46 protein-coding genes, 1 tRNA gene and 1 pseudogene (2 of these 48 only partly in view) are annotated in these 57671 nt (G+C 70.5%); 34 read left to right on the forward strand and 14 right to left on the reverse strand.

The window, feature by feature from the left end; translation table 11 throughout:
* The 10 genes from MMA15_RS24740 to MMA15_RS24785 form a co-directional block, all read left to right on the forward strand.
* Window positions 1–180, forward strand: the 3' end of a protein-coding gene (locus tag MMA15_RS24740) for a PQQ-dependent sugar dehydrogenase (RefSeq protein WP_241062377.1). Its footprint begins 2235 nt before the window's first position; only the last 180 of its 2415 coding nucleotides appear in the window; the start codon falls outside the window, past its left edge; the stop codon is at window positions 178–180.
* Between the two features lie 34 nt (window positions 181–214).
* On the forward strand, window positions 215–1663 hold the full coding sequence (locus tag MMA15_RS24745; protein WP_241063464.1) for a ThuA domain-containing protein: 1449 nt from the start codon (window positions 215–217) through the stop codon (window positions 1661–1663).
* A gap of 558 nt (window positions 1664–2221) precedes the next feature.
* On the forward strand, window positions 2222–3370 hold the full coding sequence (locus tag MMA15_RS24750) for an inositol-3-phosphate synthase (RefSeq protein WP_241062378.1): 1149 nt from the start codon (window positions 2222–2224) through the stop codon (window positions 3368–3370).
* Complete coding sequence (locus MMA15_RS24755; protein WP_241062379.1) at window positions 3367–4464, forward strand: SCO3242 family prenyltransferase; 1098 nt, start codon at window positions 3367–3369, stop codon at window positions 4462–4464. The genes MMA15_RS24750 and MMA15_RS24755 overlap by 4 nt, the downstream gene beginning before the upstream one ends.
* The gene (locus MMA15_RS24760; protein WP_241062380.1) at window positions 4461–5465 is read left to right on the forward strand and encodes a sugar phosphate isomerase/epimerase family protein; all 1005 of its coding nucleotides are present in this window, start codon (window positions 4461–4463) and stop codon (window positions 5463–5465) included. Before MMA15_RS24755 ends, MMA15_RS24760 begins: the two co-directional genes overlap by 4 nt.
* Before the next feature lie 164 nt (window positions 5466–5629).
* Complete coding sequence (locus tag MMA15_RS24765; protein ID WP_241063466.1) at window positions 5630–6277, forward strand: EboA domain-containing protein; 648 nt, start codon at window positions 5630–5632, stop codon at window positions 6275–6277.
* Window positions 6277–7149 carry a TatD family hydrolase gene (locus tag MMA15_RS24770; RefSeq protein ID WP_241062381.1) on the forward strand — a complete coding sequence of 291 codons (873 nt, stop codon included), beginning with the start codon at window positions 6277–6279 and terminating at the stop codon, window positions 7147–7149. The genes MMA15_RS24765 and MMA15_RS24770 overlap by 1 nt, the downstream gene beginning before the upstream one ends.
* 15 nt (window positions 7150–7164) lie before the next feature.
* On the forward strand, window positions 7165–8343 hold the full coding sequence (gene eboE, locus MMA15_RS24775; protein WP_241062382.1) for a metabolite traffic protein EboE: 1179 nt from the start codon (window positions 7165–7167) through the stop codon (window positions 8341–8343).
* A 170-nt stretch (window positions 8344–8513) separates the two neighbouring features.
* On the forward strand, window positions 8514–9890 hold the full coding sequence (locus MMA15_RS24780) for an alkaline phosphatase family protein (protein WP_277401396.1): 1377 nt from the start codon (window positions 8514–8516) through the stop codon (window positions 9888–9890).
* Window positions 9887–10933: a sugar phosphate isomerase/epimerase family protein gene (locus MMA15_RS24785; protein WP_241062383.1), complete on the forward strand. Its 1047-nt coding sequence runs from the start codon at window positions 9887–9889 to the stop codon at window positions 10931–10933. Before MMA15_RS24780 ends, MMA15_RS24785 begins: the two co-directional genes overlap by 4 nt.
* Window positions 10934–11117: 184 nt before the next feature.
* Here MMA15_RS24785 and MMA15_RS24790 read toward each other — a convergent pair whose 3' ends face one another.
* The 4 genes from MMA15_RS24790 to MMA15_RS24805 all read right to left on the reverse strand — a co-directional run bounded on the left by MMA15_RS24790 (window position 11118) and on the right by MMA15_RS24805 (window position 17957).
* On the reverse strand, window positions 11118–12506 hold the full coding sequence (locus MMA15_RS24790) for an OFA family MFS transporter (protein ID WP_241062384.1): 1389 nt from the start codon (window positions 12504–12506) through the stop codon (window positions 11118–11120).
* 299 nt (window positions 12507–12805) lie between these two features.
* Window positions 12806–14965 (reverse strand): acetate--CoA ligase family protein, encoded by a 2160-nt coding sequence (locus MMA15_RS24795; protein ID WP_241062385.1) that lies wholly within the window; start codon window positions 14963–14965, stop codon window positions 12806–12808.
* A gap of 3 nt (window positions 14966–14968) precedes the next feature.
* A complete protein-coding gene (gene frc, locus MMA15_RS24800) occupies window positions 14969–16201 on the reverse strand; it encodes a formyl-CoA transferase (protein WP_241063470.1) in 1233 nt (410 codons plus the stop codon).
* Between the two features lie 55 nt (window positions 16202–16256).
* Window positions 16257–17957 (reverse strand): thiamine pyrophosphate-binding protein, encoded by a 1701-nt coding sequence (locus MMA15_RS24805; protein WP_241062386.1) that lies wholly within the window; start codon window positions 17955–17957, stop codon window positions 16257–16259.
* A gap of 152 nt (window positions 17958–18109) precedes the next feature.
* On the opposite strand from MMA15_RS24805, the gene sucC reads away from it, so the two are divergent.
* From sucC to MMA15_RS24855, 11 genes and pseudogenes are all read left to right on the forward strand, one after another.
* A complete protein-coding gene (gene sucC, locus MMA15_RS24810) occupies window positions 18110–19264 on the forward strand; it encodes an ADP-forming succinate--CoA ligase subunit beta (RefSeq protein ID WP_241062387.1) in 1155 nt (384 codons plus the stop codon).
* 14 nt (window positions 19265–19278) lie between these two features.
* Complete coding sequence (gene sucD, locus MMA15_RS24815) at window positions 19279–20157, forward strand: succinate--CoA ligase subunit alpha (protein ID WP_241062388.1); 879 nt, start codon at window positions 19279–19281, stop codon at window positions 20155–20157.
* Between the two features lie 165 nt (window positions 20158–20322).
* Window positions 20323–21117 (forward strand): annotated as a pseudogene (locus MMA15_RS28585) (aldehyde dehydrogenase family protein); the annotation flags it as partial.
* A 148-nt stretch (window positions 21118–21265) separates the two neighbouring features.
* The gene (locus tag MMA15_RS28590; protein ID WP_372498373.1) at window positions 21266–22099 is read left to right on the forward strand and encodes an aldehyde dehydrogenase family protein; all 834 of its coding nucleotides are present in this window, start codon (window positions 21266–21268) and stop codon (window positions 22097–22099) included.
* Window positions 22057–22141, forward strand: a tRNA-Leu gene (locus MMA15_RS24825). Before MMA15_RS28590 ends, MMA15_RS24825 begins: the two co-directional genes overlap by 43 nt.
* A 450-nt stretch (window positions 22142–22591) precedes the next feature.
* Complete coding sequence (locus tag MMA15_RS24830) at window positions 22592–24145, forward strand: Re/Si-specific NAD(P)(+) transhydrogenase subunit alpha (protein ID WP_241062390.1); 1554 nt, start codon at window positions 22592–22594, stop codon at window positions 24143–24145.
* 6 nt (window positions 24146–24151) lie between these two features.
* Window positions 24152–25639, forward strand: coding sequence for a Re/Si-specific NAD(P)(+) transhydrogenase subunit beta (gene pntB / locus MMA15_RS24835; RefSeq protein ID WP_241062391.1), 1488 nt, complete (start codon window positions 24152–24154; stop codon window positions 25637–25639).
* A 1280-nt stretch (window positions 25640–26919) separates the two neighbouring features.
* Window positions 26920–27231: a DUF6317 family protein gene (locus MMA15_RS24840; RefSeq protein WP_241062392.1), complete on the forward strand. Its 312-nt coding sequence runs from the start codon at window positions 26920–26922 to the stop codon at window positions 27229–27231.
* Complete coding sequence (locus tag MMA15_RS24845) at window positions 27228–28559, forward strand: putative T7SS-secreted protein (RefSeq protein WP_241062393.1); 1332 nt, start codon at window positions 27228–27230, stop codon at window positions 28557–28559. The genes MMA15_RS24840 and MMA15_RS24845 overlap by 4 nt, the downstream gene beginning before the upstream one ends.
* A complete protein-coding gene (locus MMA15_RS24850; protein ID WP_241062394.1) occupies window positions 28556–29266 on the forward strand; it encodes a hypothetical protein in 711 nt (236 codons plus the stop codon). The genes MMA15_RS24845 and MMA15_RS24850 overlap by 4 nt, the downstream gene beginning before the upstream one ends.
* A 12-nt stretch (window positions 29267–29278) precedes the next feature.
* A complete protein-coding gene (locus MMA15_RS24855; protein WP_241062395.1) occupies window positions 29279–29914 on the forward strand; it encodes a hypothetical protein in 636 nt (211 codons plus the stop codon).
* Between the two features lie 56 nt (window positions 29915–29970).
* Here the strand turns inward: MMA15_RS24855 and MMA15_RS24860 are convergent, their stop codons facing one another.
* Window positions 29971–30942, reverse strand: coding sequence for an alpha/beta fold hydrolase (locus MMA15_RS24860; protein ID WP_241062396.1), 972 nt, complete (start codon window positions 30940–30942; stop codon window positions 29971–29973).
* A 522-nt stretch (window positions 30943–31464) separates the two neighbouring features.
* Window positions 31465–32721 (reverse strand): serine/threonine-protein kinase, encoded by a 1257-nt coding sequence (locus tag MMA15_RS24865; RefSeq protein ID WP_241063471.1) that lies wholly within the window; start codon window positions 32719–32721, stop codon window positions 31465–31467.
* A 638-nt stretch (window positions 32722–33359) separates the two neighbouring features.
* Here MMA15_RS24865 and MMA15_RS24870 point away from each other — a divergent pair.
* Together MMA15_RS24870 and MMA15_RS24875 are read left to right on the forward strand one after the other, a co-directional pair.
* A complete protein-coding gene (locus MMA15_RS24870) occupies window positions 33360–34517 on the forward strand; it encodes a site-2 protease family protein (protein ID WP_241062397.1) in 1158 nt (385 codons plus the stop codon).
* A gap of 544 nt (window positions 34518–35061) precedes the next feature.
* Window positions 35062–36567, forward strand: coding sequence for an amino acid permease (locus MMA15_RS24875; RefSeq protein WP_241062398.1), 1506 nt, complete (start codon window positions 35062–35064; stop codon window positions 36565–36567).
* Window positions 36568–36776: 209 nt separating this feature from the next.
* Here MMA15_RS24875 and MMA15_RS24880 read toward each other — a convergent pair whose 3' ends face one another.
* Window positions 36777–37535, reverse strand: coding sequence for a DUF2238 domain-containing protein (locus MMA15_RS24880; protein ID WP_505016614.1), 759 nt, complete (start codon window positions 37533–37535; stop codon window positions 36777–36779).
* 463 nt (window positions 37536–37998) lie between these two features.
* On the opposite strand from MMA15_RS24880, the gene MMA15_RS24885 reads away from it, so the two are divergent.
* A complete protein-coding gene (locus MMA15_RS24885; protein WP_241062399.1) occupies window positions 37999–39450 on the forward strand; it encodes an amino acid permease in 1452 nt (483 codons plus the stop codon).
* Window positions 39451–39637: 187 nt separating this feature from the next.
* On the opposite strand, the gene MMA15_RS24890 is transcribed toward MMA15_RS24885, so the two are convergent.
* The 4 genes from MMA15_RS24890 to MMA15_RS24905 all read right to left on the reverse strand — a co-directional run bounded on the left by MMA15_RS24890 (window position 39638) and on the right by MMA15_RS24905 (window position 43103).
* Complete coding sequence (locus MMA15_RS24890) at window positions 39638–40210, reverse strand: hypothetical protein (RefSeq protein WP_241062400.1); 573 nt, start codon at window positions 40208–40210, stop codon at window positions 39638–39640.
* 179 nt (window positions 40211–40389) lie between these two features.
* Window positions 40390–40803 carry an excalibur calcium-binding domain-containing protein gene (locus MMA15_RS24895; protein WP_241062401.1) on the reverse strand — a complete coding sequence of 138 codons (414 nt, stop codon included), beginning with the start codon at window positions 40801–40803 and terminating at the stop codon, window positions 40390–40392.
* Between the two features lie 261 nt (window positions 40804–41064).
* A complete protein-coding gene (locus tag MMA15_RS24900; protein ID WP_241062402.1) occupies window positions 41065–41940 on the reverse strand; it encodes a TauD/TfdA dioxygenase family protein in 876 nt (291 codons plus the stop codon).
* Between the two features lie 2 nt (window positions 41941–41942).
* Complete coding sequence (locus tag MMA15_RS24905; protein ID WP_241062403.1) at window positions 41943–43103, reverse strand: L-tyrosine/L-tryptophan isonitrile synthase family protein; 1161 nt, start codon at window positions 43101–43103, stop codon at window positions 41943–41945.
* Between the two features lie 106 nt (window positions 43104–43209).
* Between MMA15_RS24905 and MMA15_RS24910 the strand changes: the two genes are divergently transcribed.
* Window positions 43210–44190: a LysR family transcriptional regulator gene (locus tag MMA15_RS24910; protein WP_241062404.1), complete on the forward strand. Its 981-nt coding sequence runs from the start codon at window positions 43210–43212 to the stop codon at window positions 44188–44190.
* 411 nt (window positions 44191–44601) lie between these two features.
* Here the strand turns inward: MMA15_RS24910 and MMA15_RS24915 are convergent, their stop codons facing one another.
* The gene (locus MMA15_RS24915; RefSeq protein WP_241062405.1) at window positions 44602–44829 is read right to left on the reverse strand and encodes a hypothetical protein; all 228 of its coding nucleotides are present in this window, start codon (window positions 44827–44829) and stop codon (window positions 44602–44604) included.
* 62 nt (window positions 44830–44891) lie between these two features.
* Window positions 44892–45032, reverse strand: coding sequence for a hypothetical protein (locus tag MMA15_RS24920; RefSeq protein WP_241062406.1), 141 nt, complete (start codon window positions 45030–45032; stop codon window positions 44892–44894).
* Window positions 45033–45492: 460 nt separating this feature from the next.
* Here MMA15_RS24920 and MMA15_RS24925 point away from each other — a divergent pair, with 460 nt between their 5' ends.
* The 9 genes from MMA15_RS24925 (at window position 45493) to MMA15_RS28335 (ending at window position 56614) form a co-directional block, all read left to right on the forward strand.
* The gene (locus tag MMA15_RS24925) at window positions 45493–46386 is read left to right on the forward strand and encodes a DeoR/GlpR family DNA-binding transcription regulator (RefSeq protein WP_241062407.1); all 894 of its coding nucleotides are present in this window, start codon (window positions 45493–45495) and stop codon (window positions 46384–46386) included.
* Complete coding sequence (locus tag MMA15_RS24930) at window positions 46383–47984, forward strand: rhamnulokinase (RefSeq protein WP_241062408.1); 1602 nt, start codon at window positions 46383–46385, stop codon at window positions 47982–47984. The genes MMA15_RS24925 and MMA15_RS24930 overlap by 4 nt, the downstream gene beginning before the upstream one ends.
* A gap of 318 nt (window positions 47985–48302) precedes the next feature.
* Window positions 48303–49325, forward strand: coding sequence for an autoinducer 2 ABC transporter substrate-binding protein (locus tag MMA15_RS24935; RefSeq protein ID WP_241062409.1), 1023 nt, complete (start codon window positions 48303–48305; stop codon window positions 49323–49325).
* A 304-nt stretch (window positions 49326–49629) separates the two neighbouring features.
* On the forward strand, window positions 49630–51228 hold the full coding sequence (locus MMA15_RS24940) for a sugar ABC transporter ATP-binding protein (protein ID WP_241062410.1): 1599 nt from the start codon (window positions 49630–49632) through the stop codon (window positions 51226–51228).
* Window positions 51225–52445, forward strand: a complete 1221-nt coding sequence (locus tag MMA15_RS24945; RefSeq protein WP_241062411.1) for an ABC transporter permease — start codon at window positions 51225–51227, stop codon at window positions 52443–52445. The genes MMA15_RS24940 and MMA15_RS24945 overlap by 4 nt, the downstream gene beginning before the upstream one ends.
* A complete protein-coding gene (locus MMA15_RS24950) occupies window positions 52442–53584 on the forward strand; it encodes an ABC transporter permease (protein WP_241062412.1) in 1143 nt (380 codons plus the stop codon). The genes MMA15_RS24945 and MMA15_RS24950 overlap by 4 nt, the downstream gene beginning before the upstream one ends.
* Window positions 53581–54411: a class II aldolase/adducin family protein gene (locus MMA15_RS24955; protein ID WP_241062413.1), complete on the forward strand. Its 831-nt coding sequence runs from the start codon at window positions 53581–53583 to the stop codon at window positions 54409–54411. Before MMA15_RS24950 ends, MMA15_RS24955 begins: the two co-directional genes overlap by 4 nt.
* Entirely contained in the window at window positions 54408–55196 is a 789-nt protein-coding gene (locus tag MMA15_RS24960) for an HAD family hydrolase (RefSeq protein WP_241062414.1), read from the forward strand. Before MMA15_RS24955 ends, MMA15_RS24960 begins: the two co-directional genes overlap by 4 nt.
* The gene (locus MMA15_RS28335; protein WP_241062415.1) at window positions 55193–56614 is read left to right on the forward strand and encodes an FGGY-family carbohydrate kinase; all 1422 of its coding nucleotides are present in this window, start codon (window positions 55193–55195) and stop codon (window positions 56612–56614) included. Before MMA15_RS24960 ends, MMA15_RS28335 begins: the two co-directional genes overlap by 4 nt.
* A gap of 259 nt (window positions 56615–56873) precedes the next feature.
* On the opposite strand, the gene MMA15_RS24970 is transcribed toward MMA15_RS28335, so the two are convergent.
* Window positions 56874–57671 carry the 3' portion of a sulfite exporter TauE/SafE family protein gene (locus MMA15_RS24970; RefSeq protein WP_241062416.1) on the reverse strand. The gene runs 147 nt beyond the window's last position, so the window shows 798 of its 945 coding nt (coding positions 148–945); its start codon lies off the right edge, out of view — the gene reads right to left on this strand; it ends in the stop codon at window positions 56874–56876.

Here is a 57671-nt window from a genome sequence, read left to right on the forward strand (position 1 = left end):
GCCGGAGGACCCGACGGAACGCTGCTGGGCACCGCCGAGGTCGGCACCGGGGACGGCTGGCGTGATGTGACCACGGCCGTCGAGAACGCCCCGGAGGGCACGGGCAAGCTGACCCTCGTCTTCACCGGGGGGCAGGGCGCCGAGTTCGACGTCGACAGCTTCAAGGTCACCACGGGCTGAGAGGGGAGGAGAAGAAGTGACGCACTTGAGACGGATGAACGCAGAGGCAGACGCGCCGCGGAGGTCACGTGCCTTCCGGCTGGCCCTGGCCGCGGCATCGGGCCTGCTGCTGTGCGCGGCGGCGCTGCCGCCGCAGGCGGGACCGGCACAGCAGGGTCCGCGAGACGGCGGACGTGAAGGCGAATCCGTGCTGGTCTTCTCGAAGACCGCCGGTTTCCGGCACGACTCCATCCCCGACGGCATCGCCGCTCTTCAACAGCTCGGCGCCGAGGCCGGGTTCACGGTCGACGCCACGGAGGACGCGGGTGTCTTCACGGCGGAACGTCTCGCCGCGTACGACGCCGTCGTCTTCCTCTCCACCACGGGCGACGTGCTCGACGAGTCCCAACAGGCCGCGTTCGAGGGCTACATCGAGAACGGCGGCGGCTATATGGGCGTGCACGCCGCCGCCGACACCGAGTACGACTGGCCCTGGTACGGGGGGCTCGTGGGCGCATGGTTCGACTCGCACCCGCTGATCCAGCCCGCGACCACCGAGGTCGAGGACCGTGCGCACCCGGCGACCGCCCATCTGGGCGCCACCTGGGAACGCACCGACGAGTGGTACAACTACCGCGCCAATCCGCGTAAGGACGTCCACGTGCTGGCGGCCCTCGACGAAGGCTCGTACGCCGGCGGCAACATGGGCGAGGACCATCCGATCGCCTGGTGCCACGCGTACAAGGGAGGCAGGGCCTTCTACACCGGCGGGGGGCACACCGAGGAGTCCTACGCGGACGGCGACTTCCGTGCCCATCTGCTCGGCGCGCTGCGCTGGACGACGGGCGGCGCGCAGGCCGACTGCCGCCCGGAGAGCGGCTATTCACCCCTCTACGACGGCAGCAGCGGACTGGAGGGATGGAAGCAGGCCGGGCCCGGCCACTTCGAGCAGAGCGACGACGGGACGCTCAACACCGTCGGCGGCATGGGCCTGTTGTGGCATGAGGCGGAACTGAAGGGCGCCTACTCCCTCAAGTTGGACTGGAAGGCCGCCGGGGACGACAACTCGGGAGTCTTCGTAGGCTTCCCCGCGTCCGACGACCCGTGGTCCGCCGTCGACAACGGCTACGAGATCCAGATCGACGCGACGGACGTGCCGGAGAAGACGACCGGTTCCGTCTACGGATTCCAGTCCGCCGACATCGAGGCACGGGACGCGGCGCTCAACCCTCCCGGCGAGTGGAACACCTACGAGATACGGGTCGAGGGCGAGCGACTGCGGATCTGGCTCAACGGCACCCTCGTCAACGACTTCACCAACACCGACCCCGCACGCAGCCTCAACGACGGCCACATCGGGCTACAGAACCACGGCGACGGCGACGACGTGGCCTTCCGGAACATCAGGGTGCGCGACCTCGGGTCGGGGACGGGCGGCGGCCACGACGGAGACGGCCACCAGAGCGACCGCCGGCAGAGAGGAGCGGGGACGGCCGGGCGCTGAACCGTGGGGCTGGCGGCGCCGCACCACTGCCGCCGCCGGCTCCGCATGGCATAGGTCCCGGGAACGGCGCCCAGACCAGACCCGGCCAGGCAGACCAGACCGCACCGCCCACCGCTCAACTGCCGTCCGGCGCAGGCCGGATGACGGGCCGCAGCCCGCGGCCCGTCGGCGCGGCGCCCTCCGGTCCAGAGGGGGGCCGAAGGGCGCCGCAGAGGCGGCGGGCGAGGAGAACGCCGACTCCTCCCCGCCGCCCCGATCCATGATCCGCGGCGGTGCTCCGCGCGGTACGCGCGGCCCCCGCCGCCTGCTGCCCGTGCGCTGACCCTCCGGCCCCGATCCGCCGCGACCGATCGACTCACCGCCGCATCAGCGCCCCTACCGACACAGCACCGACGCAGCCGACTCAGTACCGACTCGACTTCCGCCGACTCGACTCCGCAGCCGCACACGGCAGTTCAGCGCGCCCCGGCTCCCGGGGGAGACCCGAGACCCCTCGCCCGTGACGTTCACCGCGACGCCGACCCCATCCGTACGTACCCCTCACAGCGGAGGCAGGCCGTGACCGAAGACCACACCAACCAGCCGACCGCCCCCGACGGGGGCGCCCGCACCGGCGTCTGGCTCGTAGGAGCACGCGGCTCGGTCGCCACCACGGCGATCGCCGGATGCGCCGCGACCGCCTCCGGAATGCACCCGCCCACCGGGATGATCACGGAGACAGCCGAGTTCGCCGGATGCGGTCTTCCGCCGCTGGGACGGCTGGTCTTCGGCGGCCATGACACGGTGTCCTGCCCGCTGCCCAAGCGTGCCGAACAACTCGTCGCGGGCGGTGTACTGCCGCACGGCCTGCCGGCCGCCGTGCACGCCGAACTCACCGCCGCCGACTCGTGGATACGGCCCGGCGGCCCCCCGGCCGACGACCCACGAGGCGAGGACGAGGCGATCGACGCGCTCGCCGCCGACCTGACCGCCTTCACCCGCGAGAACGGGCTCGCCCGCACCGTCGTCGTCAACGTGGCCTCCACGGAGGCCGCCCCAAGCGACGCAGATACCGCACTGCCGCCCAGCTCCCGCTACGCGTCGGCCGCGCTGCGCGCCGGGTGCCCGTATGTGAACTTCACGCCGTCCAGCGGGCTGCACCATCCGCGGCTGCGCGAGGCCGCCCGCCGCTCGTCACTGCCGTACGCGGGACGTGACGGCAAGACGGGCCAGACGTTGCTGCGTTCCGTGCTCGCGCCGATGTTCGCGCAGCGGGCGCTGTCCGTACGTGCCTGGTCGGGCACGAATCTGCTGGGCGGCGGCGACGGCGCGGCACTGGCCGACCCGGGGGCCGCGGCGGCGAAGAACTCCGGCAAGGAACGCGTGCTCGCCGACAACCTCGGACGGATGCCGGAGGGGCGAGTGCACATCGACGACGTACCGGCGCTCGGCGACTGGAAGACGGCGTGGGACCACGTGGCCTTCGACGGCTTCCTCGGCTCGCGCATGATCCTCCAGACCGTCTGGCAGGGCTGCGACTCCGCGCTGGCGGCGCCGCTCGTGCTGGATCTCGTACGGATCGTCGCCCGCGTCCACGAACGCGGGGGCAGCGGGCCGGTGAAGGGGCTGGGCTTCTACTTCAAGGACCCCGACGACGGGCCGTGCGATCTTCCGGGGCAGTGGCGGGAACTGCTCGCCCTGGCGGACCGGCTGCGGGGCGGGCTGTGAGCGGCCGGGCGTTCCGGGCCGCGGTCGGCGGTCACGACGGCTCCGGTACGGGACCGGCTCCAGGGCCCGTGCCCGAACCGGTCACCGGTACCGGCACCGGTACGGAGCCTGGGGGCTGCCCTGGCGACGGTGCCGCCTGGGCCCGACTGCTGCGCGTCTCCGCCCTGTTCACCGTGCCGGGGGACGCGCTCGCGGGCGCCGCCGCCTCCGGGCACCGCCCGAACCGGGGCACGGCGCTGGCCGCCGGATCGTCCCTCTGCCTCTACGAGGCGGGCATGGCGCTCAACGACTACGCCGACCGCCATATCGACGCCGTCGAGCGTCCCTCCCGTCCGCTGCCGTCCGGGCGCATCACCCCCGGCAGCGCGCTCGCCGCCTCCGCCGCGCTCACGGCCTCGGGCCTCGGGCTGGCCGCCGTGGCGGGACGCGGGGCGCTGCTCACCGCTTCCGCGCTGGCCGCCACCGTATGGGCGTACGACCTGGGCCTGAAGCACACCGCGCTCGGGCCCGCGACGATGGCCGCCGCCCGTGGCCTGGACCTCGTGCTGGGTGCCGTGGCCTCCGCGTCCGAGGCGGGTGCGCGACAGGGCCCGCGTCGCCGAAGTTCCGCCTCCGGCGCGGTACTTCGCGCCGCGGGGCTGCTCGGTACGCACACCTTCGCCGTGACGGCCGTCTCACGGCGGGAGACGCTCGGTGCGGCGCCTGCCGTGCCGCTGGCCGCGCTCGGCGCCGTAGGTGCGGTGGCCGCCGCCACCTGGGGTGCCGTGCGACCCGGCCGCGCCGGGGACTCCCGCGGCCGTGCGGGTGCGGGTGCGGGTGCGGGTGCGGATTCGGGTACGAGGCCGGGGCCGGTGCGGGCGGCGGTGACCGCGTCGGCCGCCGCATACGCCGTCACCGCCGCCCGCCCCCTCGTCGCCGCCCTGCCCGACCCCTCACCGGCGCTGCTGCAACGCGCGGTCGGAGGGGGAATCCGCGCCACGATCCCCCTTCAGGCAGCGCTCAACGCCCGTGCGGGGCGGTCCGGTTGGGCCGTAGCCGTGCTGGCGCTGACGCCCGCCGCCGCCCGGCTCTCACGGAAGGTCAGCCCCACATGACCGAGCCCCCCGGACCGCGCACGGGCGGACCCGGAACCGCCACCGGAACCGAGCACGGGAACGGCGACGCTGCCGGGACCCGGCTGCGCTACGCATACGGCACCAACGGCCTCGCGGACCTCCGGCTCGGCGACGCCCTCGCCCTGCTCGCGGACCTCGGCTACGACGGCGTCGGCCTCACCCTCGACCATATGCACCTCGACCCCCTGGCCCCGGACCTCGCGCGGCGAACGGCCGCCGTAGGAAGGGCACTTGAACGGCACGGGCTGGAGGTCACCGTGGAGACCGGCGCCCGGTACGTGCTCGATCCGCGCCGCAAGCACCACCCCACTCTCCTCGACCCCGATCCGGACGCCCGCGCGGCCCGGCTGGAACTGCTGCTCAAGGCCGTACGGGTCGCGGCCGAACTCGGCGCGCACGCAGTGCACTTCTTCAGCGGCACCCTGCCGGACGGCGCGGACCAGCACACCGCCTGGCCGCGTCTCGCCGACGCCGCCGCGTCGCTGCTCTCCGCCGCCCGCGCCGCGGGTGTGGCACTCGCCGTGGAGCCCGAACCGGGCCATCTCCTCGACGACTTGGCCGCCTTCCACCGGCTGCGCACGGCCCTCGGCGAACCCGACGGCCTCGGTCTCACCCTCGACGTGGGGCACTGCCTCTGTCTGGAGGCCGAGCCGCCGCATCAGTGCGTGAGGGCCGCCGCGCCGTGGCTGCGGCATGTGCAGATCGAGGACATGCGGCGCGGCGTCCATGAGCATCTGCCGTTCGGCGAGGGCGAGTTGGACGTACCGCCGGTGCTGCGCGCCCTGCGGGAGGCCCGCTACGGCGGACTCGTCACCGTGGAACTGCCGCGTCACTCCCACGCCGGTCCCGACTGCGCCCGCGATGCCCTGCGCCACCTCCGGCAGGCGGAGGCGCAGACGACGAACGTCCCGGAGGACGCGACCGCGTCCGGGGCGGCCACGGCACCGTCCGGCGATCGGCCCGGGGAGGCGCCACGGTGAACCCTCCCTCCACCGGCCCCTCGAACTCGCGACGCCCCTCGAACTCGCAGTTTCCCTCGAACTCCCCGGACCACGACGGCTCGTCGGGCCGGCACGACGTCTCGCCCCAGCACGACTGCTCGCCCAAGCACGGCCACGGCTCGCTCCAGGACGTACAGGCTCGTCTGGAGCGCAGCCTGCCCCAAGGCGGGGAGGCCCGCACCTGGCTCGACGACGCCCTCGCCGAGGCCGCCCGCGCTCCCCGGCAGGCCCGCTGGGAGCTGCACTTCGCCTCCGCCGGGCGGCACTGCGGACCCGCGGCCGCGACCGACGCACGTGTGCTGCTCCTCCATGCGGCAGGCGCGGGGGCAGCCACCCTCGGCCGCCTCTACCGGCAGGGCACCGCCGCCGAGCGTGCCGCCGTGCTCAGCGCGCTGCATCTGCTGCCCACCGGTGGGACGCCGCAGGCCGTGCCGCTCGTCGAGGACGCACTGCGCGCCAACGACACCACGCTGATCGCCGCCGCCGTCGGCCCGTACGCCGCCGAACATCTCGACGCGCACGCCTGGCGGCACGCGGTGCTGAAGTGCCTGTTCACGGGGGTGCCGCTGGACGCCGTGGCCGGGCTCGCACGCCGCGCCCGCGGCGACGCCGAAGTCGCCCGCATGCTGGGCGACTTCGCCGCCGAACGAGCCGCCGCCGGAAGGCCCGTGCCGCCGGATCTGCACCGCGCGCTCGACCTGACGGGACAGGCGCGCGCCCGTGGGGACCGCCCCGACCCGCCCGTACCACCGCACGCACCCGAACAGGCCGACCCGCCCGAGGAGTTCTGATGCGCATCTTCGACCCGCACATCCATATGACCTCGCGGACCACCGACGACTACACCGCCATGTACGAGGCAGGCGTACGGGCCCTCGTGGAGCCGTCGTTCTGGCTGGGCCAGCCACGCACCTCACCCGGGTCCTTCTACGACTACTTCGACTCCCTCCTGGGCTGGGAGCCGTTCCGTGCCGCGCAGCACGGCATCGCCCACCACTGCACCATCGCCCTCAACCCCAAGGAGGCCGGCGATCCGCGCTGTGTGCCCGTCCTCGACGAACTGCCGCGCTATCTCGTGAAGGACGGAGTCGTCGCCGTGGGGGAGATCGGCTACGACTCCATGACTCCCGCCGAGGACACAGCGCTCGCCGCCCAGCTCCAACTCGCCGCCGACCACGGCCTTCCCGCCCTCGTACACACCCCGCACCGCGACAAGGCGGCCGGTCTCACCCGCACCCTCGATGTGCTGCGCGAGTCCGAACTGCCGCCCGAGCGCGTCGTATTGGACCACCTCAACGAGACGACCGTCGACGAGGCCGCCGACTCCGGCTGCTGGATGGGCTTCTCGATCTACCCCGAGACCAAGATGGACGAGCGGCGCATGGTGCGGCTGCTGCGGCTGCACGGCACCGAGCGCGTACTGGTCAACTCGGCGGCGGACTGGGGCCGCAGCGATCCGCTCAAGACCCGCGCGGTCGGCGACGCGATGCTCGACGCGGGCTTCGACGACGACGACGTCGACCGTGTGCTGTGGCGCAACCCCGTCGCCTTCTACGGACAGAGCGGACGCCTCGCACCGGAGCTGGAGAGGGCGCATCCGCAGTCCGGCGACGGCGGCACGGCCACCCACGAGGGCAACTCCGTGCTGCGCGGCGGGGATTGAGGGGGCGGGGCTGCTATGCGCTTCAGACATCCCGACGGCTCGACCGTCCACCTCGCCTACTGCACGAATGTGCACGCCGCCGAAGACCTCGAAGGCGTCATGGCCCAACTCCGCGAGCACGCCGAGCCGGTGCGCAGGCGGCTCCACCGCGACCGGCTGGGCATCGGCCTGTGGCTGGCCCGCGACGCCGTACGAAGGCTCACGGTCGATCCCTCTGCCGTGAGGGCGCTGCGTACCGAACTCGACCGCCGCGGCCTGGAGGTCGTCACCCTCAACGGCTTCCCCTACCGGGGCTTCGGCGCGCAGCGTGTCAAGTACCGCGTCTACAGGCCCGATTGGACCGAGCCCGCACGGCTGGAGCACACGAGCGAACTCGCACGGCTGCTGACGGCGCTGCTGCCGGAGGACGCCGCCGAAGGCACCGTCTCCACGCTGCCGCTGGCCTGGCGCGACGGCTTCACCCCCGAGCGCCGCCGCGCCGCGCTCACCGCACTCGGCGTGCTCTCGGCTCGCCTGGACGCATTGGAGGAGATGACGGGACGCAGCATCCGCGTCGGTCTCGAACCCGAGCCGGGCTGCACGGTGGAGACCACCGCCGACGCGGTCGAAGCCCTCGGCGGCGCCCACGCACCGCCCGCGCACCGCGTCGGCGTCTGCGTGGACACCTGCCATCTGGCCACCGAGTTCGAGGAGCCGTCGAGTGCCCTCGACGCGCTCGCCGGAGCAGGGGTGCCGGTCGTCAAGAGCCAGCTCTCGGCCGCGCTGCACGCCCAACAGCCCGCGTCCGAAAGCGTGCTGGCCGCGCTCGGCGAGTTCGACGAGCCGCGCTTCCTCCATCAGACCCGCGCACGCACACCGTCCGGCGTGGTCGGCACCGACGACCTCGGCGAGGCGCTGCGTACCGGTGCGCTGCCCGCCGGAGTGCCCTGGCGCTCCCACTTCCACGTACCGCTGCACGCGCCTCCCGCGCCGCCGCTGACCTCCACGCTGGACGTACTGCGGGCCGCCTTGGCCCGTCTGGTGGGCGGCCCCGTGCCGCTCACGCGCCATCTGGAGGTGGAGACCTACACCTGGCAGGCCCTGCCGCAGCGGCTGCGGCCGCGCACCCGCGCCCAGCTCGCCGACGGCATCGCCGCAGAACTCGACGTCGCGCGGGGGATGCTGACCGGCCTCGGCCTCAAGGAGCTGCCTTGAACGAGAAGCGACCCGCGGAGCCGCCCCGGCACAGCCGCGCCCATGAGCCCACCGAACCCGGGCACTCCCCCCACGAGCCCGCCGACTCCGTGCCCTCCGCCCACGAGCCCGCGCCGCGCGAAGCCTCCGCGCGGGAACCGGCCGCGCACCCGCCCACACGCCCCCGGCCCCTGCTCGTACTCGACGTCGTCGGCCTGACACCTCAACTTCTCGCCCACATGCCGCAGTTGCAGGCCCTCGCCCGCAACGGCAGCCAGACCACGCTGGAAACCGTGCTGCCCGCCGTGACCTGCGCCGCACAGTCCACCTTCCTGACAGGACTCACCCCCGACGGCCACGGCATCGTCGGCAACGGCTGGTACTTCCGCGAACTCGGCGAGGTGCTGCTGTGGCGCCAGCACAACGCCCTCGTCTCCGGAGAGAAACTGTGGGACGCCGCCCGCGCCCGCCACCCCGGCTACACCGTCGCCAACATCTGCTGGTGGTACGCCATGGGCGCCGACACCGACTGGACGGTCACCCCACGCCCCGTCTACTACGCCGACGGACGCAAGGAGCCCGACTGCTACACCCGCCCGCCGGCGCTGCACGACGAACTCACCGGCGCCCTCGGCACGTTCCCCCTCTTCCACTTCTGGGGGCCCGGCGCGGACCTCGTCTCCTCCCGCTGGATCATCGCCGCCACCCGGCACATCCTGCGCACCCGGCGGCCCGACCTCGCCCTGTGCTACGTGCCCCACCTCGACTACGACCTACAGCGCCACGGCCCCGACGACCCGCGATCACACCGTGCCGCCGCCGAACTCGACGCCGAACTGGGGCCGTTGCTGCAAGACGCCCGCGCCGGGGGCCGCACGATCGTGGCGCTCTCCGAGTACGGCATCACCTCCGTACGGCGCACCGTCGACGTCAACAGGGCGCTGCGCCGAGCCGGTCTGCTCGAAGTGCACACCCAGGACGGCATGGAGTATCTGGACCCCACGACGTCACGTGCCTTCGCCGTAGCCGACCACCAGCTCGCCCACGTCTATGTGCGCGACCCCGACGCCGACCTCGGCGCCGCAAGAGCGGCGCTCGAAGGACTCGAAGGCATCGCCGAACTCCTCGACGCACAGGGCAAGAAGGCCCACCGCCTCGACCATCCGCGCTCCGGCGAACTCGTCGCCGTGGCCGAGCCGGACGCCTGGTTCACGTACTACTACTGGCTCGACGACGCCCGCGCACCCGACTTCGCCCGGCTCGTGGAGATCCACCGCAAGCCCGGCTACGACCCGGCCGAACTGTTCATGGACCCGGCCGACCCCTATGTGCGTCTGCGTGCCGCCGCCGCGCTCGCACGCAAGAAGACCGGCATGCGCTACCGCATGGCCGTCGTGCCGCTCGACCCCTCACCGGTGCGCGGAAGCCACGGACGGCTCCCCGCACGCAGCGAGGAGGGACCGGTGCTGATCTGCTCGCGCCCCGGCGTGACGGACGGACCCGGGCCCTTTCCCGCCACCGGCGTCAAGTCCCTGCTGATCGAACTCGCCCTGGGAGAGCACTCATGAGACTCGTCTCGAACCACACACCCGACCCCGGACTGTCCCGCAGGCTGCGCCGCCGCGGCTTCCTCGGCGTCGCCGCCGGTGCCGCCGCCGCGTCCGTACTGGGCGCTTCCGGAAGCGCACACGCCGCCACCGGCCGCGATACCGCCACCGCCACGGACCCGGCGTACGGTCGACCCGTCGTGCCCGAGGGGCGGCTGGGCATACAGCTCTACACCCTGCGCGACAAGGTGGCCTCCCTCGGATTCGCCGCCGTCTTCGAGGAACTGGCCCGATACGGCTACGAACAGGTCGAGTTCGCCGGATACACCCAGGGCACCGGCGACATCTCCCTCCGGGAGCTGCGCGGACTGCTGCGGGAGCACGGGCTGTGCGGCATCGGCAGCCACGTCGGCTACTACTCCGACGACCCCGCCGCCTACACCTTCGACACCCGGCTCGGCCAGGTCCTCGACGACGCGGCCGCCCTCGGGCTGCCCCATGTGGGCACCGCGTCCAGCCCCGACCGCTACGGCCGTACCGTCGACGGCTGGAAACGCGCGGCGGAGGACTTCAACAGATACGGCGCCGCCGCGAAGAGGCGCGGCCTGAAGTTCTACCAGCACAACCACCAGATGGAGTTCGGCTTCGCCGAGGACCGGCCCGAAGTGCGCCTCTACGACGTGCTGCTGGCCGAGACCGACCCGGAACTGGTCTTCCTGGAGATGGACGTCTACTGGGCGTACGCGGGCCAGTACCGCTTCAGCGTCCGCCCCGACGGCACACCCGCGCCGTTCGAACCGCTGGAGTACGTACTCGCGCAGCCGGAGCGCTATCCGCTCTTCCACGTCAAGGACGGGGAGCACGACGAGAGCGCGGAGGACGGCTACCGCATGGTCGACGTCGGCGACGGCGACATCGACTACCGGAACTTCCTTACGAAGGTGGGCAGGACGCCCGGCGGCAGGAAGCACAACTGGCAGGTGGAGCACGACGCTCCGGCCGACTCCTTCAGGACCGCCCGCCGTTCGGCGGCGCATCTGCTCTCGCTGCGGACCCGAAGGTGACCAGGCGACCCCGGTGATCCACGGTGACCGCGCGGGGAAACGGAAGGCGCCGCCCACCGCGTGGGCGGCGCCACGTGCGCAGATTCGACAGGCGCCCCGAGCGTACGTACAGGCGCACATACAGCGGCCGGGCCACCCGTGGGGAATCGGGTCGCCCGGCCGCTGCCGCGTCTGCCTCCTTCCGTCACATCACTTCCCTGCTGATCGGCTTGGGATTGGGCTTGATCAGCGACTTCTTGGGCCGTCCCGGCTGGTGCAGGAAGAGGGCGACGACGCCCGCGAAGAGCGAGGTGCCTCCGGCGATCCCGAACGCACCGCCGTATCCCCACGCCCCCACCACGAGCGAGCCGAGGCCCGCACCCGCGAGACCGGACAGCAGCTTGGAGCTGTAGATCATCCCGTAGTTGGTCGCGTTGTTGTTCTCACCGAAGTAGTCGGCCGTCAGCGCCGCGAACAGCGGGAAGATCGCGCCGCCGCCGAACCCGGAGATCATCGAGCAGAGCAGGAACAGCGGCATCGAACCCGCCTGCCCGGACAGCAGGACGCCGAACTGCGCCAGGCCGAGCACGGCACAGACGAAGATCAGGCACTGCTTGCGTCCGTACCGGTCCGACAGCCAGCCGATCACGCCCCGGCCGGTGCCGTTGACGATGGCCTTCAGCGACATGGCGGTCGCCACGATGCCGCCGGCGAAGCCCATGTCGTCACCGAAGGGCACCTGGAAGGCGATTCCGAAGATGTTCACGCCGGAGGTGCACAGCAGGCAGAACCACATGATCAGCGGCCTGCCGGTCCTGAGGGCCTCCTTGGGGGTGTACTGCTTGACCGCCGGCGGGTTCTTCTCCAGTGCGCGGCGGGCACGCGGGTCGTCCGGTGTCTGCAGCGGGTCGATGTGCGACGGCCACCAGTTCTTCGGCGGGTCCTTGAAGAACCAGCCCGCGGCGGCGACCACGAGGGCCAGGAAGACGCCCACGCTCACCAGGACCCACTTGAAGTTATGCAGGTCCATGAAGCCGGTGAAGATGTACACGAAGGGCACCGAGCCGTAGGCGAAACCGCCGTTGACGAAGCCGGTCTTGCCGCCCTTGCGCTCCGGATACCACTTGCCGACCATGTTCACGCACGTCGCGTAGACGGCGCCCGCGCCCATGCCGCTGAAGACGCCGAAGCCCAGGTAGGCCCAGATGGGGTTCTCCGCGTACGCGAGCGAGAGATAGCCCAGGAACGTGCCGACGGCACCCCACATCATCGCCAGCCGCGCCGGGAACCGTCCCGACTCGCGCAGTTGCCCGACGGGCATGGCCACGCCGGCCTGGAAGAACACCCAGACACCCATGATCCAGAAGATGTGCAGGCTGTTCCAGCCGTGGGCGTGATGCAACGTGTCCTCGGCGGAGGCGAACGCGTACTCCGCCGACGAGATGCCCATCATGCCGACCCACGGCAGGATCACCATCCAGCGGCGGCGGCGCCCCATGATGTCGATGTCGGACTCGCCTATGCGATAGGTCCGTCCGTTGCGGTCGGTCACCTCCCGGTATGGGAGGGCCGACGGAGCTTCTGTTGTTGTCATGTGCTGCACCCCTTGCGTAGAGAGAGTCTGGCCAGCGCCCCCTGTCCCGATCCCTTGCTCTGGTGCTGCGTCCGCCTTTCCGCTCGTCCCGGGTGTCGTGTGGATGTACGGATCCGGGTGTGTGTGGTGGTTGTGAGCCGGGACCCCGGCTACCGCGGTTTCGCCGGTGCCCCGCCGAGGGCCTCCCGCCCGACGGCGGACGGAGGACCGTCCGCCCAGTGGCGGGAGAGACCCACGGCATGTGCGGCTCTTCAGATGTGCGGCTCTGATGCGGCTGCTGTGCGGTGTGCCGTGCGGCGCTACCGCAGCAGGCCCGCCGCCCGCGCCCAGCGGTACTTGGCGCCCAGCACGGCCACCGGCTTCTCCGTGGTGTACGGGTAAGCCACGACGCCGCGTTCGAAGAGGTACTGGCTCGCCTCCTCGACCTCTGTGTCACCGGCGAGCGACGCCACCACCGGCTTCTCGATGCCTTTCTCCCTCGCCTCGGCCACGACCTTGGCCGTCAGCTCCGCGAACACCATGGGCGGAGTGACGATCGTGTGCCAATAGCCGAGCACCAGGGAATGGATGCGGGGATCCTCCAGGCCGAGCCGGATCGTGGCCTCGTAGGTGGAGGGCGGCTCGCCCCCGGTGATGTCGACGGGGTTGCCCGCCGCGCCGAACGGAGGGATGAAGGCGCGGAACGCCTCGTCCAGGTCCGGCGGAATCTCCATCAGCGACAGCCCGTTGTCGACGATCGCGTCCGACAGCAGCACGCCGGAGCCGCCCGCGCCGGTGATGATCACCGTGTTGTCGCCCTGCGGGGTGGGAAGCACGGGCAGCGCCCGCGCGTACTCCAGCATCTCGTTCAGACCCGGCGCCCGGATGACACCGGCCTGCCGCAGCACGTCGTCGTAGACCGCGTCGTCGCCCGCGAGCGCGCCCGTGTGCGAACCGGCCGCCTTCGCGCCCGCGCTGGTACGGCCCGCCTTCAGCACGACGACCGGCTTCTTCGGCACGGTCTCCCGCGCCGCCTCCACGAACGCCCGCCCGTCCTTGAGGTCTTCGAGGTGCATCGCGATGCACTTCGTGTTCGGGTCGTCCGCGAAGTAGGTGAGCAGGTCGTCCTCGTCCAGGTCCGACTTGTTGCCGAGCCCGACGATCGCGGAGACACCGGTGCTGGTGCTGCGCGCGAAGCCGAGGATGGCCATGCCGATGCCGCCCGACTGGGAGGTGAGCGCCACACCGCCCTTGACGTCGTACGGCGTGCAGAACGTGGCGCAGAGGTCCTGCCACGTCGAGTAGTAGCCGTAGATGTTCGGGCCGAGCAGCCGCACACCGTGCTTCTCGCCGATCGCGACGATCTTCTCCTGGAGTTCGGTCTCGCCCGTCTCCGCGAAGCCGGACGGGATGAGCACCGCGTTGGGTATGCCCTTGGCGCCCACGGCCTCCAGCGTGTCCGGGACGAACTTCGCGGGCACCGCGAAGACCGCCACGTCCACCTCGCCGGGGATGTCCGCGACCGACTTGTACGCCTTGCGCCCGAGGATCTCGTCTGCCTTCGGGTTCACCGGGTGGATCTCCCCGGAGAAACCGCCGTCCACGAGGTTGCGCATGACCGAATTGCCGATCTTGCCCTGCTCGTTGGAGGCACCGATCACCGCGACCGACGACGGCTGCATGAGCCGCTTCATCGAGGTGCGTATCTCCGCGGGCGTGTAGCGCCGCCGCTGAGCCGGCTGCCCCTCGGTGAGCAGGATGCGGATGTCCGCAGCCGTGGCACCGTCGGGTGAGGCGAAGACCGGATTGAGGTCGACCTCGGCCAACTCCGGGAAGTCGTGCGCGAGTTGCGACACCGACGTGATCACACGGATCAGCGCCTCACGGTCGACCGGGTCGCCGCCTCGTACGCCGTTCAGCACCTCGGCGGCCTTGATGCCGTCCAGCATCGACTCCGCGTCCTCACGGGAGGCGGGCGCCAGGCGGAACGTGACGTCCTTGAGGACCTCGACCAGCACGCCGCCCAACCCGAAGGCGACGACCTTGCCGAAGGTGGGATCGGTGACCGTGCCGACCAGGACCTCCTGTCCAGGCTTGGCCATCTGCTGTACCTGCACGCCGAGTACGTTCGCGTCCGCGTCGTAGGAACGGGCGTTGCCGACGATCTCGGTGTACGCGCTGCGCACCTCCGCCGCCGAGGACAGCCCCACGCGGACGCCGCCCGCGTCGGTCTTGTGCAGGATGTCCGGCGAGACGATCTTCATGACGACGGGGAAGCCGAGCCTGTCGGCCAACTGCACCGCCTCGTCGGCGGATTCCGCCAGCCCTTCGTCCGGTACGGGTATGCCGTAGGCGTCCGCGACGCGCTTGCCCTCGGGGGCGGTCAGCGACGTGCGGCCCTCGGCGCGGGCGGCGTCGAGCACCGCCCGTACCGCTTCCTTGTCCGGCGTGGCGAGGCCGTCGTTCTTCTCCTGCGCCATCGGTCAGATCACTCCGTTCGTCTTGAGCAGCGCCAGTTCTTCCTCGTTCAGGCCCAGCTCGCCTATGTAGACCTCCTCGTTGTGCTCGCCCAGGAGCGGGGAGGAGGTGATCTCCACGGGGGAGTCCGAGAGCTTCATCGGGGAGCCCACGGTGGTGAAGGAGCCGCGCTCGGGGTGGTCGACCTCGACGATCATGCCGTTGGCTGCCAGTGACTCGTCCTCGACGATCTCCTTCGTCGAGAGGATCGGCCCGCAGGGGATGTTGTGGGCGTTGAGCGCCCCCAGCACCTCCCACTTGGGCAGCGTCGAGGACCACTCCTCGATGAGCTGGAACATCTTGTTCAGCTTCGGCAGCCGCGCCTCGGGGGTGTTCCAGTCCGGGTCGTCGGCGAGTTCGGGACGGCCGATGAGCTTCGTCAACGGCTCCCAGCCGACCGGCTGCACGATCACGTACACGTAGTCGTTGGGCCCGCCCGGCGCGCACTTGACCGCCCAGCCGGGCTGGCCGCCGCCGGAGGCGTTGCCCGAACGCGGCACCTCGTCGCCGAAGTCCTCGTTCGGGTACTCGCCCAACGGGCCGTGCGCCAGCCGCTGCTGGTCGCGCAGCTTCACCCGGCACAGATTGAGCACCGAGTGCTGCATGGCCACGTTCACGCGCTGTCCGCGGCCCGTGCGCTCGCGTTGCAGCAGCGCGGCGAGGACCGCGGCGACGGTGTGCACGCCGGTGCCCGAGTCGCCGATCTGCGCCCCGGTCGCCAGCGGCGGCCCGTCCTCGAAGCCCGTCGTCGACATCGAGCCGCCCATGGCCTGAGCGACGACCTCGTACGCCTTGAAGGTGGTGTAAGGGCCTTCGCCGAAGCCCTTGATGGAGGCGTAGATCAGCTTCGGGTTGATCTGCTTGATGCGGTCCCAGGTGAAGCCCATCCGGTCCACCGCTCCGGGGCCGAAGTTCTCCACGAGCACGTCGCTGCGCCGGATCAGCTCCGTCAGCAGCTCCTTGCCGCGCTCGGACTTGGTGTTGAGGGTGATGCTCCGCTTGTTGCAGTTGAGCATCGTGAAGTAGAGCGAGTCGACGTCCGGGAGGTCCCGGAGCTGCTTGCGGGTGATGTCGCCGGAGGTCGCCTCCAGCTTGATCACGTCGGCGCCGAGCCAGGCGAGGAGCTGTGTGGCCGAGGGGCCGGACTGGACGTGGGTCATGTCCAGTACGCGAATCCCGTCGAGTGCCTTCTCCGTCACCGTCGTCGTGCCGTCGGCAGGACTGGTATCGGTCACATCGGTCACCGCGGTCACCTCACTTGTACATCGTCTGGTTCATGGTTCCGGGCGCGTACGCGTCCGGGTCGATCCACACGTTGACCAGGGACGGCTTGCCGGAGGCACGGGCGCGCTCCAGCGCCGGCCTGATCTCGGAGGGCTCGCGCACCGACTCGCCGTGGCCGCCGAGCATCCGCGCGAACTCGTCGTAGGGAACGTCGCCGAGGGTGTTGCCGACCCGCTCGCGCTCCTCGCCGTACTTGGCCTTCTGGCCGTAACGGATCTGGTTCATCGAGGAGTTGTTGCCGACGATGCCGACGAACGGCAGGTCGTAGCGGACGAGCGTCTCGAAGTCCCAGCCGGTCAGCGAGAACGCGCCGTCGCCGAAGAGCGCGACGACCTCCTTGTCCGGGCGGGCCTGCTTCGCGGCGAGCACGAACGGCACGCCGACGCCGAGCGTCCCCAGCGGCCCCGGGTCCATCCAGTTGCCCGGCGCCTTGGGCTGTACGACCTGGCCGGAGAAGGTGACGATGTCGCCGCCGTCGCCGATGTAGAGCGAGTCTTCTGTGAGGAAGTCGTTGATCTCGCTCACCAGCCGGTACGGATGGATCGGCGAGGCGTCCGAACGAAGCTGCGGCAGCCGCTTCTCCAGCGCGGTCTGCTCCGCGGTGCGCAGCTCCTCCAGCCACGCCGTGCGCTTGTCGCCGCCGCCGTTGATCCGGCCGGAGGCGGCCTGTGTGACGGCGGAGAGCACCAGGTCGGCGGAGCCGACGATGCCGAGGTCGATGTCGCGGTTCTTGCCGACGGTGCGGTAGTCGAGGTCGATCTGCACGACGGTCGCGTCGGGGGAGAGGCGCTTGCCGTAGCCCATGCGGAAGTCGAAGGGCGTGCCGACGATGACGATGAGGTCGGCGTTGGAGAAGGCGTAGCGCCTGGAGAGCTGGAAGTGGTGCGGGTCGCCGGGCGGCAGGGTGCCGCGGCCCGCGCCGTTCATGTACGCCGGTACGTTCAGCGTCCGTACCAGTTCGGTCGCGGCGTCGGTGGCCCGGCACGTCCAGGTCTGCGAACCGAGCAGGATCGCGGGCCGCTCCGCCTGTACGAGCAGATCGGCGAGCTTCTGGATGTCGTCGGGGTCGCCGGCCTGGCGTGTGGAGGCCCGGTAGTTGCCGGCCTTCGGCACGCGTGCCTTCTCGGCGGGGACCTTCGCGTCGAGCACGTCGCGCGGGATCTCCAGGAACGAGGGTCCGGGAGCGCCGTGGTAGCACTCGCGGAAGGCCATCGAGACCATGTCGGCCGCGCGTGCCGTGTCCGGCACGGTCGAGGCGAACTTGGTGATGGGCGTCATCATGTCGACGTGCGGAAGGTCCTGAAGGGACCCCATCTTGTGCTGCGTGTGGGCCCCTTGGCCTCCTATGAGCAGCATGGGCGACTCGGCGCGGAAGGCGTTGGCGACGCCGGTGACGGCGTCGGTCGTACCCGGGCCCGCCGTCACCACGGCGCAGCCGGGTTTTCCGGTGAGCCGTGCGTAGCCGTCCGCGGCGTGCGCGGCCACCTGCTCGTGACGTACGTCCACCACGTCGATTCCCTCGTCGACGCAGCCGTCGTAGATGTCGATGATGTGGCCGCCGCAGAGCGTGTAGATGACCTCCACGCCCTCCGCCTTGAGCGCCTTGGCGACGAGATGTCCACCGGAGATCAGATCCTGGCTCTCGCGGCTGTCCTGGCTGTCGTCGGGCATGGCTTACGAGTCCCTTCGTCGGGTGTGAAGCTCAGGTCAGAGCAGATTGCATACAGTCGACGAATACTGTATGAACCTTGTTATCCCGCATCGGGAGAGCGATGTCCAGGGGGCGTGCACCGATCGTTTCGAAGATCGACCAGGGAGCACACGTGGACCTTTTCGAGCATCAGGCGAGGGAACTCTTCGAGCGCTACGGCGTCTTGGTACCGGAAGCACAGGTCGCGGACACGGGCGGCGCAGCCCGTGAGGCGGCCGAGAAGCTCGACGCCGACCGGCACGGCGTCGTGGTCAAGGCGCAGGTCAAGACCGGAGGAAGGGGCAAGGCCGGCGGCGTGAAGCTCGCCGCCGACGCGGCTGCCGCCGAGATCACCGCACGCCAGATCCTCGGCATGGACATCAAGGGCCACACCGTGCACAAGGTGATGCTCGCCCGGCCCGTCGAGGTCGCCGAGGAGTACTACGTCTCCTTCGTACTGGACCGGGCGCAGGGCTGTTTCCTCGCCATCGCCTCCGCCGAGGGCGGCATGGAGATCGAGGAGGTGGCCGAGGCACGCCCCGAGGCCGTCGCCCGCATCCCCGTCGACCCCGTGGAGGGAGTGACGGACGAGAAGGCCGCTGAGATCGTCGCGGCGGCGGCCCTGCCGGTGAACGTCGCGCCGGTGCTGCGGAAGCTCTGGCGGATCCTGCGCTCCGAGGACGCCCTCCTCGTCGAGGTCAATCCCCTCGTCCGTACGGCAGGAGGCGAGATCGTCGCACTCGACGGCAAGGTCACCCTCGACGACAACGCCCGCTTCAGGCAGGCGCGTTGGGGCGAGCAGGACGAGCCGGAGGACCGGGGCGGGCTGGAGGCGCAGGCCGCCGAGAAGGGCCTCAACTATGTGAAGCTGGACGGCGAGGTCGGCGTCATCGGCAACGGCGCGGGGCTGGTGATGTCCACCCTCGACGTCGTCGCCGGATGCGGTGCGAAGCCCGCGAACTTCCTGGACATCGGGGGAGGAGCCTCGGCACAGGTGATGGCCGACGGGCTCTCCGTCGTCCTCGGCGACCCGTCCGTGAGGTCCATCCTCGTCAACGTCTTCGGGGGGATCACCGCGTGCGACGCCGTGGCCGACGGCATCACCCAGGCCCTCGGGCAGGTCCGGCTGACCAAGCCGCTCGTGGTGCGACTGGACGGTAACAACGCCGCACGCGGACGGGAGATCCTCGAATCCAACCCCCACCCGCTGCTGGAGCAGCGGACCACCATGGACGGCGCCGCCCAGCGCGCCGCCGAACTGGCCACGTCCGCGGCCCGGGCCGCGTAGGGAGGCGGGAGACCATGTCGATCTTCCTCAGCAAGGACAGCAAGGTCGTCGTCCAGGGCATGACCGGCTCGGAAGGCATGAAGCACACGCGCCGCATGCTCGCTTCGGGCACCGACATCGTCGGCGGCGTCAACCCTCGCAAGGCAGGCGCGACCGCTGACGTGGACGGTCACTCGGTGCCCGTCTTCGGCTCGGTCGCCGAGGCACGTGAGGCCACCGGCGCCGACGTCTCCGTGCTCTTCGTCCCACCCGCCTTCTGCAAGGCGGCAGTCGAGGAGGCCGCCGACGCGGGCATGCCGCTCGCCGTCGTCATCACCGAGGGCGTGCCCGTGCACGACGCCGTCGCGTTCCGGGCCTATGCACAGCAGCGCGGAACGCGGATCATCGGTCCCAACTGCCCAGGGCTCATCAGCCCCGGGCTCTCGGGCGCCGGCATCATCCCCGCCGACATCGCACCCGAGCCGGGCCGTATCGGGCTCGTCTCCAAGTCCGGCACGCTCACCTACCAACTGATGTACGAGCTGCGCGACATCGGCTTCTCAAGCTGCGTCGGCATCGGCGGCGACCCCGTCATCGGCACGACCCACATCGACTGCCTCGCCGCCTTCGAGGAGGACCCCGACACGGATCTCATCGTGATGATCGGCGAGATCGGCGGCGACGCGGAGGAGCGCGCCGCGGAGTTCATCAAGGAGAACGTCACCAAACCCGTCATCGGCTACGTGGCCGGGTTCACCGCCCCCGAGGGCAAGACCATGGGCCACGCCGGAGCGATCGTCTCCGGTTCGTCCGGTACGGCACGAGCGAAGAAGGAGGCGCTGGAAGCGGCAGGAGTCCGGGTCGGTGAGACGCCGACCGGGACGGCGCGGCTCGTACTCGACCGGCTGGCCTGAGCCGACCGGCCGCGGGGCCGGCGTGAACCGCGGTGCGGACGTGACGTTCCGCATATCTGGGCGGGGGCGGGTGCCACGGCACGCCACAACTCACTACTGTCCAGTAACAAGTCCACGCCGGCTTCAGCGACCGCCCCGTATGTGCAACGAGAGCGGAGAAGAACGATGGGCACCACACCCTCACCCTCGTCACTCCCACCCCCGACGCCGACCGGTCCGGCCGACACGTCGTGTCCGTCCGGGCCGCCCCTGCCCTCCGGCCTGCCCGCCTCGCCCGGTGCGCCCGGTTCGTCCGGTCTGACGCTCAAGCCCGGCACCGCCTGGGCGGACGCCTGGCGCCGCTGCCGTGAGGCCGCACCCGAAGCCTTCACCGGTGACGGGCTCATACGGGGCCTCCGCTACGGCGGCTGGCACGACGGAGGCCAAGTGCCGGCCGTCACAAGCCCGTTGGACGGCACGCCCATCGCGGGTCCCCCCGCTCCGTCCGCCGCCGCGGCCCGCGACGCGGTCTCCGCGGCACGCGACCAGCACCGCGCGTGGCGCCACATACCGCAGCCGGAGCGCTGCGCACGCGTCGCCGCCGCACTCGACGCGCTGACCGAACACCGCACGCTGCTCGCGCTGTTGCAGGTGTGGGAGTCGGGTCTGCCCTGGAAGCAGGCACAGGCCGACGCCGACCTGGCGATCGACGCGGTACGCCGGTACGTCGACGGCGCCGCGGAGGCGGCGGGAGAAGCCGAGCGGGCAGGGACTGAGCGGGCAGGGACTGAGCGGGCAGCGCCACCCCTGCCGGGCCCCCTGGGTGAAGTGGCCCCACGGCAGCAGCCGATGGGCGCGCTCCTTGAGACCGTCCTCGTACAGGCCCTCGCCGGGAACGCGGTCGTCGCCGTCACCGCGGACGACGGGCCCGCCGCGTCGACGAGCCTCGCCTGCGCCCTCGCCCTACGGGAAGGACTGCCGGTCACGCTCCTCGCCGGCCGGTGCGCCCGCGAGGCGGTGACCGAAGCCGTCGCCGACGGCAGATGCTTCTCGGCCGTGCCGCGCAGCGAGGGGGCCGCACGCGGAGTCCGACCTCCGCGAAGCTCCCGAAGGTCCCGACTGCTGGGCGGTGTGGGCCTGTTCGGACTGGGAGGCGTTCGGGCGTTACGTAGGCCGTACCCGCAAGGGCGCCGCGTCGCACCGCCCGGCGGTCTGCTCGCGCTTCGTAGTGCAGCGCGCTCTCCTCGACGACTTCCTCGACGTGTATCTGCCCGCGCTCCGCTCGGTCCGCTTCGGACATCCGCTGGCCGTCGCGTCCCCCGAAGACCCCTTGCCGGAGCTGGACTTGGGGCCGCTGGGCGACGCCGGGTCGGCGGGGCAGGTGCACGAGCGCATCCGGCAGGCGGTCGGAGAGGGAGCCGTGCTGCTTCACCAGGGCTCCCTGGATGAGGGCCGGTTCCTGCCCGGTCAGGACACCTCCGCCTACGCCGCCCCTGCCGCGCTGCTCGCCCCGCTGCCGTCGTCGTCGCACCCGTCGTCACCGCTGCACCCGTCCCGGCCGTACGCGCCGGTCGGTGTGATCGTCCCCGTCGATACGGAGGCCGAACTGTTCGCGGCGCTGAACGCCTCCGAAACCGCGGCAGGGGCCACGCTCTTCACGGACGATCCAGGCATTCTGGACCGGTTCGCGTCACGGACCCGGCCCGTACGGACCGGGCACCCGGCAGGCCGCGGCCCGCGGACGGACAGCGAACCGGAGGGCGACCCCCTGAGACGGCGGCCTGACCGACCGCCGGAGCGGGCGGCCCGGCGGAAGCCCCGCCGGGCCGCACGCTCACCGGGCATTACCGAGGTGAAGACGGCCGCCGGAGCTTGGTATGGTTGTCCGCGTCGCCACGGCAGAGCCGGGCGACGAACCTTGTCCGGGTGGCGGAATGGCAGACGCGCTAGCTTGAGGTGCTAGTGCCCTTTATCGGGCGTGGGGGTTCAAGTCCCCCCTCGGACACAGAGATCGCATCCCGTTCCGGTGCCGGCGGCTTCCGCCCGGCACCCGCGGAACTTCCGTCCGAGGGCGGTTCTTCTTCCCGCGTCACTGCGTCCGTCGTGGCCCCGCGCCGCGCCCTCTCGCTGCCCTTACCGCACCCCGGCTCCGCGCATCCCGGCCCCGCCGCTCGCCGCTGCGCGCTGCCCGTCTTCAACCGCCCGTCGCCGGCCTCGTCGTACGGCCCGCGTGCCGTCGCGTTCGCCCGCCGGTCCGGTGCCCCGGTGATCCGTGTCCCGCGGTTCCCGCGCACCGGCCACAGCGCACAGGAGGACTCACCGAGGAAACACATCTCGACCGAAGCCCGTCACACTGACATTTGATACGCACCCCCTGAGCAGTCCACTCACCACCGTCCCGTCCCCGCGGTACACCGGACCGCAGAGCCGCCCAACACCCCTTATAGGGAGACCGATGTCAGATTCACATCCGCAGCAGATCGGCGTAGCCGCCGAGTCGAGAGCCGGGGAGACCCGGGTCGCGGCCACGCCGGACAGCATCCGGAAGATCCTGAAGCTCGGCTACGAGGCAGTCGTCGAGTCCGGAGCGGGCGAGGCCTCGGGCTTCTCCGACGAGCAGTACACCGAAGCGGGCGCGACGATCGGCGACGCCTGGCAGGCGGACGTCGTCGTCAAGATCAACGAGCCGTCGCACGAGGAGATCGCACGCCTCGGCGACGATTCGACGCTCGTCGGCATGATCGGCCCCGGCCTCAACCCGGAGCTGCTCGACGAACTCGCGCAACGCTCCCTGACCGTGCTGTCGATGGACGCGGTGCCGCGTATCTCCCGCGCCCAGTCGCTCGACGTGCTCAGCTCCATGGCCAACATCGCCGGCTACCGGGCCGTCATCGAGGCCGCGCACGTCTTCGGGCGGTTCTTCACCGGACAGGTCACCGCCGCGGGCAAGGTGCCCCCGGCCAAGGTCCTCGTCGCGGGCGCCGGCGTCGCCGGTCTCGCCGCGATCGGCGCCGCCAGCAGCCTCGGCGGAGTCGTACGGGCAACCGACCCGCGGCCCGAAGTCGCCGACCAGGTCCGCTCGCTGGGCGGCGAATACCTCGCCGTCGAGGTCGAGCAGGAGGTCTCGACGGACGGCTACGCCAAGCAGACCTCCGAGGACTACGACCGCCGCGCCGCCGAGATCTACAGCGAACAGGCCGCCGACGTCGACATCATCGTCACCACCGCGCTCATCCCCGGCCGTCCGGCGCCGCGGCTGATCACCGCGGACGACGTCGCGAGCATGAAGCCCGGCAGCGTCATCGTCGACATGGCCGCCTCCCAGGGCGGAAACGTCGACGGCACGGTCCCCGGCAAGGCCATCGTCACCGACAACGGCGTGACGATCATCGGCTACACCGACCTGCCCGGACGTCTCCCGGCACAGGCGTCACAGCTCTACGGGACCAACATCGTCAACCTGCTGAAGCTGCTCACGCCGGAGAAGGACGGGCGACTGACGCTCGACTTCGACGACATCGTGCAGCGTTCGGTCACGGTGGTGCGCGACGGCGAGAAGACATGGCCGCCGCCACCGGTGCAGGTCTCCGCGGCGAGCACCGCTCCCAAGGAGGGCCAGGGCGCGGAGGCCGAGGCGGCGGCGGAACCGAAGAAGCCCCGGCTGACGCCGCCCCTGCGGTTCGGGCTCATCGGCGCCGCAATGGCCGCCATGTTCGCGCTGATCGCCTTCTCACCGCCCCAACTGGCGGAGAACTTCACGGTGTTCGCGCTCGCCGTCGTCATCGGCTACTACGTCATCGGCAAGGTGCACCACGCGCTGCACACGCCGCTGATGTCGGTGACCAACGCCATCTCCGGGATCGTCGTCGTAGGGGCGCTGCTCCAGATCGGTCACGTGGGGCCGGCGGTCACCGTCCTGTCGTTCGTGGCGATCCTGCTGACCAGCGTCAACATCTTCGGAGGCTTCTCCGTCACCCGTCGCATGCTCGGCATGTTCTCGAAAGGCTGAGGCCCCATGACTGCCACCACTTCCGCACAGGCCGCGGACCTTGTCGCGGCGCTCCTGTTCATCCTCAGCCTGGCCGGGCTCTCCCAGCACCGCACGTCCCGTGCCGGTGTCGTCTTCGGCATCGCAGGGATGGCGCTGGCGCTGCTGGCCACGGTCGTCATCGCCGCACGCGAGATCTCCGTGACGGCCACGCTGCTGATCCTCCTCGCCATGGCGATCGGAGGCGCGGCGGGCCTGTGGCGCGCACGTCTCGTGGCGATGACGGAGATGCCCGAACTCATCGCCATCCTGCACAGCTTCGTGGGCGTAGCGGCCGTACTCGTGGGCTGGAACAGCTACTTCGAGGTCGAGGCGAAGGGCGAAGGGCAGCACGTCGTGCCCGCCGAGCTGCTGTCGATCCACCACGCAGAGGTGTTCATCGGGATCTTCATCGGCGCCGTCACCTTCACCGGTTCGGTGATCGCGTTCCTGAAGCTGTCGGCGCGGATCAAGTCGCAGCCGCTGATGCTGCCCGGCAAGAACTTCCTCAACCTGGGCGCGCTGGCCGCGTTCGTCGTGCTGACGGTCTGGTTCACCATCGCCCCCAGCCTGGGGCTGATGATCGCCGTGACCGTGCTGGCGCTGCTGCTCGGCCTGCACCTCGTCGCTGCGATCGGCGGCGGCGACATGCCGGTCGTCGTCTCGATGCTCAACAGCTACTCGGGCTGGGCCGCGGCCGCCGCCGGATTCCTCCTCGACAGCAACCTGCTCATCGTCACCGGCGCACTGGTCGGCTCCTCCGGTGCCTACCTGTCGTACATCATGTGCAAGGGCATGAACCGCTCCTTCATCTCGGTGATCGCGGGCGGCTTCGGCATCGAGGCCCCCTCCGGCGGCGACGCCGAACAGGGCGAGCACCGCGAGACGAGCGCGGAGGAGGCCGCCGAACTCCTCGGCGCCGCAAGCTCCGTGATCATCACCCCGGGCTACGGAATGGCCGTCGCCCAGGCCCAGCACCCGGTCGCCGAACTCACCCGCACGCTGCGCGAACGCGGCGTCGAGGTGCGCTTCGGCGTCCATCCCGTCGCGGGACGACTGCCGGGTCACATGAACGTGCTGCTGGCCGAGGCGAAGGTCCCCTACGACGTCGTGCTCGAAATGGACGAGATCAACGACGACTTCGAGCACACCTCGGTGGTCCTCGTGATCGGCGCGAACGACACGGTCAACCCGGCGGCGGCCGAGGACCCGACGAGCCCGATCGCGGGCATGCCCGTGCTGCGAGCGTGGGAGGCGGAGAACGTCATCGTCTTCAAGCGCTCGATGGCCTCCGGATACGCGGGAGTCCAGAACCCGCTGTTCTTCCGCGAGAACACGGCCATGCTCTTCGGCGACGCGAAGCAGAGCGTGGAGAACATCCTCCGCGCTCTGGACGACGCGGGGGCGTCTTCGAATCCGCCCTCGTCCGCTGGCGGCGCGGGCGCGGCACAGGAACCGGCGGGGGCGGGGCGGTAGGCGTTCAGGGCGGTTGGTCCGTTCAACGGCCCTGCTCTGCTTGACGCTTGGGGCTCCTCCGGCTGTCGTCAACTGCGACTGGTACCCAACGGTCCTAGGTACGTGATTGGTCCCTCGGTCAGGGTGCTGACCGAGGGACCAATCACTGTGCGGGGGTCTCTCTTCAGGGCCGGATCAACTCAGGGTTTGTGGGCCGTGGCAACAGACGTCGTCGATGAACAGGCCCCGTCGGAACGATCGTTAGACTCACGCGCTGGCCCGGCAACATCGCCGGGAAGGGCGAGTACACACGACGTGCAACAGGGGGCGGCAGTGAGGACGGACGAGGGCGTCGGGGAGAACTCCTTGCACAAGAAGGCCGAGGGAGGGACCGGCGCCACTGAGACCGTCGCGAAGTGGAGTCTGCCCAAGCGAATCGGCTTCAGCGTGCTGGGCGTCGCCGTCGTGCTCTTCGGGCTGTTCCTCATCGGCAAGGGCTATGAGGACGGACCCAGGAAGGTGGCCGACGGTACGCCCGGAACGGTCACCATCGACTACTGCGCCACACACGACCGGGGGCGGCACACCGATGTGGAGTGCTCGGGCACCTTCCGTTCCGAGGACGGCAAACTCCGCTACGACGTAGAGGAATTCGATCCCGGCGCACGTTTCGACCGAGGTGAGAAGACCGGTGCCGTGGCGTTGGGTCCGAAGTCGTTCGACCGCAGCGTTCCCGCCCTCTGGGCTGAGGCCGCATGTAGCTGGTTTTTCGCTGCGGTGGCGTTCGGCGTGGCGATGCTCCTCTTCGAGTCCGCTGCCCGCGCTGGCCGGCCGCCCTCGCGCCGACCAGCGCCTCGGGCGCTACGCCTTCCTGACCGGTCTCGGGCTGCTTATCGGCGGCGTGTTGGGGGGATTCCTGTCCCTCCTGGCGGGCTGGGCGGTGACGTAGCCGCTGGGGGCGCCGCCAATGTGAGCCCTGACGTCACTCTTGCTGCTCTCGCAGGTGATGTGCTGCCCGCCTCGCCGCGACCGACGGGCCGAGAACTCCCACGTTCGGATGAATGGTGGGGGCGACAACTCCCGTCGGCCCTAGTGGTGTTGCAGTGTGTCGCACTCCCGCGGGCCGCGCCGCATCACACCGGCCCGCGGTGGATCTCGCACGTTGCGCGAGTACGCGCGCAAAGCCCCTGGAGTGGGGATTGCACTGTGCAGGAGCCCCTGGAGATGCTGGGCGGGGCACGAGCATGTCACTCCCCGTTGATACTCTCGCTCGGATCTTCACCAACCGACTAGGGGGAGCGATGTCGTCGGGTTATGCGGTGGAACTGGCAGCGTTGCAGCGCCTCAACAAGGATCTGAAGACCTGTACGGACGAGATGGGGCATGCCTTGAAGGCGCTGGAGGAGGTCGGCCCCAAGGGCCTCGGCTATGACTTCCTGGACGAAGCCTGTGCCCATTACCAGGACAAGTGGGACAACGGGCTCAACAGGATCAAGGAGATCGCCGAGGACCTCAAGGACAAGGTCGACCAGATCGGCAAGAACTATGCGAGGGCCGAGTCCGGTGTAATCGAAGCGCTCAAGGACGTCGGTTCGGGGGAGATGCACGGATGACCGGCGGGGAATGGTCCGGCCTGGGGTTCAACCCGGCGCCGGGGGCGCCTCACGTCGTGGAGAACCTGGTCGAGAGTCTGACCAAGCTGTCCAAGCACCTCAACGAGACGTACGAGGTCATGGACAAGATCCGCAGCGGGCGGGACAACACGTGGACGGGCGAGGCAGCCGACGCATTCAAGGAGCACGTGGGCAAGCTGCCGAAGTACCTGCGTGATGCGGCCGACGGGGCGACGCGGGCGCGACGGGCGCTCAACGGCTGGGCCCAGGTGCTGCACGAGAACCAGCCCAAGGCACGCCACCTGGAGGAGCAGGCGAAGCAGGCCAAGGCACGGCTGGACGCGGCGCACTCCGAGCACGCGAAGGCGAAGTCCAACCCGGACCTCGGGCTCGCCGGCAAGGAATTCTCCGGCGAGCAGCTGGATCGGGCGAAGCAGCGCTACAAGGCCGCATCGGACCAACTCGACGCTGCAGTATCGAAGTTGAACACGGCGCAAGACCAGTTGGACACACTGATCAAGCGAGCCGAGCGTCTCGAGGACGACCACGAGTCGGTGGCACACGCCAAGGAACGGGCGATCCGGGAAGCGGCGGACGGCACCGCCGGAGACTGGAACGACTTCAGCGACTGGTGGAGCGAACACGGCGGAGACGTACTCGGTGTGGTGGGCGGCGTTCTCGGCGTGGCTGCGTTCTTCTGTCCCCTCCTCGCTCCCGTAGCGGTCTTGTGCAGCCTGGCTGCCATGGGGCAGCACGCTTACCAGTACGCGAAGGCCGGGGAGCTGTGGCCCCCGCAGAAGCACATCGGCAACTACCTGACGCTCGGTGGTGACATGCTGGGCGCACTCCCCGGGGTCGGCCTTGCGGGGAAGGGCCTCAGTGCAGGAGCAGACGCTGCGGGTGGCCTGCGCGGTGCGGTGATGGGCGCGGAGGGGATGTCGCGCGGCGCGAACCTTGCGCAGGGGGTACGGACGGGGGCGTCAGCGTTCAATAGGGAGCTGCGAGCAATGGCAACGGATGCGCCGCAAGCCTCGCCGATGGTGCGCGACCTCGTCGAATCAAGTGCTCACCACATGCGCCCGGGACAAGAGTTCAGTAGTCAAGCCATCGACGCCATCGCTCGCAAGGCAGCCATCGGCGTGGACAGTGCGACCACCGGTGCGCAGACCCCGGCCCTGTTCACGGACTCAGATACAGCCAGCTATGCCAACAGTGTTGGCGGAGGCGCCGGGAACATCCTCAGTGGTATGAAGGACGGCCCGACCGGAACGGTGATCGGTATTGCCAGCACCATCGGCTTGGGTCCCGTGGTGGGAGGTGCCGAGTGAGCCAAGCCCTGGCGAGTCCCCTCCAGACGCCGATTCCCGTCTGGTTCCAGCTCCCCGAGGGATTCGTTGAAATTCCCCTCGTCGAGACTCCACAGCTACGTGCGCGACGTATGGGGGAGATGCTGGATGCCACCTTTCCGGCAGCGCCGTTGGAGGAGAAGCTCACCCTCGTCGCTGCCTCTGAGCTACTCATGCAGGGATTGCTCGACGCGGGTGCCATCCACGCGTCCTCGTTTCTGTACCGTCTCGGCGACGGTGATGTGTGCAGTGGCACAGCCATCGTCTTCATGGAGGACAAGAATGTCCGCCCCCTTGAGACATTCGCAGACAGGACGCTGTACTCGGTATCCGCCGAGTACGCAGATGTGCCGCTCGACAAGGGGGCACTGAGTCTCCCGTGTGGGCCAGCGGTACTGATCGCCAAGGATGTGGCGGGGCCATCGCTGGCGTCAGTCGTACAACCGGGAAGGGAGGGTGTGACAGAGCTGAATCGACAACTCGAGGTCTACATTCCGTTTCCGCACGGCTTCTCTCTCTTGAAGGTGTGCTTTGCAACGCCCGACCTGGGCGCTTGGGAAGACCTCCTGCCGGCCTTCGGAGAGTTCTTGACCGGGATTGCGTTCGCGCCCCCCGGCAGGTCGGAGACCAGCCAGGACGTAGACCATACACGCGCTGCTGACGACTGGGCGCAGCAGGAATTCGGGTAAGGAGTGGTGGAAATGGGTTCTGCGGAGCAAGCACTTCTGAACAGGCTGCGAAACCGCAATTTCAGTCCTCGGCTGTCCAATGGCTGGGGGCAGGTGACCCGCTACGCCATCGAGGGCATGAGCGATGCTGACGCGGCAGTTGTAGCAAAGACCTGGGGATACGACCTCAAAGAGACGTTCAACAAGGGCAACATTCTTGGATTCTGGCGTGAGGACGCACCGCAGTTGGACGTCGTCGGCGGCCCCGCCCGGGAAGTCGTACGCGGCGTGCCGCAGGCCCGCGAAGAGGCGGACCGGATCCGGATGCAAACCGGATACGACGTGCTGGATCCGGACTGGTACGGGCCGGTGGAAGCCGCTGCGGGAGAGAACGTCAAGAGGCGGAACAAGCGCATCCAGGGTGCGGTGGGAGTCGGAATCGTCACCGCGATCCTGACTGCGTGGGCCATCGCCTCCATGGATACGCCGTCCTCGATGCTGCTCCCGGGCGCCCTCGGCCTCGTCGGCTGGATCTGTGTCATCACCTGGGTCTGGAAGGTTGTGTCCCTGACCAAGGAGTACGGCGACGACATAAAGCCGAAGGTCGATCACATTCGGCAGGTGCTCAACGTGGCTGAAGAGGAACTCCTGGGCAGCGCACGCCAGTAGGCGTCTTCCGGAGTCGGATCGGCCGTGGCGGTCGCATGGGCGGCTCGCGCCGCCCCTCACACCCGCGTCCGCCCCACCCCCACCGTTGCCCTCAGCAGGCTCTCTGCCACCACGCCCGCGCCTTCATCGCCCAACAGCAGCGTGTAGTGGTTGGTGCCGGGGACCTCGCGGGGGTGAATGGGGGTGTCGGCCAGGCCCGCGGACTTGAGGCGCTGGTCGTCGTAGAGGCCCTGGGGTTCGTTCATGATGCCGCGTTCCGCCCAAAGCAGTTCGCCTCCGACCGTGAGCCGGTGGATGGCGCGTGCTGTCTCCTCGTCGAGGGTGTCGGCGCCGTCCGCGCGTACGGCATCGAGCAGGCAGGAGGAGCGCAACTCCGGTTCCCTGCCTACGAGATCACGCTGGATGTGGCCTTCCATCCACGGCTCCCAGGAGCCGTCGAATGCCGGGTGCCGCTGCCAGAAGGCGCGGTAGGCGGCGCGGTCGGGGAAGGTCGTCTTCAGTCGTTCCATCGCGGGGCCGATCACGGCGGTGAGCAGATCGTCGGCCGACAGGCCCTCCGGTACGGGAAAGCCGACGCCCCCGTCGACCAGTAGCAGCGACCGGAACCTGTCCGGGTGCCGTACTCCCGCCACGGCCGCGACGAAGGCGCCCATGGAGTGGCCGGCCAGTACGACGTCCCGCAGGCCGAGCGCCTCGATGAGCGCGACCGTGTCGTCGGCGTGTGTCGCCATGCCGTACGGGCCGGGGAGCGAACTGCTGCCGGCGCGGCCGCGCAGATCGGGTGCGACGAGCGTGACGCGTCCGGCGAGGCGGCGGGCGACTCCCGCCCAGGACAGGGCGTTGGAGGTGATCCCGTGCAGGGCGACGACCGTCGGTGCGTGCTCGCCGGGGGCAGTTCCGGAGGACGAGGACGAGGACGAGGAAGGGGACGGGGGCGTGGTCGGGCGGACGGTCGCGGGCCAGCGCAGAACGGTGAGGTGGCCCCCTCGTACGGGCACCCGGAGCTCCTCGTATGTGATCGCTCCCATGGGCTCTCCTGTCTCGACGGCTGTTGTGTTCGGCGTGGGGTGTGTGCGGCGGTCGGCAAGCGCCTGTGGGCGTGAGCGCTTGTGCGTACGTATGGGCGTGTACGGCGATTACGGGGATGTAGGGCGACTGCGAGCATCGATCGTGTACGGCGGTTGCGCAACGGGCGGTGCGAGCGCCGGGCGTCGATGGTCGTGAACCCGTGGGGTGGCGGCGCACACGGCCGTCGCCGCGGGCCTCATCGTCCCGTCCGCGGGCCGGTGGCGACGATGGAGCACCGGCACATCGAAGAGGGGCGAGCTGTGGGGCCCGCACCTACCGGGCGACACCCCACCGGGGCGCTCGCCGGACGCTCGGCACCCCACCCGGAACCTCACCGCCTACCAGGACTTCAGCAGGCCTGCCCCGAAGACAGTCAAACCTGTCCCGAAGACGGTCAAATCTGCCCCGAAGACAGTCAAAGTGGTGCCGACATCTCCCAGCCTCCCGACCAACCGAGCAACTCCGCGCGTTCGCGATGGCCGTCAGCGGATCAGGTACCGCGTGACCGCCTCCGCCAGGTCGCGATTCCACTGCTGGACGCGGGAGACGCGGCGGGCGTTGATGTCGATCTCGAAGGTCGATCCGTCGTGCAGCGTGACGGTGACATGCAGCAGGGACTTGCCGACGGTGTGATGGGTGATGTCGTCGATCTCCGGCCAGGGCACCTCGGTCGCCACCTCGCCTCGGTCGATGTCCTCACCGGTGTCGATCTCGCTCACCGGCAGCCAGCGCCGGTGCAGTGTCAGCATGACCCCGTCGGCATCGACCGCGATGCTGCAATCCTTGTCCGCCGCGATGAATACATCGTCGCTCGGGGCGGGCGCCTGTCCGGCACCGCGGTCCGTCGCCGTCTCGGGGACGGTGGGCACGTAAGGCGGGTGCTGCGAGCGCGGGGGTTTCAGCCGGTAGGACGTCGCAGCGTCAGTCAGCGCATCCAGGCGGTCGAGGAGTTGCGCCGGGGTGGGCCGGTGATCGGGTGCCTTCGCCAGGCAGGACGCCACCAGGTCCCGCAGCTCGGCCGGGACGGCGCTCAGGTCTGGTGTTTCGTGAACCGAGCGGTACATCAGCGCCATGGGAGTCCCCTCGCCGAACGCGCTGCCACCCGCCGCGGCCACCAGGACCGCGCCGAGTGCGAAGACGTCCGCCCTGCCGGTGGCGTCGTCGCCGGTCGCCTGCTCGGGGGCGAGGAATCCCGGCGTTCCGAAAGCGTGGCCCGTCGCCGTCAGACGTGTGGCCTCCACAGCCCGCGCGATACCGAAGTCGAGAACCCGGGGTCCGTCCGCGGCCAAAATGATGTTGCCGGGCTTCAGATCGCGGTGGACCAGGCCGCAGGCGTGGATCGCGGCCAGGGCTTCCGCGAGCGCGGCGCCGAGGCCCTTCAATTCAGCTGCGTTCATGGGGCCCTGGGACTGAATGCGTTCGGCGAGCGTCGGTCCCGGTATGTAGGCGGTGGCCAGCCAGGGAGGGTTTGCATCCGGGTCCGCGTCGACGACCGGCGCCGTGTGGAAGCCGCCGACGGCCCGCGCCGCGGTCACCTCCGCGCGGAACCGGGCACGGAAGTGCGCATCGGTGGCGAGCTCTGCACGCGCGACCTTGACCGCTACGGCACGCCCTCCGCGCGACCGGGCCAGGTATACGGTCCCCATGCCGCCTTCGCCGAGCAGGCGCTCGATCGCGTAGGGGCCAATACGCTCGCGCTCCCCGTGTGCCGTCGGCTCTTCGGGCCCTTGCCGACCCATCGCGCTCACTGGATTACCCCAAGCCCTTCCGGCCGACCACCCTGCCGAAGGGATCATCTCACTCATGCGGTAAGGCGTCGTGGTGCTCGGACGGCCGGCCCGCGTACGCCGCGAGGGCGCAACGCTCGGGTGCTCCCCCCCATGGCCGCCTTCATGACCCGTGCCGTGAAGGGCGGTCGGGCGGCCCGCCGTCAGACCAGGCATGCTGCGGTCGATTCCTCCGGCATCGACCGCAGCAACTGGATGCCGGGAGACCCGGAAGCTCGGCCAGGGCGTGTGGGATGTCCTCCCCGCGGATCTGCGGGGAGGATTTGGCGATCCGGTCCTCCGTGTGCGGGGCAAGCCCGAAAGCGAGCCCGGTAGTTCGAGGACTGGGCGTCTCCGTCGCCGACCCGGAGTCGGTGCAGGGCCCCGGCCAGACCCAGCGCGCCATCGACTGGCCGGGGATGCTGGACAATTACGCGCTGCGCTCGACGATCCCCACACCAGCAAGCTGTCGAACACACCAAATGAGACGGCTCCTAAGTCAACGCCTCGGCGCCCACCCACCGATGGCCCATCCGCCGCCGTCCGCGGTTCGGCGACCCGGATCGGTGGGACCGCTCTGCCCGGAGACGATTCGAGCAGGGGAGAGCGACGTGCGGGCGACGTTCACGCTGGGACGGATGGCCGGTGTACGGATCGGGGTCCATTGGAGCGTGGTGCTGATCTTCGGGCTGATCGCCTTCGGACTCGCTCGTGGCCGGCTCGCGGCCGCCTATCCGCACCGGCCGGAGGCCGCCTACTGGGCCGCGGGTCTGATCGCGGCCGTCGTGTTCTTCGGCTCGCTGCTCGCCCATGAACTCGCGCACGCCATCGTGGCCCGCCGTAACGGCGTCGACGTGGACGACATCGTCCTGTGGCTGCTGGGCGGGGCCGCCCGGCTGAAGTCGGAGGCGTCGCACCCTGCGGCGGAGTTGCGGATCGCCGGGGTCGGCCCGCTGGTGAGCCTCGTGCTGGGCGGAGTGTTCGTACTGGCCGCGTGGCTGCTGAGGTTGGCTTCGGCTCCCGGGCTCGTCGTCGAGGTGGTGGCGTGGCTGGCGGTCATCAACGTGCTGCTTGCGGTCTTCAACGCCGTGCCCGCCGCGCCGCTCGACGGCGGGCGGCTGCTGCGTGCGTTCCTGTGGTGGCGTACGGGCGACCGGCTGAAGGCGACCGCCGGGGCGACGGCTGCGGGACGCGTCTTCGGCTGGCTGCTGGTGCTGCTCGGCATCGTGCTCTTTCTCTACGGGGGTTCGTTCGGGGGGCTCTGGCTCTCGCTGGTCGGCTGGTTCCTCATCGCCGCCGCCACGGCGGAGGGGCGGCAGGCGCAGATTCGCGGGGTGCTGGCCGGTGTGGCGGTGCGGCAGGCGATGACGCCGGAGCCCGTCACGGCGCTGCCCGGTCTCACGGTCGCCGCGTTCGTCTCCGGCTTGTCCGTGCGGCAACGGCATTCGGCGTTCCCCGTCGCACGGGACGACGGCACGCCCGTGGGGCTGCTGACGTCGGAGGACGCCGGGCGGTTGCACGGGGAGCGTGCCGAGGAGGCGGCGGTGGAGGAGGTGATGGTGCCGCTGTCGGAGGTCACGGTGGTGGCACCGCAGGACCCGCTGGCGGATCTGCTGCCGCGAATGGAGCCGGGGGCACGCAATCGCGTGCTGGTGGTGGAGGAGGGGAAGGCCGTCGGGATTCTGTCGCCGTCGGACGTCAGCCGCACCGTGGCGTGGCTGATGGACACCGCGCCCCGGCGCGGGTCGGGCGGCGGCTCACGCGGCTGACGCGATGGGAATGCCTCCGCGAACCGGCAACCCCGGCTCGGGGCCGTGCCGGGCGGAATGCGGCCGGGTGCCGCCTGGCCCTGGCCGCCCGACTGCCGCCGGGGTCACGGGAATCCGCATTCGACGCGTCGAGCGCATTCGACTCTGCAAAACCGACCTGACGGGGCGACAGGCGCATGAGGTAACAAGGACCTGACGGACCCTCAAGTCCACCTCAAACGCAACCTCAAACCCCGCTCAAATTCCCGGGGACTTCCTTAAACGGTGCTCAAGACGCGGTAACGATCCGGTCGACGGTGCGGAGGTTATTGGGGTGGCACGGTCAGCTATGGGCGGTTCTCCCTGTGACTCCGGCCACATCTTTGCGGCTCTGGCGGCGCGTAGCCCGTGGTAAATCTTCACGATCTCCTGCACGGCATCCCTCCTGCCGTGCAGGAGACCCGTGCTGGCGCATTGACGGACAGCACCTCCATTCATTACCGGGAGAACCGGATCCGGCCCGATCCGAATGACGCGGCCGGACGTGGAGAAAGGCGCGGACGTAATGGTCTCGTTGGAAACAAGGCAAGTCGGAGAGGCCGGGGAAGCCCAAGGCGGCGGACCCGACGAGGAATACGAACGCGGGCTGGGCTCACGTCAGGTCCAGATGATCGCGATCGGCGGCGCCATCGGCGTGGGCCTCTTCATGGGGGCCGGCGCGAACATCGCCAAAGCAGGCCCCAGCATCGTATTGATGTACGCGCTCGCGGGCGCCGTGGTATTCCTCATCATGCGTGCGCTCGGCGAACTCCTGCTGTACCGGCCGGTCTCCGGAAGTTTCGCGGAATACGCCCGTGAATTCCTCGGCCCGTTCTTCGGTTTCGCGACGGGCTGGACGTACTGGCTCAACTGGGTCGTCACAGGAATGGCCGAACTGACCGCGGCGGCGATCTACATACACTTCTGGTTCCCCGCCATTCCGCAGTGGATCAGCGCACTGACGTTCCTGGTCGTGCTCTTCGGGGTCAATCTGATCTCGGTGAAGATATTCGGCGAGGTCGAGTTCTGGTTCTCGATGGTCAAGGTCACGGCCATCATCGGAATGATCGTGATCGGTCTCGGCGTGCTCACCCTCGGCTTCTCCGAGGTCGGCGACACCGCGTCTCCCACGAATCTCTACGCCCACGACGGCTTCTTCCCCAACGGCATCGGCTCCAGCCTGATGACCCTTCAGGGCGTGATGTTCGCCTACCTCGCCGTCGAACTCGTCGGCGTCACCGCGGGCGAGTCCGAGAACCCGGAGAAGACCCTGCCCAAGGCCATCAACACCCTGCCCTGGCGCATCATCTTCTTCTACGTCGGTGCGCTGCTGGTGATCCTCTCGGTCGTGAAGTGGACCGAATTCTCCGAGGGTGAGAGCCCGTTCGTGCACGCCTTCTCCGAGATGGGCATTCCGCTCGCCGCCGGCGTCGTCAACTTCGTCGTCCTCACCGCGGCACTGTCGTCCTGCAACTCCGGCATGTACTCCACGGGCCGCATGCTGCGCGACCTCGCCGCGAACGACCAGGCCCCGAAGGTCTTCGGACGGCTCAACTCGCGGAAGTCGCCCGCCGTCGGCATCTCCGCTTCCGTCGCGCTGATGGGCGTAGGCGTCGTACTCAACTACCTGGTGCCGGAGAAGGCGTTCGGCTACGTCACCTCGGTGGCCACCACCGCGGGAATCTGGACGTGGATGGTGATTCTCGCCAGTCACATCCGCTACCGGCTGGCGCTGAAGGCGGGACGGCTGCACCGCTCGCCGTTCCCCGCGCCGGGCGGCGCCGTCGCGAGCGCGGCCGCACTGTGCTTCCTGCTGCTGGTGACCTGCCTCATCGCCTACGACTCGGAGGCACGTATCTCCCTCTACGTAGGGGCGGTCTGGGCGGTGCTGCTCGTGGGCGGCTGGGTAAGGCTGCGCGGGCGCGAGACCAAGTCGGCTCCGGTGGCGCGGTCTTCGCAGGGGCCGGAGGGTCCGGACGATCAGGCAGGGGGCGGCGGTTCGGACGGGTCGCTCGTCTCCGGGGTCAAGTAGCGGGCGCTGCACGGGCGTTCACCCGCCGGTGCGGTGCGTACGGGGGGCATCAACGGTCTTCCGGCGCGGCTGACGGGTCACGGCTGACAGATGACGGATGACAGAAACCGTCTTCTGTCATCCGTCACCCGTCATCTGTCATCTGTCAGCCGTTATCTGATATCCGTCATCCGCTACCCGTCATTCGTCATGGCAGGGCGGCCAGTCCCTTACTCGATACGCTCCGGCGCCAGCCGCGCGAGTTGCCTGTCGTGCCACTTGCCGAGCAGAAGCAGCGACGACGTCGCCCCGACGAGCGCCAGGAACATGTCCCACTGGGTGTCCCACACATCGCCTTGCGTCGCGAGGAAGTCGTCCGCCCCTGAACCCCCGATCAACGCCGCCCACCACTCGATCAGTTCGAAGAAGGCGCTGAAGGCCAGACAGCCGCAGACGACGAGCGGCGCGAGCCAGCGGCTGCCGCGCAGCGGCGAACGCCGGGCGAGGATCTCCCTCCACAGGATCGCGGGCACGAAACCCTGCACGAAGTGCCCGATGCGGTCGTACGGGTTGCGTGCGAGGCCGAGACCGTCCTGAAGCCATTCGCCCGCCGGTACACGTGCGTAGGTGTAGTGGCCGCCGAGCACGAGGACGCCGGCGTGCAGCGCGAGCAGGCAGCACAGCAGCCGGGTCAGCGGGAAGCGCCGCCACAGCAGTACGAGCAGGGGGACGCCGAGCACGACCCAGAACGTCTCCATGAGCCAGGTCGCGCGGTCGTACGGGGCGACGCCCGAGACGATCAGTGCCGTCGACACGGCGACGACGAGGACCAGCGGAAGAGAGAGCCGGAATCGGGGCGCGTCCGGGGGGCCGGATGACGCGGGCGAGTCGGAACCCCCGGGCGGTCCTGAGTGCGCGGACCGCGCGGGTTGCGCCGACCGCACGGACCTGCCGGACGACGACGTGGACGGTGAGTTCGCCGAGGACATCTGGGCCATCCCGGATAGGGCTGCTGGGGGTCTGTCGTATGTGGGGGCTCCGTGAGAGCTGTGTACGGGAGCCGACTGCCCGCGTACCGAAGCCGAGCGCTGTGCACCGAGGCTGGTCGCGGCGTGCCGAGGGGCTGCGGGACCCTCACCACGTCGCACTCTTCCGGACGTACGGCCCGTGGGCATGAGTACTCGTACTCAACCGCACACACCCCGCACCCCGTACCCCGCGCACAGCCCCGGCCAAGGCCCCCTTCGCCTGCCTGACAGGCCCGTGACAGGGTGGGCTGTCGCCGACGGCCAGTTCCGCTCACCGGCACCGACGGACCCGTAGCCGCAACCTCGTAGCCACAGCCACAGCCACAGCCGCAGTCGCATGGGGCGCACAGGAGCACGGGTCCACGGGCGCAGGGGCGGACGGACCTCCGACAGAACGAGTCGCACCATGAACATCCTTCGCAAGATGCCTGTCGAGCACGTTCTCGAACGAACCAGGCAGAACACACTCAAACGCCGCCTCACCGCCCTGTCTCTCGCGGGATTCGGGGTCGGAGTCATCATCGGCACCGGCATCTTCACGCTGGTCGGCGTCGAAGCGAAGGAGCACGCGGGACCGGCGGTCGTCGTCTCCTTCGTGATCGCGGGCCTGGTCGCATCGCTCGCGGCGCTGTGCTACGCCGAACTGGCCTCGTCCGTCCCGACCGCCGGCAGCGCCTACACCTACGCCTTCGCCACCCTCGGCGAGCTGTTCGCCTGGATCATCGGCTGGGACCTGCTGCTGGAGTTCGCGCTCGGCGCCGCGGTCGTCTCCCGTAGCTGGTCCGGCTATGTCGCCAACCTGCTGCATCTGCCCGCCGGTTGGTTCGGCGAAGAGGCCACGGTCAACGTCGGGGCGATCTTCATCATCGCCGTGCTCACGGTCGTCGCCGTCGCGGGCATCCGCGAGTCCTCACGGCTCACCAACGCACTCGTCGTGATCAAGGTGTCCGTGTGCGTGCTGATCGTCGTCGCGGGGCTCTTCTTCGTACGGGGCGCCAACCTTCAGCCGTTCGTGCCGCCCGCACAGCCCGCCGAGTCCAGTGCGAGCGTCGTCGACCAGCCGCTGATCCAGGCCGTGGCCGGTCTCGAGCAGTCCGTCTACGGCTTCGGGGGCGTGCTGACCGCGGCAGCCGTCGTCTTCTTCGCGTACACGGGCTTCGAGGCGCTGGCCAACCTGGGGGAGGAGACCCGCGATCCGAAGCGTGACCTTCCGCGCGGCCTGCTCGGCAGCCTCGCCGTCTGCACCGTGCTCTACGTCGCGGTCGCGCTGATCCTCAGCGCCGTCGTCGACTACCGCAAGATCGACGTGGGGGCGCCGATCGCCGCCGCATTCCAGGACGTCGGAGCGCCCTGGGTCGGTGCACTGGTGGGACTGGGGGCGGTGACCGGGCTGACGTCGGTGATGATGGTCGAGCTGGTCACCCTCGGCAGGATCGGCTTCGCGATGAGCCGCGACGGCCTGCTGCCGCGCCGGTTCTCCGAGGTGCACCCGAAGTGGCGCACCCCGCACCGGATGACCATCGCCATCGCCCTGGTGATCATGGTCCTCGCCGGTTTCGTGCCCATCGCCGAACTCGCCGACATGGTCAGCATCGGCGCCCTGTCCGGCTTCCTGATCGTGGCCCTCGCCGTACCGGTGCTGCGCCGCCGCAACCCCGGCCTCCAGCGGCCCTTCCGCATGCCGCTGTCGCCGGTGCTGCCCCTGGTCACCGCGGCGGCCTGCCTGTATCTGATGGTGAACCTCGACGTCTTCACCTGGCTGAGGTTCGGGGTGTGGCTGCTGCTGGGCCTGGCGATCTACTTCGGCTACGGGCGCAGGCACTCGGTGCTGGCGGGCCGTACAGAGAAGGGAACGGGGCTCAAGGAGACGCCGTGAGGGGAGGGTGCCGGGGCGGGGCGGGGTGACGCTGCCCCGGCAACGTCGACCGCGACCCCGGCTTACGCGGCCACGGTTTACGCGGCCACGGCTTACGTGACCCCGGCTTACGGCGACCGGCTTACGGCCACGGTGGCCTACGGGTCGGGCGCTGCGGGTCGGTGGCTACGCGTCGGCGGCCCCTGTGTCATCGCCCCTCTGCCCGTCTCCGCAGCGTAAGGAGCTGGCGGCGCATCATGAGGAGGTCGCCCCAGGCCAGGAGCGGGCGGCGCAACCGCCCCAGCACCCCCTCCTCGCCGCCCACGACGAGCTTCGCCAGCAGCCTGGTCGTACCGGGGCCCTCGTCGTGCACGGCGTAGGTGACGGCGAAGTCCCCGAAGAGACGGGCCCCCTTGGGGTCGTCCATGACCAGCGTCATGTGGCGGCCGGTTGAGAAGTCCGCAAGCCGGAAGATCGTCATCACCCGCTGTCCCGTCTCCAGACGCTCTACGCCGGGAGTGAGGCCGCGTGGGCTACGCCGTCCCCCGTTGTCCAGCAGGTCGTAGCTGTACGGAGCGACCTTGAGCTGGCACAGCCAGCGGAAGACGGTGTCGCGGTCCGCGGCCACGGTCACGGCGCGGAACCACTCCTCCCGGGGGCCTTCGAGCAGTTCGTCGCACGGGTAGGCCCTGTGGATCTCGTCCTCGCGGGCGCCCCAGACCCGTGGAAGGCGCCTCGCGGTCGCCGGTCCCTGCGAAGCCGGATTCCGTCCGCTGTGCACACCTGAAGCGTCCGTCCGGGCGGCCTCGAGGTCAACTGGCCGAGCCTCCCTGCCGCTTGATCTTCAGAGCGGGGAGCGCCGGGCGCCGTGACTGTGGGCGAGCGCGGGCTGGACGAGGCCCCGCCGTGCTGTCGCGCGGCGGGGCCTCCCGGGCGTGCGTGGTGGCCGGCCGGTGGTGGCTAGTCGGCCGAGCGCCGGCTGCGCGTCGCCACGAGCACGCCCGCACCCGCGACGAGCACCAGTCCGCCCGCCGCGGCGATGTACGGCGTCGAGTCGCCGCCGGTCTCGGCCAGCCCGCCGCCGTCCTGTTTCGCGGGCTTCGCGGGCTTGCCGGAGTCCTCGTCGCCGTCGCGGTCCTTCGCCGGTACGAAGTCGGCGGGCGGCTGGTCGCAGCCGACGCCGTCGCCGTCACGGTCCAGGTGCTTGCCGTAGTGCTCGTCGCCCTGGCGGATGTTGGAGTAGCCCGCGTCGTAGGCGGCGGAGCAGTTCTCGAACGGGTGGCCGCCGTCGTGCGCGACGGCCACGGACGGTACGAGCGCCAACCCCAGTGCGCCCGCGGCGACCAACGCCGAGGCCGATGTGCGGATCTTCATCTTCACGTTCTCCGATGGAGTGCCGGTGGTGTGTGCAGGGGGTGGCGATTGTGTGACTCGGAATCCTTGTCGTGGGTTGTACGTCATGCGATGTGATGTCAGGTACTGGTGAGGAATGTTCAATTCCCGGGAAGAGCAACGGACTTGAGCCGGGACGGGGACCAACGGCCAGGACGAGACCGAGGGCCACGGCGACGATCGAGGGGCTGCGCCGACGAATCGAGGGCCACGGCGGGCCGACGGCCCGGAAGCATCGCGCGGTCAGCCCCCGGAACGCAGCGCCGGGTTGCGCAACGGAGGATCGCCGAGCACGTGGACGCGGCGCAGATGGCGCGGTGCCCGGCTCGTGAACGCCTCACGGCCGTGCAGCAGCGTGTAGTTGTCGGCGACGACCAGGTCGCCCGTCTGCCATCGATGCGTGTACGAGTGCCCGGGTGCGCGCAGCGCTTCGCTCAGTCCGCGGTGGAAGTCGTCCAGGAGTTCGCCCGGGAGCCCGCTGAACTCCAGGTCCGGGTGGTTGATGAACTCGTCGTCGGGAGCGACGGGTTCGTTGTAGCGGATCACCGGCTCGCCCGTCACGGGGTGCGAGGTGACGACGGGGGAGACGGCGACGCTGTCGTAGTACTCCATCCTGCGGCGGTACGTTCCGCTCACCCGCTCCCACAACTCCCGTTCGCCGGGGGCGGCTTCGCGCACCACGGAGGACGTGTCCGAGAAGACCGTGCCGCCGCCCTGGTCGCGGCCGGGTGCGCTCACACAGTGGAAGATCTGGAACTCCGGCACCTCCGGGCGGTACATACCGTCCCAGTGCAGCGGCACATGGCGGTGGTCGAAGATGTGGTCACCGGGGTTCTCGTGCTCGACGAGTTCGAGCACCGCGCCGAACGGCCACATGCTGATCTCGCCCCAGCGTGCGCAGTAGGCGGTGAGTTCCGCGGCGTCGGCAAAGCCGCTGAAGCCCCGCAGCAGCAACAGACGGTGTTCGCGGACGAGTTCACGGAGTTCGCCGACGGGGAGGTCCGCGATGCGCTCCTGCGGTACGGCGGCTTCCAGTACGGCACCGAAGGCGGCGTGCGGCGGACGTGTGGTGGCGCGGGCGGGCGAGGGCGCTGCCGGGCGGGTCGTCTGCTTCGTCAACTTCACTGCTCCTTACGGGAGTCGGGGGAGGCGGAGGCGGGGACGGCGGCCGTTCCGGCGGTGGCGTCCTCGTCCCGCAGGACGGCCCCAGGCGCGAACTCGTCCGCGACCGCCGCGGGTTCACGCAGCACGTAGTGGCTGGGACGGCCGTCACGTTCGACGAGCCGGCAGCCGAGACGCTCGGCCTCGGCACGTTTCATCAGCACGACCCGTCGCCCGACGTCCACGGCCACGCCGTGCCAGGGAGTGAGCCATGCTCCGGTGGACTCGCCCAGGCGGACGCCCAGCTTCGCCGCGGAGCAGGGCTGCGGATGGATGGACAGCCGCACCGACCCCGGGAACTGCTGCGCGACGAAGTCCCCCCAGGCCTTGCTGCGTTGAATGACGACGTATGCGCGCCGCCGCGCCTCCCGTTGCAGCGCCGCTCGACTGCCGCCGTACTCGGGCGTGTTGCCGTCCTCGAAGAGGAAGCGGGTGATGGCCCGGTACAGCGGCAGATCCTCGCCCTGCCGTATGCGGGCGCGCAGCGACTCCAGCGGCACGGCATGACGCTCGGTGAGGATCGCGCGCATCTCCTCGTGTCCGAGCGCGGCGAACCCGGGTGCCTGGTCGAGTGTGAAGACCGAGACCGCACGGCCCGGAAGCGCGGCGACCATCGAGCGCAGCACGTCGTGGTACGCCGTGATGTCCTCGTCGGGTATCCGTACGGCGTCGCTGAAGACGCGGCCGTCCGAGCAGATGACGATCTCCGCACCCGGCGGATGGACCGCCCTGATCCGCGCCGCCAGCAAGTCGAGGAATTCCAGGGCTGCTTCCTCGGCGAGATCCGGCAGCGTCCCCAGCACCTTCGCGCGGTTGGGCGACTTGCCCGGGAAGGCCGGCAGCAGCAGACGGACGGGGCGCCCCTCGCGTACGAAGGGCTCGATCACGCGGGCCTGGGTCTCCTCGCAGGCGCCGCAGGGGAATTCGCGGCACTCGCCGGGCTGCCGGGCGGCGCCGTCGGCCCGGCGCTGATGGCGCAGCAGCAGCCGGGCGATCTCACGGGCCCGCTCCCTGGGGCTTCCGGCTCCGTCGCCGGTACCGGCCCCGTACGCGGATGGAGACGGGGACCCCGATGGAGAGGGGGACGGGGGCAGGGCAGGCAGGGCATGCGAAGCGAGCATGCGACGGCTCCTCGCGGTGTGGTGGGGGTGAGGTGGGCGTCCGTGACCACACGATGCCCGCTGCGTCCCGCTCCCTGCCCATCCCTCGTGGCCATAGCATCGAGTGATGGACCTCGAAGTGCGTCATCTCCGAGTGGTACGGGCCGTGGCGGATGCCGGGAGCCTGACCCGCGCAGCCGTCGCACTCGGGATGTCACAGCCTTCCCTGACGGCGCAGTTGCAGCGCATCGAGCGGATGCTCGGCGGGCCGCTGTTCATCCGACACCGCGGCGGCGCCAGCCCGACGGCCCTCGGGGAACTGGTCACCGCCAAGGCCCGCGAACTGCTGCCGCAGCTCGACTCGGTGCAGCAGCAGGTGCTGTCCCATCTCGGCTTCTCCGACGGCCGGTTGGCGCTGCGCTACGTCGCGAACCCGGGCCCGCTGATGGTGCGGATGCTGGAGCCGCTGCGCAAGCTCTTCCCCGGCGCCGAGGCCAAGTTGCGCACGGAGTCGCATGTCGCCGTGGTCGTCGATCTCGTCGCGGACCGGCAGCAGGACCTCGGCGCGGTGGTGGAGTACGAGGGCAAGCCGCGTCCGGCGCGCCGCGAGGTGACGGAGCAACTGGTCGCCGTGGAACCGGCGTTCGTGCTCCTCTCGGAGCGGCACCGGCTGGCCGCGCGGTCCGAGCTGGAACTCGGCGACCTCGCCGACGACGAGTGGGTGCTGCCGCCCAGCCAGGGCAGCGGTCTCCACGACGCCTTCACGGCGGCGTGCGCGGGCGCGGGGTTCACCGCAGTGGTCCAGCACGAGGCGGAGGCCGCCGCGGCCCGCGAACTCGTCGTCGCGGGCGCCGCGATCGGCCTCGGGCAGGCCACCTTCCGCAGCACCCCGGGCATAGTGCCGCGCCCGCTGCGGGGCACCCCCTTACGGCTGCGCCACTCCCTGGTATGGCACCGCGACAGCGCGCTCGCCTCGTACGGCCCGGCGCTCTTCGAACGTGCGGAACAGGCGTACGCGGAAGCGATCACCAACAACCCGCAGTATCCGGCCTGGTTGAGCGACCACGGTCCGCTGGGGCCCGCACGCCGGGACACGGCGGCGCGCTGAACGGGCCCGCACCACGTGGCAGGCGCGGAAGGGAGCCCCTGCCGGTCCGCGACGGGGGAGAGCACGGACCGACAGGGGCGGCTGGTGGCGCTCGGTTCCTCGCGCTCAGGTCTCGCGCTGGGACCTTGCGCTGGGACCTTGCGCTGAGGCCCTGCGCCCGGAGTGCGCCCGGAGTGCGCCCGGACGTGCGCTCAGGGCTCCTCGCCGAAGACGTCGTACCCGTTCAGTTCGCCGCCACCCATCGGCGAGCGGTCCGGGTGCGGGATACGTCCGGCGTGGGCTACGACCTGGTGTAAGTGATGCCGCATTTCGCGCACTTCATCGCGCGGGCAGTCATCCATTCCGGCTCGTGCGGGCCGCCGGAGACCGGACAGGGCGGGATGCCTTCGACGGCTGCGGACTGGTCGGTCTTCAACTTCCGCTCACTTTCTCGTCGTTCGGATCGTTCAGCCCGACCGAGGTGCCCGGCCGCGCCTTCGAGTGCGACTCACGGATGCGCCGCCACCCTTGAACTGCCTCGTCGTACGCGGCGACTTCGTCCTCGGTCGCCGCCCGTACGTCACGGTCGTAGGCGTAGGAGGTGACGCCGTCCGCCAGCTTGATGCCGTACAGGACGGGGACAGGCCGATGAACGGCCACGATCCGGCCTACTCGCCGCCGCTGGGGCTCGCAGACGAAGTCCCGTAGCCCGAACCGCTCTTCTAGCCCGAACCGCTCTTCTTGTGCGCCACCCTCGCGTGCCGCTTCAGCCGCACCCGGGCGTCCGTCGCGGCCGAGTGGTTGCCGCTCTTCCTCTCCCGCGCCTCTTGATCCAGCAGCCGCCTGCATGCGCCACATCCCATGTCGTTCACCTCTCGGTCGGACGACTCCCAGTCAACGACCGATCGGCACCGCTATCCATGGGCTGAGCTGGTACTTTCCGGCGGCCGTGGCGTACGGTCCCCAACTGGACCGGTGATCCGGCGAAGTCGGGTTGAATACGGCGCTCGCGAATGCTAGGGAAAGCGGCCGATGCGAAGCCGCCGTTCCCGAGGGAGCCGTGGGGGTGCGGCCGCCGCCGCGCCCGCTACATGACCGGACCGTCACGGCATGACGGACCCGTGCAGCCGTGCCGCACCCTCCGCTTCACCGCTGAGCCGCCCCACCCCGCGTGCTTGCCGACGTCAGCGCTCACTTTCGAAAGAAAGCGTTTCGAGTGCGATTTCTGTTTCCTTCATTGACTTTCCGACTTTGCGATTTCTACTCTCACGCAGCGTTTCGAAAGGCTCCAGGCGCATTCCGGATCCTGCGAGGAGTGGTGACATGCCGGGTATCGCGGAGCACGAGCGTCAGCAGGAGGTGCTGCGGCTGCTCGAGGGGACGGGCAAGGTGAGCGTGCCCGAACTGGCCGAGCGCCTGGGCGTGTCCGTGGTGACGGTACGCAAGGACCTCGACGCGCTGGAGCGCCGGAGGATCCTCCGCCGGGTACGCGGGGGCGCCGTCGCCGTGCGGGGCGCGGACGAGGGCGCGTTCGAGATGCGGGTGCGCTACCGCGTACCGGAGAAGCAGGCCATCGCCCGAGCCGCCGCCGAACTCGTCCGGGACGGCGACGCGATCGGCCTCGACTGCAGCACGACCTGCTACCACCTGGCCCGCGAGATCCGCGACCGCAGCGGCCTGATCGTCGTCACCAACGGCCTGCGGGCGGCCGAGGTCCTCAGCGAGTCCGACGCCACCGTCGTGATGCCCGGCGGAACCCTGCGTCGCTCCTCCTGGTCGCTGGTGGGGGACGTCGGGGACGCCTTCCACGGACGTGGCCGCCTGGCCCGGGGCTTCTTCGGGCTCCGCTCCCTCTCACCCGAACTGGGCCTGCTGGAGCTGTCAGCGGAGGAGACCGAGGCGAAGCGCACGCTGGTGTCGCTGTGCGACGAGGTGTACGGGCTCTTCGACTCCAGCAAGGTCGGCCGATTCGCGCTCCACGCATTCGTCAGGCCCGCGCAGGTCGACGGACTGATCACGGACGCCGCCGCGTCGGGTGAACTGGCGGCGCAGTGGCGGGCGGTGGGGGTACCCGTACGGCGGGTGCCCGTACGAGGCGGAGCGGCGGACGTACCGGAGGAAGGATCGGATGCGGCGCGGGAAGCACCGGCCGAGGCACCGCACGAATCGAACGGGGCGCAGGGGACGGCCCCCGCGGCGGAGGACGGGTCGACGTGAACGCCCGCCGTCATGTGCTCGCCGTGGACCTCGGGGCCGAGAGCGGACGTGTCGTCCTCGGCGGCTTCGACGGCTCGGTGATCCATACCCGTGAGGCGCACCGCTTCCCCAACACCCCGCGCACCGGCGACGACGGCGTGCTCCGCTGGGACCTCTCCCGGCTCTGGCGGGACGTATGCGAAGGGCTGGCCAAGGCCGCGGAGCTGGCGCCCGGCCCGATCGACTCCATAGGCGTGGACACCTGGGGCCTGGACTACGGATTCGTCGACGAGCACGGCAGGTTGGTCGACGATCCCGTCAGCCACCGCGACGGGCGCACTCGCGGCATGCTCGCCGAAGCGGCGCGGCTGGTGGGCCGCGAGCGGCTCTACGCGGACACCGGCACGCAGTTGATGGAGTTCAACACCGTCTTCCAGATGCTGGCGGACGTCCGGTACGGGCGCGGAGGCCGGGGAAGTCGGGGAGGCCGGGCCGGCCTGCGAGAGCAGGACGACCGGGGCGGCGGCCGAGTGCCCCGGCAGGGGCCGACGAAGGGATACGACGCGGGCAGCCGCATGCTGATGCTGCCGGACCTGTTCCACCGGCTGCTCTGCGGAAGCGACGTCGCCGAGTACACCGCCGTCAGTACGAGCGGCGCGTACGACATGACGCGGCGGCGGTGGGCGACCGGGCTCCTCGACGACCTCGGGATACCGACCGGCGTGCTGCCCGAAGTCGTCGATCCCGGAACCGATTTGGGCGGTCTGCTGCCCGGCGTGGCCGACCACCCCGCGTACCGGCACACCCGTGTCGTCGCCCCGGGCAGCCATGACACGGCGAGTGCGGTGGTGAGCGTTCCGTTCACCGACGCCTCGGCCGCGTACATCTCCTCCGGCACCTGGTCGCTGGTGGGTGTGGAGAGGACCGAAGGGCCGCTCGTCGACGAGGACTCGCGCCTCGCGAACCTCACCAACGAGGGCGGAGTCGGCGGCACCATACGGCTGCTGCGCAACTGCATGGGGCTGTGGCTGCTCCAGGAGTGCCGCAACCAGTGGGCACGCGAGGGCCACCGCTACGGCTACGGCGAACTGGCCGCGCTGGCCGCCCGGTCGGTCGCCGGGCGGAGCGTGGTCAACCCCGACCACCGGAACTTCGTGACGCCCGGCGACATGCCCGCCCGCATCCGCCGGTACTGCGAGCGTACGGGCCAGCCCGTACCGGAGGGAGCGGCGGCGACCGCCCGGACCGTCGTCGACAGCCTCGCCTTCGGCTACCGCATGGTCCTGGAGGACCTGGCGCGCGTCACCGGCCGTCCGCCGACCGCGGCACACATCGTGGGCGGCGGCTCACGCAACGGCCTGCTCAACCAGCTCACCGCGGACGTGAGCGGACTGCCCGTACTGGCGGGGCCGGTGGAGGCGACGGCGCTGGGCAACATGCTCGTCCAGCTCATGGCCCTCGGCGAGGTCGCGGACCTCGCGGAGATGCGCGAGATCGTACGGGCCGGACAGCGGCCGACCCTCTACGAGCCCGCCGGGGACGGCTCGGCGGAGGAACGCTACCGCCGCTACCGGGAGTGGGCCGCGGCCGACTCGGCGGAGGCGGGGATCACGGGGTGAGGCCGCGAGCCGGATTCAAGGCGGCACGGGGCGAATCCGAAGTGAGGGCAGAGCGGGAAGGGACGGACAGCGAAGCAGGAACTGGGGCTGGGGCTGGGGCAGGTCACGCGGACGCAAGGCAGAGACGGCACAGCAGGCACAGCAGCCAGAGAAGACGGAGCAGGACGGAGCAGACGGAGCAGACGGAGCAGGACAGAGCAGAGCAGGCGGCCCCGAGCGCAGAGAAGAGCGCGGAGCGCGGCGCGGAGGAGAGCGCTCGGCAGAGCGTGCAGAGCAAGCAAGGGCAACGCAGCGGAAGCGGACGGAAGGAGAGGCAGGATGCGCGTATCGCGAGGTGTCGCCGTGGGTGTCGCGGTGACGGTGTCGGCGTCGCTGACGCTGGCGGGGTGCAGCAAGAAGAACGACGGATTGGGCGGATCGTCGGGCGGCGACGGGCCGAAGGTCGCCTTCGTGCCCAAGGTGCAGGGCATTCCGTACTTCGAGGCGATGAACAAGGGAGGCAAGCAGGCAGCGAAGGACCTGGGCGCGCAGTGGATCTACAAGGGGCCCACGACGGCCGATCCCGGCGCGCAGACCGACATCGTCAAGTCGCTGCTCCAGCAGCGGGTCGACGTGCTGGCCGTGGCGCCGAACGACCCCGACTCCATGCCGCCGATCCTGCGCGACGCCAAGGACCAGGGCGTACACCCGATGACCTCCGACACCGACGCCCCCAACTCCACCCGTGAGGTCTTCGTCAACCAGGCCACTCCGAAAGGCATCAGCAAGGCGCTGACGGACACGCTGATGAAGGAGACCGACGGCAAGGGCAAGTACGCGATCGTCTCCTGCGGTCAGACGGCCGAGAACCTCAACTCCTGGATCAAGGAGCAGAAGAAGTACACGGCGGAGAAGTACCCCGACGCGAAGATCGTCGACATCGTGTACGCGGGCGAGGACGAGGCCAAGGCCGTCTCGATGGCCAAGGACCTGATGAACGCGCACCCCGACCTCAAGGGCCTCGTAGGGGAGTGCACCACGTCGGCGCCGGGCGTGGCCAAGGCCGTACGGGAGGCCGGGAAGACCGGGAAGATCGCGACCACGGGCGTGGGGACGCCGAAGTCGATGAAGCCCTATCTCGAGGACGGTTCCTCCGCGGGCGCCGTGCTGTGGGACGTCCAGGCGCTGGGCTATCTGACGGTGTGGGCAGGCAAGCAGGTCAGCGAGGGCAAGCCGTTCAAGAGGACCAACCGGGTCAGCGACAAGCTGCCCGCGGTCAAGTACTTCCCGGAGCGCAAGGAGCTGCTGCTCGGCGAGCCGCTGCGCATCACCAAGGACAACGCGGACGACTACGACTACTGACGACGCCCGGCGGCGAGACCGCTGAGGGGCTGGTGGGCGAACGGCTGACGGTCGACAACTGACGGCTGGCAGACGGCAGATGACAGTCGCCGACTGACAGACGCCCGCTGACAGACAGCAGACGACAGACGTCAGAGAGCAGACGACAGATCAGAGACAACAGATGACAGATGACGGCTGACAGATGACGGCTGACAGATGACAGACAACAGGTGACAGATGACGGACGCTGTCACCTGCCGCGCCCAGTGAACCGCCGCCGGGGCAAGGGCGGCGTGTTCACCGTGCGGGGCCGAGGAGTGAGATGACCCGGGCCGAGACATCCCAGACATCCGAGATATCCGAGACGGCGACGCTTCTGGTCTCCCGTGGAGTGCGTAAGCGCTACAGCGGCGTACAGGCCCTGCGTGGCGTGGACTTCGACGTGCACGCGGGCGAGGTCCACGCCCTCGTCGGCGAGAACGGCGCCGGCAAGTCCACACTCATAAAGATCGTCTCCGGCGCCGAGGCGGCGGACGCGGGCACGGTCGACGTCGGCGGCCGACGGCTCACCCCGGGCGACACCAATGCCGCTCTCGCCGCCGGGATAGCGACGGTCTATCAAGAGCCGCAGCTCTTCGGCGAGTTGACGGTCGCGGAGAACATCTTCCTCGGCCGTGAACTGAGGCGCGGCGGTCGCCTCATCGACTGGGGCGCCCAGCGCGCACGTGTGGGCGCACTGCTGGAGCGGCTCGGCCTCGACCCGGTGCTCGCCGACGTGAGGGCCGCGGACCTGCCGGTGGCCGAGCAGCAACTGGTGTCCATCGCGAAGGCGTTCGCACACGACGTGAGGGTCCTGATCCTCGACGAGCCGTCCGCGATCCTCACCGACCAGGAGGTGCAGACCCTCTTCCGCGTCATCGACTCGGTGAAGGCGGAGGGCGTCGGCGTGATCTACATCAGCCATCGGCTGGACGAACTCGTCGTCGTGGCCGACCGGGTGACCGTGCTGCGTGACGGCGAGGTCGTGGCGACCCGCCCCGCGCGTGAGCTGACCGTACGGCAGACCGCGGAGCTGATGACCGGGCACGCCCTGGAGGAGCGGCGGGTCTCCCGCGACGCGCCCGCGTCCGATCCCGTGCTGGAGGCGAGAGGGCTGGGCGCCGCCGGGTCGTTCCACGATGTGGACCTGGTGCTGAACAGAGGCGAGGTGGTGGGTCTTTACGGCCTCGTCGGCTCCGGCGTCAACGAAGTGGCCCGTGCCCTCTATGGAATCGACCCGGCCGACACCGGCACCGTGACGGTCGGCGGCAGGGTGCGGAGGCTGCGCGGCACCCGGGACGCGGTACGCGCGGGCGTCGCGATGCTGCCCGCGAACCGCAAGGTCCAGGGGGTGTTCGCGTCCAAGTCCATCGGCTTCAACATCTCGATCGGCCATCTCAGGCTGCTCAGCAGGTTCGGGGTCGCGATGGACCGCCGCCGGGAGAAGGTGGTGGCGGCGGACTTCCTCCGGCGCATCGCGATCAAGGCCCCCGGTGTGCACTCCCTCGTGGGCACGCTCTCCGGCGGCAACCAGCAGAAGGTCGTACTGGCCCGTTCGCTGGTCGAGAGGCCCGACGTGCTCGTGCTGGAGGAGCCCACGCAGGGCGTCGACGTCGGAGCCAAGGACGAGATCCACGACATCGTCCTCTCCCTCGCCGACCAGGGCAGCGCGGTGCTCGTGGTCTCCTCCGACCTGGCCGAACTACAGCGCCTCGCCGACCGGGTGCTGGTGATGCGGGAGGGCCGCCCGGCGGGCGAGTTCCCCCGCGGCGCCTCACAGGCGGATCTGCTCTCCGCGGCTGCCGGAGGCGACGACGAGGAGGCTCCGACCTCGCTGGACGAGGCGAGGGCCGCGATCACCGAGGAGGTGAACCAGCCATGACACCCACGACGGCAGGCCCGGGGGAGCCCGGGGACCCCGCGACCGCGGCAGACTCGGGCGCCCCCGGGGACACCGGTACGCCTGTGGACACCGGCACCCCCGCGGACACCGGAGCCGCATCCTGGGCCGCCACCACCGGCACCGCCGCCTCCCGCACCGCCACCGCCCCCACGGTCACGGCCAACACCCCCGCCCCGCCCGTCCGTTCGCGGCCCGGCCCCTTCGATCGCCTCGGCCGCCTCGCCCACTCGAAACGGCTGGGCCCCCTCCGGCTCGTGGAGGGCCAGGAAGCGGTGCTCGCCGCGCTGCTCGTGGCGCTGTGGCTGGTGCTCGGCCTGAGCACCGACACCTTCTTCGCCGCGTCCAACCTCCAGAACATCCTGTTCACCGTCGCTCCCGTCGCCATCGCGGGCATCGGCATGACGGCGGTCATCGTCACCGCGGGCATCGACGTCTCCGTGGGCGGGACGCTGGCCGTGGTCGGCGTCGTCGTGGCAAGGCTCGTACGCGACGCGGGAGTCGGGCTGATCCCGGCGATCGCCGTGGCCGTCGTGACCGGTGCCGCACTCGGGCTCGTCAACGGGCTGCTGGTCGCCTACGGGCGGCTGCATCCGATCATCGTCACCTTCGGCACGCTCAACGTCTTCCGCTTCGTGGCCCTGGAGATCTTCGACTCCAAGCAGATTTCCGGGGTGCCGGGCACTCTCGGCCTGCTCGGCGGCGGCGAGAGCGGACTCTCCCTCGGAGTTCCGCACGCCGCGGTCCTCGCCCTCGTACTGGCCGCCGGAGCGTGGACCTATATGCGCTACGTGCCTACGGGCAGGCACCTCTACGCCGTCGGCGGCGACGCGGTGGCCGCACGCCTCGCGGGAGTCCGGGTGGAGCGCCGCCAGATCAGCGTCTACGTACTCGTCGGCCTGCTCGTCGGACTCGCCGCGTGTGTACGGATCGGATCGGGCGGCCTCGTCGGCCAGGACATCGGCACCGGCTTCGAGCTGGAGGTCATCGCAGCGGTCGTGATCGGCGGCACGAGCATCCTCGGCGGCCGGGGCAGCGTCGTGGGGACCCTGCTGGGCGCGCTGCTCGTGAGCACCGTCACCAGCGCCGTCACATTGCTGAACTGGCAGAACGAACTCACCCAGCTCTTCATCGGGGTGTTCATCGTCGCGGCGGTCGGCGCCGACCTCCTCCGCGAGCGAAGGAGGCGATCGCTGTGACCACCTCGACCCACGGCACCCCCGCCGAGGAGACAGGCACGGGAACGGGCACGGGCCCTGAACAGGGGCCGGGCCAGGGGGACTTGAAGGACGCCCCGGGGCGCACGTCCCCCGGCGGGCGTCTGCGCCGCGCGCTCACCCTCCTCCTCACCGAGCGCGTGGTCCTCCTCGCCGCGCTGCTGGTCGTACTGCTGGTGTGGATGAAGGTCCTCGATACGGGCGGCTATCTGCTGGCGCCCTACGATCTGCCGTATCTCGCCTCCGCGTTGGAGACGATGGTGCCGCTGTGCATCCTCGGCCTGGCGGAACTGCTGGTGATGGTCTCGGGCCGCGGAGGCATCGACCTGTCCGTGGGGGCGATGGTCAGCCTCACCGGCATGGCCTTCGGCTACACGGTGAGCGAGTGGGGCTGGTCGCCGCTGCTCGCGGTGCCCGCGACGCTCGCGGCCGGTGCGCTGCTCGGCGCGGTCAACGGGTTCCTCGTGGCACGGCTCGGGTTCCCCGCGCTGATCGCCACGCTCGCCACGTACTACGCCTATAGTTCGATCTCCCTGGTGGCCAGCGGCAACCGGCCCGTCTCCACGGCGCCGGTGCGCGACCTGCACTCGATGACCAGCCGGGTCTCGCTGCCCGGTCTGCCGGATGTGCCGATGCAGGTCTTCACCTTCCTGCTGCCGTGCGCTGTGCTGGTGTGGCTGCTGGTCGACCGGACGACCTTCGGCCGCAAGCTGTACGGGGTCGGCACCAACGACGTGGCGGCGCGCTTCGCCGATGTGCCGGTCGCCTCCGTACGGCTGCGTGCGTTCACGCTCTCCGGGCTGCTGTCGGCGGTGGTGGCCGTGGTGACGGTGGGCCAGTTCGCGTCGGCTCGCCCGGACGCCGGCACCGTGGGCAACGGGATGGCGCTGCCCGCCATCACCATCGCCGTGCTCGGCGGAGTCGCCATCACGGGCGGCATCGGGCGCGTGGGCGGCGTCGTGGTGGCGGCGCTGCTGGTCGCATGGCTCAACGCGGGAATCCTGCTGGCCTTCGAGGGCTCGGAGGGCAGCCGTGTCCAACTGCTCGCGCTCGGCGTGCTGTTGGTGTGCTCGGCGCTGCTGAACTCGGTCACCGCCCGCCGCCTGGGGGGCTTGCGATGAGCGCCCTGTGGAAGCCGGAGGCCGTTCCGGGGGAGCTGGTCGCACTCACGCGGCGGCTCGGCGATCCGGCGGCCGATCTCGTCGTGCTCGCGGAGGGCAACACCTCGACGCGGCTGGCCGACGGCACGTTCGCCGTCAAGACCAGCGGCGCCCGCATGGACACGGCGGGCGCGGACGACTTCGTCGTGGTCGATCCGGGCGAACTGACCGGTGTGCTGCGGCCGTTCGGCCAGGGCCGGGACGCAGGCGGTGCGGACCGCAACGGCGTGAGCGGCGGAGTCCCGGGCGGGCAGGACGAGTTGACCGGCGCTCTGGCCGTCCACGGCCCCTACGAAGGCCCGCCTCGGCGAGCATCGGTCGAGACGCTGGTGCACCTCGCGGCCCTGGAGTACGCGGACGCGGCATGGGTGGCGCACACCCACCCCACCGCCGTCGTGGGCCTACTCGCCTGTGCCGCCGCCGAGGAGCTGTGGAGTGCGCCGCTCTTCCCCGACGAGGCGGTCGTCCTGGGCCGCCCCGCATGGGTGCCGTACGCGGCGCCCGGCCTCGAACTCGGCCGCGCCGTGGCCGAGTCGCTGACGCGCTACCGGGAGGCCGAGGGGGTCCCGCCCCGGCTTGTGCTGCTGGGCAACCACGGCATCGTCGCCCTCGGGCAGACCCCCGCCGAGGTGGAGGCGGTCACCGCGATGTGCGTCAAGGCGGCACGGATACGCTCGATCGCTCTCGCAGCCGGCGGCCTGTCCCCGCTGGACGCCGGCCATGCCGCCGCGCTGGCGGGCCGCGGCGACGAGAAGGAGCGGTGGACGCGGCTCGGGAGCGGACGATGAGCGCCTTCCGCCACGTCGAGGCGGTGTTCTTCGACATCGGCGGTCCTCTCTACGACGACGGCAACTTCGTGGACGCCGTACTCACAACGCTCGACGAGCTACGGGCCGAACGATCCCTGCCGCCCGCCGACCGCGACCGCTTCGCGGAGATCTACGACGAGACGCGCAACCGCCAGCAGGGGTCGCTGCGTTCGGCCCTCGCCGCGGAGTTCCTGGGCGACGCCGGGCAGCGCGGGCTGCTTCACACGCGTACCGGCACGCACTGGACGCACCCCGAGGGCACGCTGCACTCCGATGTGCTGCCCTGTCTGCGGGAGTTGCACGGGCGTGTACGCATCGGGGTGGTCGCCAACCAGGAGGCCGCGGTGGTCGACGCGCTGCGCCGCGACGGAGCGGAACCATACGTCGACGTCTGGGCGGTGTCCGGGATCGTCGGCGTGGAGAAGCCGGACCCCGAACTGTTCGCCTGGGCGCTCCAGGAGGCGGGCACCACCGCCCGGCACGCGGTGCACGTAGGCAACAGGCTCGACACCGACGTACGTCCCGCGCGGGCGCTCGGCCTGGGCACCGTCTGGGTGCTGCGCGGAGAGGCCCCGCCGTCGCCGACCGCGGCACAGCTCGCCGAACCCGACACCGCCGTAAGGGACTTGACGCTGCTGCCGGACCTCCTCTTCCGGCTGCCCGCGCCAGAGACGGTGGAGACGTCAGAGGCGCCAGAGACGGCGGAGACGCCAGAGGCGTCAGAGGCGTCAGAGGCCGTCGGCGACGAGGGCGGTCCGCCGTGACGGTGGTCGTCGGCGTGGACGTGGCGACCGCCGAGATACGGGCCACCGCCGTCGACCCCCGCGGTTTCGTGGCGGCCACGGCGGCGAGGCCGCTGCCGCCCCCGGCGAGGCCGCGCCCCGGATGGTCGCAACAGCGGGCGTGTTACGTGGACGAGGCGTTCACGGCGCTGCGGATGCTGGCCGCGCAGCTCGGCGGCCGTCCCGTCGCCGGACTCGCGGTCACCTCCACGTCGGGCACGATCGTGCCCTGCGACACCCGCGGTGCCCCCACGGGCGAGGCGCTGCTCTACGACGACCGGCGCACCGCCCCCGGGGCCTGGAACGGCGAACTGCCGTCCGCCCTGGGCAGGATCGCGTGGCTGGAGAAGCACCGCCCCGCACCGCGCTATCTCCACGTCGCCGACGTCGTGGTCGCCGCGCTCGCCGGAGAGGTCCAACCCGCCGACACCAGCCACGCGTTGAAGTCCGGCGCCGACCCCGAGACCTTGCGCTGGCCCGATCGGCTGCTGTCACGACTCGGCGTGAGCGCCCGTGCGATGCCCCGGCTCGAGCGTCCCGGAGTGGCCGTCGCGGAGATCTCCGCCACAGCGGCGGCCCATACGGCACTCCCCGCCGGAACCCCGATCGTGCTGGGCATGACCGACGGCTGCACCGGGCAGATCGCCGCGGGCGCCGTCACCCCGGGGGACGCGGTGAGCGTGCTGGGCACCACCCTCGTGGTCAAGGCCGTCATGTCCACTCGCCCCCGTGCACAGGGGACCGCCGTCTACAGCCACCGCGCCCCCGACGGCTGCTGGTGGCCGGGCGGTGCGAGCAACGTGGGAGCGGGCGTTCTCGCCTCCGCACGTCCCGGCCCTGGTCCGGCGGCACACGACCTGGCCGCCCTCGACCAGGCGGCGGACGCCAACGGCCCGGCCCGGGTGTGCTGTTACCCGCTCACCCGGCGAGGGGAGAGGTTTCCCTTCGACAGGTCCGACGCGGAGGGCTTCTGGACGGGACGGCCGAGGGACCGCGTCGAGGAGCACCGTGCGCTGCTGGAAGGGGTGGCTTTCACCGAGCGCCTCGCCCTCACGGTGCTCGCCCGTGCCGGGGACTTCGGCGCCGGGCCGCTGCGCGCGGTCGGCGGTGCCAGCCGCAGCGACGTCTGGCTGCGCATCCGCGCCACCGTCACGGGACGTCCCGTGTGGGTGCCCGAGCATCCTTCGAGCAGCTTCGGCGCCGCGGTGCTGGCAGCGGCGGCGACCGTCCACGGCTCGCTCGCGGACGCGGTCGCCGCGATGGTCCGCCCCGGCCGCACCGCCGACCCGGACGACCGGCAGCGCGAAGCGCTGGAGTCCTCCTACGGCCGCTTCCTGGCGGCGTTGCGTGAACGCGGCTATCTGGACGGCGAGTTGGCGGGGGCGCCCCAGTCCGGGTGACCTCGCGGGGGAGAAGAGGCAGAAGCGGCAGGGTCCCGTAGTCGGGCCTGAGCGCCCGGTGCGGGGGACCCGGTGCCCGGGTTCCGAACTGCTGGCCTCCCCGCGGGACTTGGGGCGCGGGGGGGTAGGACCCCCTGCCCCTTGCCCCTTGCCCCAGAGTGACCGCCGAACACGCGTCTCACAGAGCGAGACATCTCGTCCAGTCACCGAGACACAGCCCGGCTCGCCACGTCCCCTCAGGCCGAGGGAGCGCCCTGCTTCACCGCATCCGGGGCCGCGTCCGTCTCACCGGCCGTCGTCTCGGCGGAGGCCCGCGCCTCCGCCCGCTCGCGGGCGAGGTTGCCGCGTCGCGGTGCTCCTTCACGGAGTAGGCGAGCGCGGCTGCCCAGATCGCGTAGAGCAGCACGTACACCACGGTCTTCACGGGGCCCGAGGCGGCGATCCAGTCGCTGTCGAGCAGCGTACGGGTGTTGGTGATGACGATGATGCCGCCGACTGCGGAGCCGAGGATTCGCGGCGGGACGTGCCGTACCAGCCATGCCGCGATCGGTGCGGCCACGACGCCGCCGACGAGAAGCGCCCCGGCCCACGTCCAGTTGACGCCCTGGGAGCCCAGGCCCGTGAGGAAGCCGATGCTCGCGGCGACGGTGACGAGGAACTCGCTGGTGTCGATGGAGCCGATGACCTTGCGGGGCTCCAGCCGTCCGCTGGCGAGGATCGCGGGGGTGCCGACGGGGCCCCAGCCGCCTCCGCCGGTGGCGTCGACGAACCCGGCCACCAGGCCCAACGGAGAGAGGAAACGCTTCCGCAGGGGCTTGCCGAGGTTGCGGGAGGAGAAGCCGGTGAAGGTGAACCGGCTGAGCAGATACAGGCCGAGCGCCAGCAGGATCATGGACATCGCCGGTTCGGCGACCGCCGTGGAGAGACCGGAGAGCACCGTCGCTCCGGCGAACGCGCCCACGGCGCCCGGGACTCCGATCTTCGCGACGACTCGCCAGTCGACGTTGCCGAAGCGCCAGTGCGAGGCGCCGGAGACGAGGGTCGTGCCTATCTCGGC

The sequence above is a fragment of the Streptomyces marispadix genome (assembly GCF_022524345.1).
In the GTDB taxonomy this organism is placed as follows: domain Bacteria; phylum Actinomycetota; class Actinomycetes; order Streptomycetales; family Streptomycetaceae; genus Streptomyces; species Streptomyces marispadix.

What these genes read in the sequence shown, in the direction of transcription:
- MMA15_RS24745 (WP_241063464.1), top strand. Translation starts at nt 215, where the DNA reads ATGAACGCAGAGGCAGACGCGCCGCGGAGGTCACGTGCCTTCCGGCTG.
- MMA15_RS24760 (WP_241062380.1), top strand. Translation starts at nt 4,461, where the DNA reads ATGACCGAGCCCCCCGGACCGCGCACGGGCGGACCCGGAACCGCCACC.
- MMA15_RS24770 (WP_241062381.1), top strand. Translation starts at nt 6,277, where the DNA reads ATGCGCATCTTCGACCCGCACATCCATATGACCTCGCGGACCACCGAC.
- eboE (WP_241062382.1), top strand. Translation starts at nt 7,165, where the DNA reads ATGCGCTTCAGACATCCCGACGGCTCGACCGTCCACCTCGCCTACTGC.
- MMA15_RS24785 (WP_241062383.1), top strand. Translation starts at nt 9,887, where the DNA reads ATGAGACTCGTCTCGAACCACACACCCGACCCCGGACTGTCCCGCAGG.
- MMA15_RS24790 (WP_241062384.1), bottom strand. Translation starts at nt 12,506, where the DNA reads ATGACAACAACAGAAGCTCCGTCGGCCCTCCCATACCGGGAGGTGACC.
- MMA15_RS24795 (WP_241062385.1), bottom strand. Translation starts at nt 14,965, where the DNA reads ATGGCGCAGGAGAAGAACGACGGCCTCGCCACGCCGGACAAGGAAGCG.
- MMA15_RS24805 (WP_241062386.1), bottom strand. Translation starts at nt 17,957, where the DNA reads ATGCCCGACGACAGCCAGGACAGCCGCGAGAGCCAGGATCTGATCTCC.
- sucD (WP_241062388.1), top strand. Translation starts at nt 19,279, where the DNA reads ATGTCGATCTTCCTCAGCAAGGACAGCAAGGTCGTCGTCCAGGGCATG.
- MMA15_RS24830 (WP_241062390.1), top strand. Translation starts at nt 22,592, where the DNA reads ATGTCAGATTCACATCCGCAGCAGATCGGCGTAGCCGCCGAGTCGAGA.
- pntB (WP_241062391.1), top strand. Translation starts at nt 24,152, where the DNA reads ATGACTGCCACCACTTCCGCACAGGCCGCGGACCTTGTCGCGGCGCTC.
- MMA15_RS24840 (WP_241062392.1), top strand. Translation starts at nt 26,920, where the DNA reads ATGTCGTCGGGTTATGCGGTGGAACTGGCAGCGTTGCAGCGCCTCAAC.
- MMA15_RS24845 (WP_241062393.1), top strand. Translation starts at nt 27,228, where the DNA reads ATGACCGGCGGGGAATGGTCCGGCCTGGGGTTCAACCCGGCGCCGGGG.
- MMA15_RS24855 (WP_241062395.1), top strand. Translation starts at nt 29,279, where the DNA reads ATGGGTTCTGCGGAGCAAGCACTTCTGAACAGGCTGCGAAACCGCAAT.
- MMA15_RS24860 (WP_241062396.1), bottom strand. Translation starts at nt 30,942, where the DNA reads ATGGGAGCGATCACATACGAGGAGCTCCGGGTGCCCGTACGAGGGGGC.
- MMA15_RS24865 (WP_241063471.1), bottom strand. Translation starts at nt 32,721, where the DNA reads ATGGGTCGGCAAGGGCCCGAAGAGCCGACGGCACACGGGGAGCGCGAG.
- MMA15_RS24875 (WP_241062398.1), top strand. Translation starts at nt 35,062, where the DNA reads ATGGTCTCGTTGGAAACAAGGCAAGTCGGAGAGGCCGGGGAAGCCCAA.
- MMA15_RS24880 (WP_505016614.1), bottom strand. Translation starts at nt 37,535, where the DNA reads ATGTCCTCGGCGAACTCACCGTCCACGTCGTCGTCCGGCAGGTCCGTG.
- MMA15_RS24885 (WP_241062399.1), top strand. Translation starts at nt 37,999, where the DNA reads ATGCCTGTCGAGCACGTTCTCGAACGAACCAGGCAGAACACACTCAAA.
- MMA15_RS24895 (WP_241062401.1), bottom strand. Translation starts at nt 40,803, where the DNA reads ATGAAGATCCGCACATCGGCCTCGGCGTTGGTCGCCGCGGGCGCACTG.
- MMA15_RS24905 (WP_241062403.1), bottom strand. Translation starts at nt 43,103, where the DNA reads ATGCTCGCTTCGCATGCCCTGCCTGCCCTGCCCCCGTCCCCCTCTCCA.
- MMA15_RS24910 (WP_241062404.1), top strand. Translation starts at nt 43,210, where the DNA reads ATGGACCTCGAAGTGCGTCATCTCCGAGTGGTACGGGCCGTGGCGGAT.
- MMA15_RS24920 (WP_241062406.1), bottom strand. Translation starts at nt 45,032, where the DNA reads ATGGGATGTGGCGCATGCAGGCGGCTGCTGGATCAAGAGGCGCGGGAG.
- MMA15_RS24925 (WP_241062407.1), top strand. Translation starts at nt 45,493, where the DNA reads ATGCCGGGTATCGCGGAGCACGAGCGTCAGCAGGAGGTGCTGCGGCTG.
- MMA15_RS24935 (WP_241062409.1), top strand. Translation starts at nt 48,303, where the DNA reads ATGCGCGTATCGCGAGGTGTCGCCGTGGGTGTCGCGGTGACGGTGTCG.
- MMA15_RS24940 (WP_241062410.1), top strand. Translation starts at nt 49,630, where the DNA reads ATGACCCGGGCCGAGACATCCCAGACATCCGAGATATCCGAGACGGCG.
- MMA15_RS24945 (WP_241062411.1), top strand. Translation starts at nt 51,225, where the DNA reads ATGACACCCACGACGGCAGGCCCGGGGGAGCCCGGGGACCCCGCGACC.
- MMA15_RS24955 (WP_241062413.1), top strand. Translation starts at nt 53,581, where the DNA reads ATGAGCGCCCTGTGGAAGCCGGAGGCCGTTCCGGGGGAGCTGGTCGCA.
- MMA15_RS24960 (WP_241062414.1), top strand. Translation starts at nt 54,408, where the DNA reads ATGAGCGCCTTCCGCCACGTCGAGGCGGTGTTCTTCGACATCGGCGGT.